This window comes from Streptomyces sp. NPDC057900, from assembly GCF_042887885.1.
Classification (GTDB): domain Bacteria; phylum Actinomycetota; class Actinomycetes; order Streptomycetales; family Streptomycetaceae; genus Streptomyces.
On sequence record NZ_JBHVOI010000001.1, the window covers coordinates 802505 to 858646 of the forward strand.

The following is a 56142-nucleotide window of genomic DNA, read 5'->3' on the forward strand; positions in this document are numbered from 1 at the left end:
GCGACGGCCCACGAGGCCCACAGGGTGTGCTGCTGGTTGCGCAGCCCCCGGCCGCAGAAGTGCCTGGCCGGGGTGGCGGTCAGGCTGATCCCGGCGACCTTCGTGTCCTCGTTCCAGTCGAGCTCGCGGATGCGGTCGGGGGACACGCCCCAGCGCTCCAGGTGCGCCCCGACCCCGAGCGGCACCGCGAAGACCGTGTCCGTACGGGCCAGCGCCTGGATGGTCGGCAGGTCGAGGTGGTCGTAGTGGTCGTGCGAGATCACCACGACATCGACCGGACCGAGCACGCCGAGCGGCAGCGGTGCGGGATGCAGGCGCTTGGGGCCCGCGAAGGCGAAGGGCGAGCAGCGGTCGCCCCAGACCGGGTCGAACAGCACCCGCCGGCCGTCGATCTCCGCGAGCACACTGGAATGCCCCATCCAGGTGAGCCGCAGCCCGGAGGCGGGAGGCGTGGCGAGATCGGCCAGGGTGGTGGCATGGACCGGTACATCACCGGTCGGCGATCTGAGGACCCGCTCCTCCTTGCGGAAGTACGTCTTCGCGAACTCCAGGGCGGACCCCGACGGCCTGATCCGCGCCCCCACCGGGTTCTGGAAGGACCCGTCGACGAAATTCGGGGAACGACGAATGCGCTCCATGCGGGGGCCGCCCGGGTCGGCCCCGAAGTCGGCGGGCCGCAGCGCACGCAGCCGGGTACGGAGCGAGAACGGGGAGTCAGCGCCGGTCACAAGATCTCCTGAGGGAGTCGGTGTCATCTCATTATGGACAGGGGGTACGACAGTGCGAGAGCAGAACACCCAACAGGATGGTGGCCCGCCGGGCCCGCCTCAGCCACGCGGCTGCCCGTACGCGTGCTCGACATGGAGACGCAGTACGACCCGCCGGTCCCTGACCATGGCCCGGCGGTAGTCGTCCCAGTCCGGGTGCTCGCCCTGGACGTCGCGGTAGAGCTGGATCAGCTCCGCCACGGTGGCGTCCTGCGGGTCCGCCGCCGGCGGGGTGAGGTCCGCCGTGCCGTCCGCCACCGTCCAGGCCCAGCGGTCCTCGCTGGTGACGTGGTAGCTCGCCCTCGGGTCCCGGCGCAGGTTCCGGGTCTTCGCGCGGTCCTCGGTGACCGAGACCCGGACGATGCGCTCGTCGGGATAGTAGAAGTGGTTGACATTGGACAGCTGGGGCCTGCCGTCCCGCTTCAGCGTGACCAGTACACCGCTGTTCCCCTCGGAGAACAGCCGAAGCAGCGCATCCTGATGTGCGTCGATTCCCGTCATGCCGAATCCAACGTCCGGACCCCGCGCAGGATTCCGCGTTACGCCCCCGGCATACGTCCCGCGGCCCGCGCGACCGCATCCGGCCGGCGGGCCCCGCTCCGGCGGGGGCCGCGTTGACAGCGGCGCCGAACCGTCTCGATACTGACTCGCGATTCAGTAAAGATCGCGGGCCCGGCGAGCACCGGCCCGTACCGCCCCGGGTCCACCGCACCGTCCCGGGGCCCGCCCCGATCGCAGTGACCGAGGAGAACTCCGATGACCACGCCCGCGGTGTCCCCGCCCGCCCCGCTGATCTCGCTGACCTGGACGGACCACGTCACCGGTCACCGGGGACACCTGGTCGTCGACCGGCTGGTACGCGGGGTGTCCAGCGGCGGGCTGCGGATGCGCGCGGGCTGCACGCTCGAAGAGGTGGCGGGACTGGCCCGGGGCATGACGATGAAGGAGGCCCTCCACTTCGACGCGGACCGCACCGGGGCCCGCTATGTGCCCCTCGGCGGCGCCAAGGGAGGCATCGACTGCGACCCCCGCGATCCGGCCGCGTACGGCGTCCTGGTCCGCTACCTGCGCGCCGTGCGCCCGTACGTCGAGACGATCTGGACGACCGGCGAGGACCTGGGACTCAGCCAGGACCTGGTCGACCGGGCGGCGGCGGAGGCCGGGCTCGTCTCCTCCATCGAGGCCGTCTATCCGCTGCTCGACGACGAGCCGGCCGCCCGGCAGCGGCTGGCCGACGCCTTCGCCGTCGAGGTGGACGGCATCGGTCTCGACGAGCTGGTCGGCGGCTGCGGGGTCGCCGAGTCCGCGCTCGCCGCCCTGGACCGGGACGGGATCGCGTACGGCGGGGCGCGGGTCGCCGTGCAGGGGCTCGGCACCATGGGCGGCGCGACGGCCCGGTTCCTGTCGCGCGCCGGACTCCGGGTGGTCGCCGTGGCCGACGTCCGGGGCACCATCGCCAATCCGGCGGGGCTGGACGTCGAGGCACTGCTGTCCGCCCGGGACACTCACGGGACCGTCGACCGGGGCGTGCTGCGCGAGGCCGACCGCGAGCTGCCCGCCGGGGCCTGGCTGGAACAGGACGTGGAGGTGCTCGTTCCGGCCGCCGTCTCCTACGCCGTCGATGCCGGGAACCAGGCGAGGATCAGGGCCCGTTGGGTGGTCGAGGCGGCCAATATGCCGGTGCTGCCGGAGGCCGAGGCGCTGCTCGCCGAGCGCGGGATCACGGTGCTGCCCGACGTCGTCGTCAACTCCGGTACCAACGCCTGGTGGTGGTGGACCCTGTTCGGTGACATAGGCGCCGACGCCGACGAGGCCTTCGCGCACACCCGGAGCTCGATGCGCGCGCTCGTCGAGCTGGTGATGAGCCGGGCCGCCGCGGACGGCTGCACCCCCAGAGCGGCGGCCCACGCCGTCGTCGCGGACCGGCTGCCGGTGATGGCGGAACGCTTCGGCTGGTACCGCTGACCCGGTGCGCGGCTGCCGCAGGGGCGTACGGGCCCCGCACGGTTCTGCGGCCACCGGCGGATCACGGTCCTGGCCTTCCCCGGCAAGGCCGTTGTTAGGGTGGCGCCGTGGGCAGAGTGCGGTTGAGTGTGGCGGAGCGGCGCGAGGAGCTGCTGCGCGCTGCCGTGGAACAGATCGAGGTGCGAGGCGTCGCAGCGGTGCGGATCGCCGATGTGGCCTCCGTCCTCGGCGTGAGCAACGCACTCGTGCTCTACCACTTCTCCACCAAGGAGAAGCTGGTCGCCGCCGCTTTCGCGCACGCGGCCGAGGCCGATCTCGCCCATCTGCGCAAGCTGCTGACCCGCCGGACCACCGCGGTACGCAGGCTGCGCGCCGCCGTCCGCTGGTACGCGCCGACGGGTCAGGCCAAGGGCTGGCGGCTGTGGATCGAGGGCTGGGCCGCATCGATCCGCGATCCCGCGCTGCGCACGGTCGCGGGCGATCTCGACCAGCAGTGGAAGGCGGAGCTGGCCGAGGTCATCGACGAAGGCGCGGCCGCGGGCGAGTTCCACTGCGACGACCCGATGTCCGTGGCCTGGCGGCTCACCGCTCTGCTGGACGGCCTGGCCGTGCAGATGACCTCGTACGCGGGCCCGCTCTCCCGGGCCACCATGCTGGAGTGGACCGAACAGGCACTGGCCCGTGAACTCGGCATCGACCACGCGACGCTGACTGCCTGACCACCGGACCGCGCCCCTTCCGGCAGCCGCCCCCGCCACCCGTCCGCCCGTTCCGCGCGCCGGTCCGTCAGGTCTGGCGCAGAGGTGCGTAGGCATCGCCCCGCAGCCCGAACGTCCAGGCGACGCCGTCCTTCGCGGTCCGGACCGAGGGCGGCACCCGCAGCCAGTAGGTGCGGTGCGTGCCGTCCGGCTCCGGGGTGGAGTTGACCACCTCGACCATGACCACGTCCTCGTCGCCGACCAGCGCGATCCGCCAGAGGATGCCCGTCTCGTCCCGGTGGACCGGTTCGGCGCCGGATTCGGTGAGGTAGCGGTCGTATCCGTAGAACTCCAGCATCACGCGCCGCAGTTCCGCGTTCTCCTCCGCCCTGATCCGTGTGGGGGTGAGCGTGGTCAGCTCCGCCAGGAAGTCGGCGGGCACCGGCATGCCGCGCCAGGCGTACAGCCCGAACCCGTCCCGGTAGGAGAGCGCGGGACCGTCGCCGCGGTCGAGCCTGCCCGCCTCGTCGCGGTACAGCTCCTCGGGGCGCTCACTGATCACCACCGTGCGCTCGTAGGGCCACCACCAGCCCGCGTTCCTGGCCACCGCCGCCAGTCCGTCGAGCCGGTCGCCCCGGCCGTCGAACGCGGCGAGCCAGGCCGCGTCGTGCTGGCCCAGGACCGCGTCGAGGAGGAGCAGCCGCACATCAGGCTCGTCCTGCGGCCCCTCTGCCACCTCGGTGACGACAGCGGCCCGTATCCGGTCGGCGAGCGCCGCCGTGGTCTCCCACAGCTGGGCGCCGGTGGCGGACCAGAGCGCGGACCAGCCGGCCGGGCCCAACTCGTCGTACATCCGGCGCCGTTCGTCCGCCCACGGGCGGGTCCTGATCTCCTCGCGGACCGAGCGGCCGGCGTCCGCCAGCTTCCGCACGAGCCCGACGGCCTCCCTGGGCGAATCGGCCCAGACGAACTCCTCCGGCTCGGCGAGACCCGCGCTGCGGTAGGCGAGCCGCACCCCGTCCTCCGCCGCCGACCGGTCCGCCGCACCGGTCGCCGCCGCCACGGCCCGCCATGAGTCCACGTACTGCATGTTCTCCCCGTCCCCTGTCTTCCCTGTTCCCGGTCTTCCCTGTTCCCGGTCTTCCCTGTTCCGGATACCAGTTCCGGACGTTCTCCGGTTACCTGTTCCGGACGTTCTCCGGCCACTCCCCTGCGCGGCCCCAGCAGGCCCGGCCGGGGCGGCTCAGTCCGCGACGACCCGGACCGCCCCCGGCGCGTACTCCCGTTGGCGCACGACGCGGAACCAGCCCCTCGGCAGCGGGATCACCGCGTGCTCCTCGTGCACCACCCGTCCCCCGTCGGGGAGGTGGAGCAGCATCGGGCCGAACACCCCGGCCTCCCGGATCAGCCGCCCCGGCCCCGGCACCGCGTGGGCGTGGCCGGTGACCTCACCGAGCGCGAGCACCAGCCGGCCCCGCCCGTCGCGCAGTTCGCCCGGTGCGTCCAGGAGGTTCGGCGGTACCTCCGACTCCTCCAGCGCCATGATCAGCACATCGCCCTGCCGGTACACAGACGTCTCCCCTCCGAACCGGCACCCGCTGTGCCGGCCACCTGGAAAACGCTACGGCGGGGGTCTGACAATCGGCGGTGGAGAACCGGGCGGCGGGGCCGGTGCGCCCGTTGTCAGTGGCTGTTGATAGACCTTGCGGACATCAATCCGTCACCGTCATCAGGAGCCCAGGGCCATGTCCGATGTGGACCACCTGCACGAGCTGCTCGGCCTTCCGGCCGTCGACTTCCAGCACGACGCGAGCGACGGCAGCAGGCCGGCCGCCGGTGCGGCGGCCTGGCGCGTCTTCGTCGAGCCGTACGAGGACGACCGCACCTGGGAGCAGGAGTTCGCCTCGTTCCTGGCGGCGGTGGATCCGGCCGGGGTACGGGCGCTGATCATCGGGCAGTGGGGCGAGTCGTACGAGGAGGGCTCCTCCTATCCGATCGGTCTCGTGACGGCCGCCGCCGACCGGCTGACGTCGCTGGAGGCGGTGTTCGTCGGGGATCTGACGATGGAGGAGTCGGAGATCTCCTGGATCCAGCAGAGCGATGTGACCGCCCTGCTCACCGCCTACCCCGCGCTGGTGGAGTTCGGGGTGCGCGGCGGAACCGATCTCGTCTTCCCGCCCACCCGGCACGAGCGCCTCCGTTCGCTCACCGTCGAGACGGGCGGGCTGCCGGTCGAGGTGGTCCGCGGGGTGCTGGACAGCGAGTTGCCCGCCCTGGAGCGGCTCGATCTCTGGCTGGGTGTGTCCGCCTACGGGGGCGACGCCAATGTGGCGGATCTGGCGCCGCTGCTGTCCGGCACCCGGTTCCCGGCCCTGCGCCATCTCGGTCTGCGCAACAGCGAGGTGGAGAACGAGATCGCGGCGGCCGTCGCCTCGGCCCCGCTCGTGGCCAGGCTGCGCACACTCGACCTGTCCTGCGGCACCCTCGGTGACGAGGGCGCGGCCGCGCTGCTGGAGGGCCAGCCGCTGACCCATCTCGATGTGCTGGACCTGCACCACCACTTCCTCAGCGAAAAGATGGCGGGCCGGATCTCGGACGCCCTGGAACCGCACGGGGTGCGGGTCGATCTGTCGGACCGCCGCGAGCCGTGGGGCGGCGGCGGGCCGGAACAGCGCTATACGACGGTGGCGGAGTGATACGGCCTTGAACAGCATCGAACACCCCGAGATCTTCCACGGCCTTCCCGTGCTGACCCTGCCCTGTGCGGACGATGCCGAGGCGCCCGCGCTGCCGTCGGCGGGATCGGTGGCCTGGCGGCTGGACTGCGGGCCGGACGAGGTGCCGTTCCCCGAGCTCTGGCGGCACTTCCTCGACACGGTCGACCCGGCGGGCGTCAGGGCCCTGCTGATCGGGCCCTGGTGGGAGGACGACTACTCCGTGCTCGCGCCCGTCGTCGAACTGCTCGTCACCGCGGCGGACCGGTTCCCGGAGCTGCGCGCGCTGTTCCTCGCCGATGTGGTCGGCGAGGAGTGCGAGGTGTCGTGGCTCGCCATGTGCGACATCACACCGGTCCTCGAAGCGTTCCCGCTCCTGGAGGAGCTGACCGTGCGCGGCGGTGGGGACAGCGTCCCCGAGGAGGCGAAGCTGGAGCTGCGTCCGGTGCGGCACGGGGCGCTGAAGGCGCTGCGGTTCGAGTCCGGCGGCCTGCCGGGCCACGTCGTGCGCGCGGTCGGGGCCTGCGAACTGCCCGCGCTCGAAAGGCTGGAGCTCTGGCTCGGCTCCAGCTGGTACGGCGGTGACGCCACGGTGGAGGATCTGCGCCCGGTCCTCGCGGGCACGGGCCTTCCCCGGCTTCGCCATCTCGGCCTGCAGAACAGCGAGATCCAGGACGAGATCGCGGCGGCCGTCTCGCACGCCCCGGTCGTCGCCCGGCTGGAGTCGCTCGCCCTCTCCATGGGGACGCTCACCGACGAGGGAGCCTCGGCGCTGCTCAACGGTCAGCCGCTCACCCATCTCACCTCGCTCGACCTGCACCACCACTACCTCACGGACCCGCTGATGGACCGGTTCCGGGAGCTGTGCGCCGGTGCGGGCACCCGGCTCGATCTCGACGGGGCGGACGACTGGGATCCCGAGGACGAGGATTCCCGCTATGTCGCGGTCAGTGAATAGCGCGCCGCCGCGTTTCGCGGTCGTGGGCATTCCCGGCAACCGCCGCGTCGGCCTCTTCCAGGAGGCCGTGCGCGCTGCCGGGCTGGCCCCCGCCCGTGTCGTGTCCTGGCTCGACGTGCTGAACGGGGCCGCGGTCTTCCTGCCCGGGGAGACCGTGCGCATCGACTCCCCCGGTGAGGACGCGGAGGTCGAGCGGCTGCTGCGGGGTGTCGAGGACCCGACCCGGGTGGAGGGTTCGTCCCGCTGGTACGCGCGATTCACCTCCGCCGTACGGGAGGTGGCGCGGGCGGCGGCCGGGGCGGGCGCGGTCCTGCTGGACGATCCCGGCGACATCGCGGTGCTGTTCGACAAGCGGTTGTGTCACGGCGTGCTGGCCGCCGCGGGCGTGCCGGTGCCCGCCTCGCCCACCTCTGGCCCCGCCGCGCCGCCCGTGCGTGGCTGGGCGGATGTGCGCGGGCTGATGGCGGAGCACGGGATGCCGAGGGTGTTCGTGAAGCCAGCGCACGGGTCCTCCGCCTCCGGGGTGCTGGCCGTGGAGACGGCCGGACCGGGCCGGGTGAGGGCGACCACCTCGGTCGAGCGGGACGGGGCGGGCAGCCTCCACAACTCGCTGCGGGTGCGGCGGCTCACGACGGAGGGCGAGGTCGCGGCGGTCGTCGACGCGCTCGCGCCGGACGGTCTGCACGTCGAGCGCTGGCTGCCGAAGGCCTCCCAGCGCGGCCGGGCGGCGGATCTGCGGGTCGTGGTGGTGGACGGCCGCGCCACCCATGCCGTCGTGCGCACCAGCCGCTCCCCCATGACCAATCTGCACCTGGGCGGCGCTCGCGGCGATCTGGACGAGGCGCGGGCCGCCGTCGGGGCGGCGGGCGACAGCTGGCGTGCGGCTCTGGCGGTCTGCGAGCGGGCGGGCGACGCCTTCCCGGACACGCTGTGCGTGGGCGTCGACCTGCTGCCCTCGACCGGCTGGCGGCGGTTCGCCGTCGGTGAGGTCAACGCCTTCGGCGATCTGCTGCCGCGCCTGACAGGTCTGCCCGGCAGCGGCGCCGAGGGCCTGGACACCTATGCGGCGCAGGTCGCCGCCGTACTGAACAGAGCAGCCGTACTGAACAGAGCAGGGAACCACCGTGTCGACGCAGCATCCTGAACCCCCGTCCGGCGTCCTGGGCGGTCCCCCGTCCGGTGCCGCGGACGGCGCCCCGAACCCGGACATGAGCGAGGTCGTCGGCCACGACGATCTGCTGCTCGTCACCCTGGACACCCTCCGGTACGACGTCGCGGCGGAGCTGGCCGCCGCCGGCCGTATCCCGAACCTCGCCCGGCACCTGCCGGCCGGGGGCTGGGAGCGGCGGCACGCTCCGGGGAGTTTCACGTACGCCTCGCACCAGGCGATCTTCGCGGGGTTCCTGCCCACACCGGCCGCACCCGGCCCGCACCCCCGGCTGTTCGCCGCCCGGTTCGCGGGCAGTGAGACGACCGAGGAGCGCACCTTCGTCTTCGACACCCCCGACCTGGTCTCGGGACTTGCCGGGGCCGGGTACCGCACGGTGTGCGTCGGCGGGGTGGGGTTCTTCAACCAGCGGGCACCGCTCGGCTCGGTGCTGCCCGGGATGTTCCACGAGGCGCACTGGGAACCCGAGTTCGGCGTCGCCTCGCCCACCTCATTCGAGGCGCAGGTGGCCCGCGCCGAGCGGGTCGTCGCCGGACTGCCGCACGGACAGCGGCTGTTCCTCTTCGTCAACGTCTCCGCGCTGCACCAGCCGAACTGGTTCCACCGGCCCGGCGCGACCCGGGACACGGGTGACAGCCGCGCGACGCACGCCACCGCGCTGGAGTACGTCGACGCCCATATCGGCCGGCTCTTCGCCGCCGTGAGCAGCCGCCGCCGCGCCTTCGCCATCGTCTGCTCCGACCACGGCACGGCGTACGGCGACGACGGCTACACCGGTCACCGGCTCGGGCACGAGTCCGTCTGGACCGTTCCGTACGCCCACTTCTTCCTGGAACCGGGGACCGCACGATGACCAGTCCGCACACCGTCCGGCCGTACCGGAGCTATGTGTACGCCTATCCGCACAAGACGGCGTACGAGCCGCTCGGCCGGCTGCCCGGCGGGCGTCCGGCCCTGCGGGATCTGTGGGCCGGGGAAGGCAAGGACGCGCTCTCGCTCTATCTCCACATACCGTTCTGCGAGGTCCGCTGCGGCTTCTGCAACCTCTTCACCCGGGTCGGCGCCCCCGACGAGCTGACCGGCCGCTACCTCGACGCGCTGGACCGGCAGGCGACAGCCGTACGGGAGGCCTTGGGCGACACGGAGCCGGTGCGTTTCGCCGCGGCGGCCTTCGGCGGCGGAACCCCGACCTTCCTGACGGCGGGCGAACTGGAGCGCCTCTGCGACATAGCGGAGAAGCGCATGGGCGCCGATCTCCGCTCCGTGCCCCTGTCCGTCGAGACGTCACCGTCGACCGCCACCGCCGACCGGCTGGCCGTCCTGGCGGAGCGCGGGGCGACCAGGATCAGCATCGGTGTGCAGAGCTTCGTGGAGGCCGAGGCACGGGCGGCGGTGCGTCCGCAGCGCCGGGCGGATGTGGAGGCCGCCCTGGGGCTGATCAGGGACGCCCGCATACCGGTCCTCAACATCGACCTGATCTACGGCATCGACGGACAGGACGAGGCGAGCTGGCGCACCTCGCTCGACGCGGCGCTCCAGTGGCGGCCGGAAGAGCTGTACCTCTACCCGCTGTACGTCCGTCCGCTGACCGGCCTCGGCCGGACCGGCGCCGCCGCGGCGGACGCGGAAACCGCCTGGGACGAACAGCGACTGCGGCTCTACCGCGCGGGCCGCGATCACCTCCTGGCGCACGGCTACGAGCAGGTGTCCATGCGGATGTTCCGGCGGGCCGACGCCCCGCCCGCGCAGGGCCCCGACGACTACGCGTGCCAGACCGACGGGATGGTCGGTCTCGGCTGCGGCGCCCGCTCCTACACCTCCCGGCTGCACTACTCCTTCGACTACGCCGTGGAGATGCGGGAGATACGGACGATCATCGACGGCTACACCGCGACCGAGGACTTCTCGCACGCCGAGGTGGGCCGGTACACCGACGGCGACGAGGCACGCCGCCGCCATCTCCTCCAGTCGGTCCTGCAGGCCGGGGGTATGCGGCTGCCGGAGTACCGCGAGCGGTTCGGCAGCAGCCCGCAGGACGACTTCCCCGCGGAGCTGGCCCTGTTCGAGGAGCGGGGCTGGCTCGATCCGGACGCACCGGCCGCCGGGCTGCTGCGCCTGTCGCCCGAGGGGCTCGCGCACTCCGACGCGCTGGGCCCCGAGCTCTTCTCCCCCGCCGTGCGGGCCGCGATGGCCTCGTACGAGCTGAAGTGAGCCCCGTATGGATCTGACGATTCTCTACCGGGGTCCGCTCGCGTCGTGCGATTACGACTGCCCGTACTGCCCGTTCGCCAAGCGGCGCGACAGCCGGGAGCAGCTGCTCGCCGACCGGGCCGCGCTGGAGCGGTTCACGGCATGGGCGGCGGCGCAGCGGGACGACCGGATCTCGGTGCTGTTCACCCCGTGGGGCGAGGGGCTCGTCCGCTCCTGGTACCGCCGGGCGATGGTCGAGCTGGCCGGGCTGCCGCACATCCGCCGGGTGGCGATCCAGACGAACCTGAGCGGACGTACGCGGTGGCTGGCCGGGGCGGGCGCCGCCGGCCGGGACAAGATCGCGCTCTGGTGCACGTACCACCCGGGCCAGACGCCGTACGAGCGTTTCCTGGACCGGTGCGGGGAGCTGACGTCCCTGGGGATCCGGCACAGCGTCGGCGTGGTCGGCCTGGACGATCACCTCGACGAGGCCCGGCGGCTGCGGGCGGCGCTGCCGGCGGACGTGTACCTCTGGGTCAACGCCGCGGAGGGGCACACCTACACGGACGCGGAGGCCGCCCGGTGGACGGAGATCGACCCGCTGTTCCCGTACAGCCGCCATCCGCACCGCTCGGCCGGGCTGCCCTGCCGGACCGGTGAGTCGGTCATCTCGGTGGACGGGGAGGGCACGGTGCGCCGCTGCCATTTCGTCCGGGCCGAGCTCGGCAATCTCTACGACGGCAGCTACCGCGAGGCACTGGGCCCCCGGCCGTGCCCGCTGGCGATGTGCGACTGCCATATCGGCTACGTCCATCTGGAGACGCTGCCGCTGTACGACGTGTTCGCGGGCGGCGTGCTGGAACGCGTACCGGCCCGGTTGCCGCGTTCCGCCGGGCGGGCGGGTCCCCAACTCCTGGGGACGCCCTCGCCGGAGTTCGCCGAACGGCACCCGTTCGGCGAACTCTGACCGGACCGGCCTCTCAGAGGGGCAGCAGGTCCGGCCGCTTCGCCTCCACGTGGTCCCCCGACGACTCGCCGCGCAGCCGGCGCCCGATCCACGGCACCAGGTACTCGCGGGCCCAGTGGATGTCGTCGCGCCGGACCTCCAGCGTTCCCCGGTGCGCCTGCGGCGGCCACTCCTGGTCCGGGTCGGCCGGCACGTCGAGTCCGAGGACCTGGGCGGCGCGCAGCGCGACGCGGGTGTGCCCCTCGGGCGACAGGTGCAGCCGGTCGCCGTCCCAGGCGCGCCGGTCCTGCACGGAGCGCAGGGACCACAGGTCGAGCACCGGGCAGTCGTAGCGGTCCGCGATGGACCGCACGTGGGCGGTGTAGGTGGCGATCTTGCCGCGCAGATGGCGCAGGACCGGAACACCTCGGGTGTCGAAGCCGGTGGTGACCATGACGGTGCCGACCGACCGGGTCAGCTCGGCGACCGCGCGCTCGAAGCGCTCGGCCACGTCGTCGGGGTCGGTGCCCGGCCGGATGATGTCGTTGCCGCCCGCGCAGAAGCTCACCAGGTCCGGGGCGAGTTCCTTGGCGCGGGGTACCTGCTCCTCGACTATCTGGTCGAGAAGGCGTCCTCGTACGGCGAGATTGGCGTACCGGAAGTGTCCGGGCGCGGCGGCTGTGCCGCCCTGCGCCGTTTCCGGGTCCGGGAGCTGGTCGGCCAGGATTACCGCGAACCGGTCGGCCCAGCCGACGAATGTCCCGCCCGGGCCGGGGTCGCCGACTCCCTCGGTGAAACTGTCGCCAATCGCCGCGTACGACTCGATGGCGCCCTGTCGGTTGATGACGCCCTGTCGGATGTTTCTCGAATCGTCTGCCACAAGGGCATATCCTGCACCGTCGATTGTGACCTACGCGACCGTAATACGGGGTTGACGGGTGGTGAGATAGACCACCCGGTCAGATTTTGGTAAAGGGGGAATAAGGACGGTCGCCCCAGCCGCACCGGCATCGACAAAGCAGAGGGACGGTGCGCCGCCGCGCACCGTCCCTCTGTACTGACCTGGTCCGGGTCACCGGACCGCCGCTGTCCGGATCAGACGTTGATCCCGTGCGACGCCAGGTAGGCGATCGGGTCGATGTCCGAGCCGTACGCCGGGCCGGTGCGGACCTCGAAGTGGAGGTGCGGGCCGGTGGCGTTGCCGGTGGCGCCGGAGAGGCCGACCTGCTGGCCCGCGGTCACGGTCTGGCCCGCCGAGACGGAGAGCGAGGACATGTGGCCGTACTGCGAGTAGTGGCCGTCGGCGTGCTTGATGACGACCTCGTTGCCGTACGCGCCGCCCCAGCCCGCGGTGACGACGGTGCCGGAGGTGATCGCCTTCACGCTGGTGCCGGTGGAGACGGGGAAGTCGATGCCGGTGTGGCTGCCGCTGGACCAGCTGGCACCGGAGGCGCGGTAGGCGGTGGTGTGGTTACCGGGGACCGGGTGGACGTAACCGGAGGCGCTGCCCTGGTCCGACGAGGCCGTGTTGGAGGCCTGGGTGTCGGAGGAGGACGCGGTGTCGGAGGCCGCGGGCGCCTTCGACTCGGTCTTGGCCGGGGCCTTCGAGGGGGCCTTCGACGGGGTGGTGGCGCCCGTGGAGGTGTGCGAGCCGGTGGCCGGGGCGTGGCCCCAGGCCTTGCCGCCGAGGGTCAGCTTCATGCCCGGGAAGATCAGGCTCGGGTTGTCGCCGACGACCTCGCGGTTGTCCTGGTACAGCTTCTCCCAGCCGCCCTTGACGTGGTGCTCGGCGGCGATCTTCGACAGGTAGTCACCGGAGACCACGGAGTACGTCTTGGTGCCGGACTGCTTGTCCGCGACCGGCTTGGCCGGGGTGGCGTGCGTGGCGGCGGCCGACTTCGCGGTGGCGGGAGCGGCCTGCTCCGCGGCGTTGGCACCGGTGGCGCCAAGCAGCGGAAGCGCGATGACGGCTCCGCCGGCGCTCGCGACGACGACGCCGCGGGCGATGGTGCTGGACTTGGGACGGCGGTGCTTACCCGGGATGGGCATGAAGAATTTCCTCTCCGGCGCCTACGAGGTGAGCTGTCGGGTTCGGGCTGGAGATGCCCGGCCGCGCCTGGCGCGACTTCACCCCGAGCCGTCCGGATCGCTCCGGTCGGCGGCTTACCTGGGTCCCCCGCTCCTGCCACACGGTGAGTGGGTGCGGAATTCCGGACGGCGGCAGGATTAGGCGTTCCATCCGGATTGACATGGAACGTAAGCGAGCCGGGACGGCGGAAACAAGCCACGGGTTCCACGCCGTATTCCGGACCGGGAATTCGATGCGGAATTCCGGTCACACTCCGTGGATTATGGATCTTGGCATTCCGCTTGGCGCACGGATTACCCGAGCGGCGCGCCGCCACACACCGTCACGGATATGATCCCGCTCACGAGAGGGCGACCATCTCCCGCATAAGCAGGGCATGTTCGACTAAAAGCCTCAATACGGACATGTCACGCCTACTGTTCGCGCGGCGTCCCGCAAAGGCACAGCACAGGGGGCGGCACAGGAGGCGAAACAGGGCGCGGGACGGGGCGCGAAACAGGGGCGCCGCCGGGATGATTGTCCGTGTATCCGATGTCGTATCGTCACGGGAATGGACCCGTCGGCGACACGCGTCGGCGGCAGAGCCCCCAGGAGTGACCGTGACGCAGCAGCTGCCACAGACCCCGTCGACGGAACCCGAGCTGGCGGGGGTCCGTAACTTCCGTGACGTGGGCGGACTGCCGACGTCGGACGGTCGCCGGGTTCGCCACGGACGGCTCTACCGCAGCGGCCACCTGGCGAGCGCCACACCCGAGGACGCGGCGTTCCTCGGCGGCCTCGGCCTGCACACGGTCTTCGACTTCCGTAACGCCGCCGACCTCAAGCTGGACGGACCGGACGTCGAGCTGCCCGGCGTGCGCAATGTGAACATCCCGCTCACCGACCCGGCGGACGGCAGCGAGTTCTGGCGGATGGTGCGCGACGGCGAGATGGACGAGCTGCGCGGAATCCTCGGCGGCGGCAAGGGGACGGACCGCATGGTCGCCTCCTACCGGTCGATCATCCTGGACCGCACCGCCGAGCACAGCCGGGTGCTGCACGCCCTGGCCGAGGACAGCGTCCCGGCCCTGATGCACTGCGCGGCGGGCAAGGACCGGGCCGGGCTCTCGATCGCGGTCTCGCTGCTCGCGGTGGGCGTCGGGCGCGACACGATCGAGGCGGACTACCTCAAGTCCAACGACACCCACCGCCGCTACCGGGTGCGCCGCAGCGACACCTCGGAGGCCGGGATGTCGCCCGAGGTGATGGAGCTCCTGAGCCCGCTCTTCGGCGCCCACAGCGAATACCTCGCGGCGGCCTTCGCGACGATCGACGAGACCTGGGGCGGCACGGACCGCTACCTCGCCGAGGGGCTGAAGGTCACGCCCGCGACGCGGGAGCGGCTGCGCGAGCGGCTCCTCGAAGACGCCTGACGGACCCCGGAGAGGGGCGCCGCCGGCTACTGGTTGTGCATCCCCACCGCGAACAGCAGGTAGAGGAAACCGGCGATGACGTGCCCGGCCACCAGGTAGGCGAAGAGCCTGATGACGAGCCCGCGCGGCATCTTGCGCTCCTGGGAGTCGGCCTCCTTGTGCCTGGCCGGGGTCAGCGGGTCGTAGTTCTCTGAATCGGACATGACGGTCCTCTCTGGTGACCGGGCGGGCCGGCGGGACGGCGTCTCAGCGACGGTGGATCCCGCTGCCGAGACACAGCTCGGCAGCGGGGCTCTGCAACAGGGTGTGAACGAAGAGCAGCTCGGCACCCTCGCGGTCCGGCGCCGCGATCCGGTGCGGGGTGAGCGAGTCGAAGTGCGCGCTGTCGCCGGGGCCGAGGTCGTGCACGGTGTCCCCGAGGGTCACCCGGAGGTTTCCGGCCAGCACGTAGAGCCACTCCTCGCCGGGGTGGACGCGCACCAGATCACCCTGCGCGCCGTACGGCACCCGGACGCGCAGCGCCTGCATCGCCCGGCCGGGCCCACCGGCCTGCTGGTACATCCAGCCGTCCGCCTCCGCCCCCTCGAACTTCCGGGCGCGGACGATCGCGTCACGTTCCGGGGGGATCTCGCCGAGCAGCTCGGAGACCGTCGTACCGTAGATCCTGGCGAGTCCGAGCAGCATCGGCAGCGAGGGCTGGCGGCGGCCCGTTTCGAGCCGGGACAGATGGGCGGGCGAGAGCCCGGCGCGCTGCGCGGCGGTCTCCAGGGTCAGCCCACGGCCGCGGCGCAGATCGCGCAGTCGGGGCGCGACACCGGGCAGCTCGTCGGCCGCCCCTGCTTCAGCGGGGTTCATACGTCCATTGGGCCAGGAACTTTCCTGGGAGGCAAATTTCTTGCCTCCCAGGCAAAACCCCTCCCGCTCAGCGGTTGGCCACGGCCTGCTTCACCAGGGTCCGGCCGAAGTCCCACATCAGCCCGCCGTTGTGCGCGTCGTCCATCACCGCCGTGAACGCGGCGACAAACCGGTCCACGTCCGCCTCGTCGATGACGAGCGGCGGAATCAGCTTGATCACTTCGAGGTGGTCGCCGGAGACCTGGGTGAGGATCCGGTGCTTCTGGAGCAGCGGAACGACGACCATCTGCGCGAAGAGTCCCTTACGGGCCGCCTGGAGCATCGTCCAGCGGCTGCGCAGTTTCAGCGAGGACGGCCGGCCGAACTCGATGCCGATCATCAGCCCGCGTCCCCGCACCTCGTGCAGCAGCTCGTAGCGGTCGACCAGGGCGGACAGCCTCTCGCGCAGCAGATCACCGGTGCGGCGCGCGTTGGCCACGGTCTCCTCGTCCTCCATCACCGAGAGGACCGCGAGCCCGGCGGCCATGGCCTGGGCGTTGGAACCGAAGCTGGCCGAGTGGACCAGCACCCGGTCCATCGAGGAGTAGACGCGCTTGAAGATCCAGTCCTTGCCGAGCGTCGCCCCGACCGGCACATAGCCGCCGGACAGCGCCTTGGCGACGCAGACCAGATCCGGTTCGACGCCCTCCTCGTGCTGGTACGCGTAGAAGTCGCCGGTCCGGCCCAGACCGGTCTGCACCTCGTCGGCGATGAGCAGGGCTTTGTGCTTGTGGAGCAGCTCCTGGGCGGCGCGCAGAAAGCCGGGCGGCGAGGCGTGCACACCCTTGCCCTGGATCGGTTCGACGACCAGGCCCGCCACGTCGCCGCGTTTCAGCTCGCGCCGCAGCGCGTCCAGGTCACCGAGCTCGATGGCGGTGTCGGGCAGCAGGGGGGCGAAGCCGTCCCGGAAGCCGTCCTCGCCGTTGACCGAGAGCGAGCCGGTGGTCAGTCCGTGGAAGGCGTGCGCGCAGTACAGGATCCTCGGCTTCCCGGTCGCGTACCGGGCGAACTTGAGCGCCGTCTCGACGGCCTCGGTACCGCTGTTGCCGAAGAACACCCGGTCCAGGTGCGGGCTGTGCGTGAGCAGCTTCTCGGCCAGCAGCCCCGGCAGCGGCTGGCAGTCGAAGCGGGTGAGGTCGGCGAGCGAGGCGTCCAGGACGTCGTGCACCGCCTTGCGTACGACCGGGTGGTGCCGGCCGAGCCCCATCACGCCGAAACCGGCCAGCATGTCCAGGTAGTCGTTGCCCTCCGCGTCCCAGAAGTGCGCGCCCTCGGCCCGTTCGTAGACCTTGTCGAAGCCGATGGTGCGCAGCATCCGCGGGAGCTGGTGGTTGAGGTACTTCGTGTGCAGCTCGTAGCGTTCGGCGCCGCGCTCCGCGAGGAGCTGCGCCAGATCGAAGCCCTTGGGCCCGTCGTCCTTCATGCCCCGCTCTCCTTGTGCCCGTCGTCCAGGGCGTCGCGCTCGTGGTGACCGTCGTCGACGGTCTTCGGCCGCACGGCCAGGGTCGCGCTGATCCGGCCGGCGATCTCGACCGGTGTGAGTCCGATGTCGGCCAGCACCTCGGCGCGCTTGCCGTGCGCGAGGAACTGGTCCGGAATGCCGAACGTGCGCAGCGGTACGTCGACGTCGGCGTCCCGCAGCGCCTGCCCGACGGCCGAGCCGACGCCGCCGGCCCGGCTGTTGTCCTCGACGACGGCGACGAGCCGGTGCCGCGCGGCGAGCGGGGCCAGCTGCCCGTCGACCGGTTTGACCCAGCGGGGGTCGATCACGGTGCAGCGGATGCCGGCGCCCGCGAGCAGATCGGCGGCGCGCAGGCAGACGGGGGCCATGACGCCGACCGCGACGAGCAGCACATCGGCTTCCTCGTCGCGGTGCAGTACGTCCATGGAGCCGATCCGGCCGACGGCGGGGACCGGCTCCCCCACCGACTCCTTGGGGAACCGGATCACGGTCGGGGCGTCGTCGACGTCGACGGCCTCGCGCAGCTGGGCCCGCAGCTGGCCGGCGTCGCGCGGTGCCGCGATCCGGAGTCCGGGTACGACCTGGAGCACGGACATGTCCCACATGCCGTTGTGGGACGCGCCGTCGGGCCCGGTGACCCCGGCCCGGTCCAGGACGAAGGTGGCCCCGCACCTGTGCAGCGCGACGTCCATCAGGAGCTGGTCGAAGGCGCGGTTGAGGAAGGTGGCGTAGACGGCGACGACGGGATGCAGTCCGCCGGTGGCCAGTCCCGCCGCGGAGACCGCCGCGTGCTGCTCCGCGATGCCCACGTCCCAGACCCGGTCGGGGAAGGCCTCGGCGAACTTCGTCAGCCCCACCGGGTGCAGCATCGCGGCCGTGATGGCGACGACGTCGGGCCGCTCCGCCCCGATGGCGGCGATCTCGTCCCCGAACACCGAGGTCCAGGACGGGCCGGCCGCCGGGGTGAGCGGGGCGCAGGTCAGCGGGTCCATCGCGCCGACGGTGTGGAAGCGGTCGGCCTCGTCCTGGAGGGCGGGCTGATAGCCGCGGCCCTTCTCGGTGAGGCAGTGCACGAGGACCGGCCCGTGGAAGCGTTTCGCCCGTTGGAGGGCGGACTCGACGGCGGCGGTGTCGTGGCCGTCGATGGGTCCGACGTACTTGAGGCCGAGGTCCTCGAACATGCCCTGCGGGGCGAAGGCGTCCTTGAACCCCTTCTTCGCGCCGTGCAGCGACTCGTAGAGCGGCTGTCCGATGACGGGGGTCTGCTGGAGGACGCCCTTGCCCCAGGAGAGGAAGCGCTCGTAGCCGTCGGTGGTGCGCAGGGTGGCGAGGTGGTTGGCGAGGCCGCCGATGGTCGGCGCGTAGGAGCGCTCGTTGTCGTTGACAACGATGATCAGTGGCCGGTCCCTGGCGGCGGCGATGTTGTTCAGCGCCTCCCAGGCCATGCCGCCGGTGAGTGCCCCGTCACCGATGACGGCGACGACGTGGTCGGGGCGGCCCAGTACCTGGTTGGCCTTGGCGAGGCCGTCGGCCCAGCCGAGCACCGTGGAGGCGTGGCTGTTCTCGATGACGTCGTGCTCGGACTCCTCGCGGGAGGGGTAGCCGGAGAGGCCGCCCTTGCCGCGCAGCTTGGAGAAGTCCTGCCGCCCGGTGAGGAGTTTGTGTACGTAGCTCTGGTGGCCGGTGTCCCACAGAACGCGGTCCACGGGCGAGTCGAACACCCGGTGCAGGGCGATGGACAGCTCCACGACGCCGAGGTTGGGCCCCAGGTGGCCGCCGGTCCTGGCCACGGCCTCGATCAGGAACTTCCTGATGTCCTCGGCCAGTTCACCGAGCTGTGGTTCGTTGAGCGTCTTGAGATCGTGCGGCCCCCGGATGCTCCGCAGAAGCGACATGCCGGGCCCCCTCTCTAATCCTGTCTCAGCTCATGGTGACGGCGGGGACCCCCGGTGGTGACGTCTCGGTCCTCGTCATCGGCTGGACCGGAACCGGTACGTCCCGGCCGACCGCCGCCGGCCCGGCCGGGACGCGCCGCGCACGGCGGCGCGTCGCGAGCTGCCGGGCCGGCGGCTCGCGGAGAGCCAGTACCACTGGTTCTCCGATGGTCATCACCTCACCGGTTTCCGCCGATGGTCTCCCGCGCGGCACGCAGGGATTCCTTCAGCGACCCCATGGTGGCCAGTACGGCGGTGGGCTCGTAACCGCAGTGCGCCATGCAGTTGGCGCAGCGCGGGTCCTTGCCCCGGCCGTACTTGTCCCAGTCGGTCTCTTCGATGAGCTCCCGGTACGTCGGCACGTAGCCGTCGCTCATCAGGTAGCAGGGCCGCTGCCAGCCGAAGAGCGAGTAGTTGGGAATGGCCCACGCCGTGCACGGGAAGTCGGCCTTGCCCTCCAGGAAGTCCAGGAAGAGCGGCGAGTGGTTCAGCCGCCACCTGGCCCGGTTGCCGCCCGCGAACGACTTCTTGAACAGCTCGCGGGTCTGCTCGACTCCCAGGAAGTGTTCCTGGTCGGGCGCCTTCTCGTATGCGTAGGCGGGCGAGATCATCATCTCGTCGACCTTCAGATCGTCATTGAGGTAATTCAGGACCTCGATGATCGTCTGCGGGGTGTCGGTGTTGAAGAAGGTGGAATTGGTGGTGACCCGGAAACCTCGGCGCTTGGCTTCCTTGATCGCGGCCACCGCCTCGTCGAATACTCCTTCCTTGGCAACCGATTCGTCGTGCCGCTCCCGCAGCCCGTCGATGTGCACGGCGAACGCGAAGTAGGGCGACGGTGTGAACTTCTCCATCTTCTTCCGCATCAACATCGCGTTGGTGCAGAGGAAGACGTACTTCTTCTTCGCGACCAGCTGCCGGACGATTTCGTCGATCTGCGGATGCATCAGCGGCTCACCGCCCGCGATGGAGACCATCGGGGCGCCGGATTCGAGCACCGCGCCGACGGCCTGGGCCACCGGCATCCGCTGCTTGAGAACTCCGGCGGGATGCTGAATCTTCCCGCAGCCTTCGCAGGCGAGATTGCAGGCGAACAGCGGCTCCAGCTCGACAATCAGCGGGAACTTCTCCCGCTTGCGAAGCTTCTGTTCAGCAAGGTACGTCGCAATCTTGATGGTCTGACGGAGTGGCATGGCCATCTAGCTCACCTCCTGGGGAGCAGCAAAGATCGGTGCCATTCATAGAAAGCCGGTAGGACGGCACGGAGAACGCGGAATGCCGATATTCCACCGCGGACCGTGCCGATGCGGACGAGCTCATGCTGTGGAGCGTCCACGACCACCCGTACGGCCGCAACCGGGCGCGGCCCGGCGCGCAGGGCGGTGCGCAGAGTGACGGCGGACTCCATGTCCACCGCAATCGCTCCGGTGGTCCGCAGCTCGGCCCGCTCATGCCCGCGTACGACATGGTCGGAGCCGGTCAGCGGACCGGTGTGGACGGTGCGTCCCGGTACTGCTCTGGCCAGTGCGTCGGCAAGGAGTTCGGTGCCGGTGCAGGCGGCCGACTCCCCGGCGAGCCGGGTCTCGTCGGCCACCACCAGATCTCCGGGGTGCATGCCGGGCGTCAGCCCGGCACAGAACCCCGAGGCGATGACCGCGGCGCCGAACGCCCGGCCCTCGCCGAGCGCCCGTGCCACGGCGGATTCGGCCGCCTTGGGCCCCATGCCCGTACGGATCACGGTCACGGGTCCCGACGCCCTGTCCGCCCTGCTCCTGCCGGTGCGCAGGGCAAGGTGTTCGATGCCGAGCGCGCAGGCGATCAGCAGCGGGGCGGCGGGGCCGGGCGGCCCCGCGGGTTCGCCCATCAGGCCCCCTCACGGAGGTCCGTGCGGCCGGCGAACGGGTCGCCGTGCACGTACCGGCCGAGTGCGGTCAGTGGGAAGACCTGCCGGTAGAGGTGGTAGTTGATGGAGAAGTCCCAGGGGAAGCCGGTACCGGTGAAGTACGGCTCGTCCCAGGATCCGTCGGCCTGCTGGGTCTCGGTGAGCCAGGCGACGCCGCGGGCCACCGCCGCGGTGTCCCGCCGGTCCGCGGCCAGGAGCGCGAGCAGCGCCCAGGCCGTCTGGGAGGCGGTCGAGGCCCCGTGGCCGATCCACTTCTCCTCCTTGTAGGAGCGCAGGTCCTCGCCCCAGCCGCCGTCGTCGTTCTGGACGGACTCCAGCCAGTCGGCCGCGCGCCGGATCGAGGGATGCGCGGCAGGCAGTCCGGCGGCGACCAGGGCGGGCACCACAGACCCTGTTCCGTATACGTAGTTGACCCCCCAACGGCCGAACCAGCCTCCGGCGGCCTCCTGTTCGGAGAGCAACCACTCGATGCCGCGCCTGGTGACGGGGTGCGCGGAGTGGCCCTCGATGGCGAGCATCTCCACCACGTGGCCGGTGACGTCCGCGGACGGCGGGTCGATGACCTCACCGAAGTCGCAGAACGGCAGCCGGTTGGGGAACGGGCTGGTGTTGTCGGCGTCGAACGCCCCCCAGGCGCCGTTGCGGGACTGCATGCCGACGTTCCAGCGCACCCCCCGGGCGATGGCGGCCTCGACCCGTGCCGGATCCGGGTGACGGACCCGGCGCAGCGCGAGGACCACTTCCGCGGTGTCGTCGATATCCGGGTAGTTGTCGTTGTGGAACTCGAACGCCCAGCCTCCCGGCGGGAGTTGCGGCCTGCGCACCGACCAGTCGCCCGGCCGGTCGATCTCCTCGTCGAGCATCCAGTCGGCCGCCTTCACGAGCGCCGGATGGTCGGGGCGCAGGCCTGCGTCGGCGAGCGCGATGGTGGCGAGGCAGGTGTCCCAGACCGGGGACTGGCAGGCCTCGATCATGCGGGCGCCGTCCTCGCGCCAGACCGCGAACCGGTCCAGCGAGGCGAGTCCGGCCCGCATCACCGGGTGGTCGAGGTCGTAGCCCAGCAGGTGCAGCGCGATGACGGAGTAGACGGCGGGCGGCTGGATGCCGCCCCAGCAGCCGTCGTTCTCCTGGCGTTCGATGATCCAGCGTGCGGCCGCGTTCATCGCGAGGCGGCGCACCCGGCGCGGGGCGATCCGGTGATAGAGGTGCAGTGCCTTGTCGAGGCGCTGGAAGACACCGTCCCAACTGGCCGCCGGTGCGGGGCGCCTGGGTGGGTTCGGTTCGCCGGGGTCGGTGTGCAGTTCGTCCAGTGCGAAGGGGGCGGGCCGGACCGGCCGCTTCGCGGAGACGACCGTGAGCGGCACGATGGTCTGGCGGGCCCAGCAGCCGAAGTCGTAGATATTGAGCGGGACCCACTTCGGGAAGAACATCAGCTCGGGCGGGAGTTCCGGCAGGTCGTCCCATTTCCACCAGCCGAACAGGGCCAGCCAGATCCGGGTGAACACCCGGCTCGCCGCGATCCCGCCCTGTTCCCTGACCCACCCCGAGGCGCGGAGCATGTGCGGGTCTTCCGGCCGGTCCCCGGCCAGCCGCAGGGCCACGTACGCCTCGATGGTGGCGGAGAGGTCCCCCGGTCCGCCGTGGAACGTGGCCCAGGTGCCGTCACCGAGCTGCTCGCCGCGGATGAAGCGGCCGGCCGCCTGTACCGTGGCGGAATCCTGGATTCCGAGGAACTGGCGGAGCAGGAGGTCCTCGGCGTCCATCGTGACGTTGGTGGCGAGGTCGCCCTTCCACCAGCCCTGCTCGTCCTGCTTGCCGAGGAGGTGCTCCACCGAGCGTTCCGCGGCCCGCCGCGCGGCGGCCAGTACGTCGTCCGCGGCGATGGTTGATTCGGTTGTCGGTCTACTGGCCGAGGCTGCGCGGGGATCCACAGCCCCGGTGCTTCCGTCGGTCGTCGCTGTCATGGCTTCCCCTTCGTGCAGTTGTTCCTCTGCTGTGCTGGGGTCTCCGTCGGCCGGCGCCCGTGACGGGCACCGGCCGGCGACTGCGAGTCATATGGAACAGATGGCGATCATCTCTTTCGTACGACGACGAAGTCAGCGAGCGCCGTGAGCTGCGCCCGCACGGTCTCGGGCATGTCGACACCGTGCAGCGCCTCGATGGCGACCGCATGCTGACGACGCGCCTCCTGAGCGGTCCATTCACGGCCGCCCGCCTCCTCGATGAGCGCCGCACGGGCGGCGAACTCCTCTTCGGAGAAGCTGTCGAAGTCGCTGCTCTTCGCGTCGGCGGCGAGCAGCTCGCCCAGGCGCTCGGAGGCCGGTCCGCCCGCGGCGAGCGCGGCGACGACCGGCAGGGACTTCTTGCGCTGGCGCAGATCGCTCCACGTCTGCTTGCCCGTGGACTCCGGGTCGCCCCAGATCCCGAGCAGGTCGTCGACCGCCTGGAAGGCGAGGCCGAGGTGGTAGCCGTACGCCTCCAGGACGTCGGCGGTACGGTCGTCGGCGCCGCCGAGCACCGCCCCGATGGAGCAGGCGCAGGCGAGCAGGGCGCCCGTCTTGTTGCCCTCCATCTCCAGGCACTCCTCGACGGTGACCCGCTCGCGGTGCTCGTAGGAGATGTCCTGGGCCTGCCCGTCGATGAGCTTGCGGGTGGCCGAGGTCAGCCGCCTGGCCGCGCGGCCCGCCTCGACCGTCCCGAGCTCCAGGAGGATCTCGTTGGCGAGCGCGAAGAGCGCGTCACCGACCAGGATCGCCTGGGCGGGGCCGTGCACCTTCCACACCGTGTCGCGGTGGCGCCGCTGCTCGTCGCCGTCCATCAGGTCGTCGTGCAGCAGCGAGAAGTTGTGCACGAGTTCGACGGCCACGGCGCCGGGGACGCCGGCCTGCGCGGCGGCGCCGGCCGCTTCCGCGGACAGCAGGGCCAACGCCGGACGCACGGCCTTGCCGCCGTCGCCGTCGGCGGGCCTGCCCTGGGCATCGATCCAGCCGAAGTGATAGGCGGCCACGGTGTCCATGGGCGGTGCGAGCCGGTCAACGGCGGCCCGGAGCACCGGCGTGGAAAGGGCCCGTCCGCGCTCCAGAAGCGCGGTGACGTCCGTGGCGTCCGCCACGGTGTCGGAAGCCGGATTCGCCGGGGTCACTGACTCTCCTCTTGTTCCGGTGGTACTGCTCATGCCGCCTCCTGCAGCGGATGTTCGTGGGGGCGGCCGAGTGCCAGGAGTGCGGCGTCCGCTGCGCCGGCACCGCTGCGGACGGCGCCCTCCATCGTGGCGGGCCAGCCGGTGGCGGTCCATGCGCCGGCCAGGAAGAGGCCGGGGGCCCCGGTACGGGTCCCGGGCCGCAGCCGGCCGACTCCGGGGGCGGGCGCGAAGGTCGCCGTCCGCTCCCGGGTGACGAAGAAGTCCCTGATCCCGGCACCTCGTGCGGCCGGCAGCAGCCGCTCCAGCTCGGGCAGGTAGCGTGCGCGCAGTTCGGAGACGGGCAGGTCGATCTCCTCGCCGGCCGCCGACTGGGAGACCGCGAGGTACTGCCCGGGTCCGGTGAGGCCCGAGGCCTCCGTACGGTCGAAGACCCACTGGACCGGCGAGCCGAGCGCGGTGAAGAACGGCCGCCGCAGCACCTTGCGGTCGTAGACGACGTGCACGTTGAGGATGGGTGAGCTGCCGATCTCCAGCAGCTTCTCCGGGGCGTCGAGCGCGCCCTCCGGCAGCAGGTCGTGGGTCTCGCGCTGCGGCACGGCCAGCACGACGGTGTCCGCCTCGATCCGCTCGGCCCCGGTCTCGACCACCCAGCGTCCCTCGTCGGTACGGGTGAGCGCGGAGGCCTTCGTCCGGAGTTCGGTGCGCACACCGGCGGCGTCCAGGGCCTTACGGCTCAGCGTGTCGTGGATGTCGCCGAGCGGCACGCTCGCCCAGCCGATGTCGGCGGCGCCGGGCTCGGAGAGGAGGCCGGTCTTGAAGACCTTCGCGGCGAGCGCCAGTGAGGAGTTCGGCGCGGTGGCGTTGAGCGTGGCGACGCCGACCAGGTCCCAGAGGGCCTCGACGGTGCGCGGTGACTGGCCGTGCCGGGCGAGCCAGCTGCCGAAGTCGATGTCGTCCAGCGCCGGGTCGTCCGGGTCGAGCCGGCCGAGGGCCAGCGCGGCGCGCCCGACGCTCGCCCGTTCGGTGAGCGAGAGATGCGGGTATCCGGCGAGTCCGGCGGCGAGGTGGAAGGGGACCGGCAGGCCGTTGCGGCGCAGCCGTCCGAGCCGGGGGCCCGCGGGCCGTCCGACATCGAGAACGGGCACGTCCAAACGGTTTTGCAATGGGGCCAGACGGGCGCCCTCGACCCGGTCGAGGAACCAGCGGTACGCGGTGCAGCAGCGCAGGTAGACATGCTGGCCGTTGTCGACCGTCAGTTCGCCGCGCCGGAAGGAGAAGGCGAGGCCGCCGAGCCGGGGCCGACCTTCGAGCAGGGTCACGTCAACCCCGGCATCGGCCAGGCGCAGGGCAGAGGTGATGCCGGCGAGCCCGCCGCCGATCACCACCGCCCGGGAGGAGCGCAGCCTGTCGTCCGTCATGAATCCCCCTCTCGCCAGGTCTTTCCCGTCAGGGACGCAGCGGTACGGCCCGAGGTTGCCCGCCGTCCGCACTGATCATCCATGGTGCTCATGGTGCGCGAGATGTCCGTGCGGCGCATTCAGACACGCCCCCTGGCCGTCCGGCGCGAAATGTAGCGGGCGTCCAGACCGGACAGGCCGCGCACCGCCACGTAGGCCTTCTCGTGGCCCGGCAGCGAGACCCGGCCGCGCAGCACCGCCTCCGGGTCGCGCTCGATCCGGTCCAGGAGCCTGCGGTAGATGCCCGCCATCGCCGCCACGCAGGCACCGCTGCGCCGGTCCAGCATCGGCAGCAGCCGGTACCCCTCCGCGAACAGGGCGCGGGCGCGCCGGACCTCGAAGTGGATCAGCCCGGCGAAGTCCGAGCCGGGCGGCGGGGTGGCCCGGTGGAACCCCTCCGAGCAGCCGAACTTGGCGAGGTCGTCGGCGGGCAGATAGGTACGCCCGTTGCCCGCGTCCTCGCGGACGTCGCGCAGGATGTTGGTCAGCTGGAGTGCGAGGCCGAGCGTGTCGGCGTACTCCGCGGCGCGTTCCGAGCCGGGCGCGCCCGGCTCCGTACCGAAGACGCCCAGGCTGAGACGGCCGATGGCGCCCGCGACGCACCGGCAGTAGGTCTTGAGGTCGTCCCAGGTCTCGTAGGTCGCGCCGCGCACGTCCATCAGCACACCGTCGATGAGCTCGTCGAGCCCCTCCAGCGGCAGCGGGAACCTGCGGGCGGCGTCCGCGAGCGCGACGGCCACCGGATCGGTGTCGTCCTCGTCCACCGCGCCGTCCCGTACCCGGTCCAGGAGTGTGCGGGTGCCCTCCAGGCGGACGCGCTTGGTCTCCGGCTCCAGCTCACCGTCACCGATGTCGTCGACACGACGGGAGAAGGCGTACAGCGCCGACATGGCCTGCCGCTTCTCGGCCGGCAGCAGCCTGATGCCGTACGCGAAGTTCCGCGCCTGCTGTCCGGTGACCGCCTCGCAGTAACTGTATGCGGCCTGTACCGGTGCCGACATGTACGTCGTCTGTCCCTCCACGGTCCGGCTCACCCCTCTCTACGCGCTCTTCGCAAGACAACTCCCACCTCGCGCAGCAGGCTGGGCTTGGTGGGCTTGGGCGGTCCGGGCAGTACATCGAACCCGGCGGCCGCGATCGCGGTGAGGGCGGCACGCCCCCCGCCGACGAATCCGGCGAGAAGCAGCTTGAGCCTGCCGTGGACGCTACCCACCAGGGGGGTGCCTTCATTCAGCAGATCCCCGGCGCGTTCCGCCTCGTACGCGACCAGTGCCCGCACCGACGCGCCCCCCGTGGGGGCCGCCAGATCGGATTCGGCCACATGGAACCTTGCCATGTCGTCGGCCGGCAGGTAGATCCGGTCCCGCCCGAGGTCCTCGGTGACGTCCTGGAGGTGCTCGACGATCTGCAGTGCGGTGCAGACTGCGTCGGAGCGGCGGATACGTTCCGGGCTCGCGGTTCCGGTGAGCTGGAGGACCAGGCGGCCGACGGGGTTGGCGGAGAGTTCGCAGTAGGCGAGCAGCTCCTCGTACGTCCCGTAGCGGCGGATCTTCTGGTCCTGCCGGTTGGCCTCGATGAGGCCGAGGAAGGGTTCCGGGGTGAGCGCGCGGCGGCGCACGGTGGGGCGAAGCGCCTGCATGAGGGGGTGGTGCGGGGTCTCGCCCGTGGTGGCGAAGATCCTGCGCAGGTCGGTCTCCAGCGCGTCGAGCATGGCGAGCCGGTCGTCGCTCTGTGCCGGGTCCAGGCCGAGGTGGCGGGCGTCGGCGCCGCCGGGGGCGAGGTCGCCGTCACCGATGTCGTCGACGAGCCGGGCGTAGCCGTAGACGGCCATCAGGTCGTCGCGCCAGGCGCGCGGCAGGAAGAACGGAGCCACCGGGAAATTCTCGTCGGCGGCCTTGTCGAGGGTTCCGGGTACGGCGGAATCGAGCCGCGCCGGGCGGGCTCGCGTCACTGCGTACCGCCCTGCACGGGGACGGCGTGAGCACCTCGGAGCTGGAGATTATCCGTCATAGCCGTCACATCTCCCGTTCTACACTGCCGACCCAAAACAACCCATTCCGGACACGCCGCCCGTCCTCCCCAGTGCGGAGGACCCCATGGGCCTTCCACTCAGGCGGTATCGCCCCACTTGCAACGAATCAGCACCGGTACAGCTTACGTTGTACAACGCTCATCGATACGCCGGGGTGCGGGACACGTGAGGAGTGTGCGCCGTGCCGTGCCAACTTTCCCCGCGCGTCATTGAATTGACGTCATCCGGCGGGAGGAGATCTTGCCGGACGACGTACGACGAGCCGTGGAGGTGCGGCGTCCGGTCGGCGGTCCGGACACGCGCCGCGGCCCCCGTCGGAGAGCTCCGACGGGGGCCGCGGCGGTGCGCGGGGCGGGGCGGCGCTACTTGCCGGTCTCCCGCTCGTACGCCTTCAGGACCTCTTCTGTCGGGCCGTCCATCAGCAGTTCGCCCTTCTCCAGCCACAGCACCCGGTCGCAGGTGTCCCTGATCGACTTGTTGCTGTGACTGACCAGGAAGACGGTGCCGGCCTCCTTGCGGAGCTCCCGGATGCGCGCCTCTGAGCGGATCTGGAACTTGCGGTCACCGGTCGCCAGCGCCTCGTCGATCATGAGGACGTCGTGGTTCTTGGCGGCGGCGATCGAGAACCGCAGCCGGGCCGCCATGCCGGAGGAGTACGTCCGCATCGGCAGGGTGATGAAGTCGCCCTTCTCGTTGATCCCGGAGAAGTCGACGATGTCCTGGTACCGCTCCCGGATCTCCTCGCGGCTCATCCCCATGGCGAGTCCGCCCAGGACGACATTGCGCTCGCCGGTCAGGTCGCTCATCAGCGCCGCGTTCACCCCGAGCAGCGAGGGCTGGCCGTCGGTGTAGACCTTGCCGCGCTCGGTCGGCAGCAGCCCCGCGATGGCCCGCAGCAAGGTCGATTTACCGGAGCCGTTGGTCCCGATGAGACCGATCGCCTCGCCCCGGTAGGAGGTGAAGGACACGCCGCGCACGGCGTGCACCTTGCGGATCCCGCGCTCCTCGCCCTTGCCGCGGCGCAGTATCCGGCTCAGTGCCGCGGTGGCGCCGCCCTTGCCACCGCCGCCGCCGTTGACGCGGTACACGATGTGCACATCGTCGGCGATCACGGTGGGGACGCGCCCCCCGGTGTTGTCCTCAGCCACGGCCGTACCGTTCCTCTGCCTTCCAGAAGTACACGAATCCCGCGATGCCCACCAGGAGCGCCCAGGCGACCCCGACCAGCCAGACGTGCGACGGCAGGTTCTCGGAACCGTAGCCGTCGATCATCGCGAACCGGACCAGGTCCATATAGATGGCCGCGGGGTTGTACTGCAGCACATCAGCGATCCAGGACGGCTTGTCCGCGAGCATCACCGGGATGGAGAACATGACGCCCGACGCGTACATCCAGGTTCGCATGATGAACGGCATCAGCTGCGCCAGGTCGGGGGTCTTGGCACCGAGCCTCGCCATGATCAGCGCCAGGCCGGTGTTGAAGAAGAACTGCATCACCAGAGCGGGAACCACCAGCAGCCACGAGAGCCGCGGGTAGCTGCCGAACGCGACGGTCACCGCGACCAGCACGATCATCGAGTACAGCAGCTGCTGGAGCTGCTGGAGCGAGAAGGAGATGGGCAGCGAGGCACGGGGGAAGTGCAGCGCGCGGACCAGACCGAGGTTGCCGGCGATGGCCCGGACGCCCGCCATCACGGAGCTCTGGGTGAAGGTGAAGACAAAGACCCCGGTCACCAGGAACGGGATGAAGACATCCTGCGGAATCCCCCTCTTCGTACCGAGGATCAGTCCGAAGATGATGAAGTAGACCGCGGCGTTCAGGAGCGGGGTGGCCACCTGCCACAGCTGGCCCAGTTTCGCCTGGCTGTACTGAGCGGTCAGCTTCGCCCGGGAGAACGCCATGATGAAGTGGCGTCGCCCGCGGAGCTGGCGCACGTACTCGAAGAGCCCCGGCCGGGCTCCGCTCACCGTCAGACCGTACTTGGCTGCCAGCTCGGCCGAGCTCAGGCCGTCGTCTGCCGATGGCGGGGTGCTCAGGGCGACCGCACCATCATGGGTTGTGTCACTCACCAGATAAGACTCTCGTATTCAAAATGCGCAGCCAGTCGCGGGCGCGGCTCAGGGCGGACAGGTCCCGAATAGAAAAATACGCCTCATGGTCCCAGAGGCGAGCCTCTCAGATGACCGGAGGGCGGCCTAGTCGCGTCAGCCGCCACACCGTGCGCCACTTCATGGGGCGTCGCGGTCCGCAGGGCTTCGACCAGCCTTCCCGGAAGCCGCCGAACCAGGCCTTGAGCGCCGGGCCGGACGGCCTGCGGAGCAGGGTCAGCAGCAGCCACACGCCGAGGTACACGGGGACCAGGGGCGCGGGCAGGTTGCGGCGGGCCAGCCAGACCCGGTTGCGGGCCACCATGCGGTGGTAGACGGCATGCCGGGACGGGGCGGTGGTGGGGTGGTTCAGCACCATGTCGGCGCGGTAGTCGATCAGCCAGCCGGCGTCCAGCGCCCGCCAGGCCAGATCGGTCTCCTCGTGCGCGTAGAAGAAGTCGCCCGGCAGCGGGCCGACCTCCGCGATGACCCGGGTGCGTACGGCGTTGGCGCCGCCGAGGAACGTCGTCACCCGGGACGAGCGCAGCGGGTCGGCCGCCCGCAGCCTCGGCACATGGCGGCGCTGGGTCTCGCCGGTGTCCGGGTCGGCGATCCGGAAGCTGATGATGCCGAGCTTGGAATCGGCCTCGAAGGCCTGCCGGCAGAGCTCGGCGGTGTCGGTGAGCGGCAGCAGTCCGTCGTCGTCCAGGAACAGCAGGGCGTCCACGTCGGCACCGGAGGGCCCGAAGGCCTCGATGCCGACGTTGCGGCCGCCGGGGATGCCCAGGTTCTCGGGCAGCTCGACGGTGCGCACGCCCGCGGGGACGTCCGGTACCGGGGAACCGTTGCCGACGACGACCACCTCGATCCGGTCGCCCTTCTGCGCGGCGACCGAATCGAGCAGGGCACGCAGCTCGGCCGGGCGGTTGCCCATCGTGATGATGACCGCGCCGAGTTTCATGGGGGTGCTCACTTCAGCCTGCTCGATGCCAGGACCGACACGAGGTGGAGGAGGGTCTGCAGCAGGGCGATGCCGGCCAGCACCGCGACCGCGAGGCGGCTGAAGAAGAGGTCGTCGCGGACCGCGTCCAGAACGGCCGCGACCAGGATCACCAGCGAGGCCTCGACGCACAGGATCAGCCGGTGGAACTTGAGGGCACCGGCCGCCCGGCGGGCGAACGCCATGCCGGACGAGCGCGGCTCGGACGCCGCCTCCTTGACCGGCGGCAGCCCGCCCTGGTGGCGTGCGACCCCGACCAGGTCGGTCTCGGCCTTGATCAGGATGGCGCCCAGCGCCGCGAGCGTCCCGAGGAAGGCCCAGAGCCAGTCGATCCGTCCGCTGCCCCACAGGTCGGCGGCGCGCAGGCCGAAGCCGACCAGCACGGCGGCGTCGCAGAGGTAGGCGCCCACCCGGTCCAGGTAGACCCCGCCCAGCGAGAACTGCTTCTTCCAGCGGGCCAGCTCGCCGTCGACGCAGTCGAGCAGCAGGTAGAGCTGGACCATGACCACGCCGAGCAGCGCGCCCGTGATGCCCGGAACGAGCAGGGCCGGTGCGGCGAGCACACCCGCGATGGTCATCAGGTACGTCAGCTGGTTGGGCGTGACCTTGGTGTTCACCAGGTACCGGTCCACACGCAGCGAGACCTCGCGCATGTATATCCGGCCCGCCCAGTGTTCACCGCTGCGCCGGTCCTTGACGCCCGGGGGGTGAACGACAGGACGGAGTTCAGCTACTGATGGTCTTGGCATAGTCGGCGTACGCGTCCCTGATCTGGTCGGTGGACAGGCTGAGGTGTTCCAGGACCGTGAAGCGTCCCGGACGGGTCTGCGGGGCGTAGTCGACGGCCTGGACGAACTCGTCGGCGGTGAAGCCGATCTCCGTGGGCAGGACCGGAAGGCCGTGCCGGCGCAGGACCTCCGCGAAGAGCCCGGACTCCTCGCGGGCTCCGCGCAGGTGCATGGCGAAGGCCGCGCCGAGGCCGACTTGCTCGCCGTGGCTCGCGGCCCGCTTGGGGAAGAGCAGGTCGAAGGCGTGGCTGATCTCGTGGCAGGCGCCGGACGAGGGGCGGGTGTCGCCGCTGATCGAGATGGCGATACCGGAGAGCACCAGCGACTCCGCGAGAACGGTGAGGAACTCGTCGTCCGCGACGGTGCCCGGGTGGCGCAGCACCGCCTCGCCGGCGGTACGGGCCATGGCCGCGGCCAGTCCGTCGATCTGCTCGTCGTTGACCTGGTGGGAGAGTTCCCAGTCGGCGATCGCGGAGATGTTGGAGATCGCGTCGCCGATGCCGGAGCGCACGAAGCGGTCCGGGGCCTCCCGGATCACCGAGAGGTCGATGACCATGGCGATCGGCATCGGGACGCCGTAGGAGCCGCGCCCGTTGTCGTTGTCCAGGGTCGCGACGGGTGAGCAGAGGCCGTCGTGGGCGAGGTTCGTGGCGACGGAGACCAGCGGCAGGCCGACCCGGGCCGCGGCGTACTTCGCCACGTCGATGATCTTGCCGCCGCCGAGACCGACCACCGCGTCGTACCGCTTGCCCTTGATGTCGTCGGCCAGCTGTACGGCGGCGTCGATGTTGCCGCCCGGCACGCAGTACCAGTCGGCGCCGGGCAGGGCGGGTGCGAGCTTCTCGCGCAGGGCCTGCCCCGAGCCGCCGCTGATCGCGATCGCGAGCTTGCCGGACGCGGAGATCCGCTGGTCCGCGAGGAGGCCGGCCAGGTCGTCCATCGCGCCCCGGCTGATGTCGACGAAGACCGGGGAGGGGATGAGCCGGGTCAGTACTGGCACGCGATCTCCCGGCCCTTCGCGAGGTCGTCGTGGTTGTCGATCTCGACCCAGGTGACCTCGCCGATGGGCGCGACGTCGACGGTGAAGCCCCGGTTGACGAGCTCCTGGTAGCCGTCCTCGTAGTAGAGGTCCGGGTCGCGCTCGAAGGTCGCCTTGAGCGCGTCGGCCAGCTCCTCGGCGGCCTCGGCCTCGATGAGGGTGACACCGATGTACTCGCCGGTGGCGGTGGCCGGGTCCATCAGCTTGGTGATCCGCCGGACCCCCTTGCCCTCCTCCGTGATGACCTTCATCTCCTCGTCGGCGAGGTTCTTCACCGTGTCGAGGGCGAGGATGATCTTCTGGCCCTTGCCGCGCGCGTCCAGCAGCGTCCGCTCCACGGACACCGGGTGCACGGTGTCGCCGTTGGCGAGGATCACGCCGCGCTTGAGGACCTCGCGGGCGCACCACAGGGAGTAGGCGTTGTTCCACTCCTCGGCCTTGTCGTTGTCGACGAGGACGATCTTGAGGCCGTACTTCGCCTCCAGTTCCTCCTTGCGGTCGTAGACGGCTTCCTTGCGGTAGCCGACGACGATCGCGACCTCGGTGAGGCCGATCTCCGCGAAGTTGGCCAGCGTGAGATCGAGGACGGTCTTCTCGCCGTCCACCGGCACGAGGGCCTTGGGGAGCGTGTCGGTGTAGGGGCGCAGGCGCCGTCCCGCGCCCGCTGCCAGTACGAGGCCGATCATGCGGGTTCTCCTTCGTCGTGAACGGCGGGTGCCCCGGAGGACACCCAGAAGCGGATGGACTCCACCAGCACGACCAGGGCCACGGCCACCGCGAGAGCGGTGAGTGCCACGGTGAAGCCGGCGGCCCCGGTGAACACGGCCGCGAGTACGGCCACCGCCAGGACCCGGCCTTCGTGCCCGCCGATCGTGCGCACCAGCCACTGGGGCGGCGCGCCGCTGTCGCCGCGGATGCGGTACACCGTGTCGTAGTGATGGTAGGCGACCGCCGATACGAGCCCGAAGGCCGCGGGAAGCGCTCCGTCTATGTCGCTGCGGGCGGCCAGCGCGAGGATCGTGCAGTACTCGGCCGCCCGGAAGACCGGGGGTACGAGCCAGTCGAGTGCGCCCAGGAGCGGGCGGGCGACGGCTACACCGGAGCAGACCGTGTAGAAGACCGCGGCGACGACCATCTGCCGGCTGCCGAACGGCTGCTGGAGCGCGGCCGCGATCAGCGCGCCGGCGCCGACGATCGCCACCACCGGGGCGGTCCAGGCGCCCCGGATCCGGGGGCTGACAGCCGCCACCAGCTGGGCGAACGGGCCGGAGTCCGCGAGGTCCGCGAGTGCCTGCGCGGCCCGGGGCGTACGCCGGGCCTTGCGGGTCAGCGAGCGCAGCAGCCGGCCCGCCGTGGTGTAGCAGGCCGCGAAGGCGCAGCCGACGAGCAGCGCGTAGAAGACGATCCGGGGCGTGGTGAACGCGGTCAGTACGGCGATCATCGCCCAGCGTTCACCGATCGGGAGCACGATCATCCGGCGTATCCACACCGTCCAGGAGACGCTGTCGAGCTTGTCGGAGAGGGCGGCCGTGGGGCTGGAGTTCGCCACCGCGTCGTGGTTGGCCTCGTTGAACGAGAAGTCGATGACGTGCCGGCAGGACTGGAGCACCATCGCGCCGAGCGCCAGTACCCAGACGTCGTCGCCGCCCCGGGCCGCGCCGAGTGCGAGGCCCGCGTAGTAGGCGTACTCCTTGGCGCGGTCGAAGGTGGCGTCCAGCCAGGCGCCCAGGGTCGAGTACTGGAGCGAGTAGCGGGCGAGCTGCCCGTCGGTGCAGTCCAGGACGAAGGAGAAGAGCAGCAGCAGTCCGGCGGCGACGTATCCGCCGCGGGTGCCGGTGGCCGCGCAGCCTGCCGCGATCAGCGCGGTCAGCAGCGACGCGGTCGTGACCTGGTTCGGGGTGAATCCGCGGCGCGCGCACCAGCGGGCGAGGTAGCGCGAGTACGGGCTGATGCAGTACGTGGTGAAGAAGCCGTCGCGGGCCTTCACGGCGCTGCGCAGCCGGATCGCCTCGTCGTCGACGGCGGCGACCGAGGCGAGCGCGGCGGCGCGGCCGGCCTCGTCGGCCGGGACGGCCGCGACGAGCGAGCCGAGCTCCGGTCGCTGCACCCCGGTGCCCTCCGCGTCCAGCATGGCCGCGAGCCGGCCGGGCACGGTGCGGTCGGTGGCCGTGACGGTGTCGCCGGGCGGGCCGGTGGGGGCGCCCGCGCCGACCGCCTCGCCGGCGCCGCTCAGGGCGTCGGCGAGGGCGGCACGCGCCTCGGGCCGCACGGTGAGTGCGCCGGGCACGGTGACGGCGGGGTAGCGGGGGTCGGTCAGTCCGAGCCGCAGGGCGTGGACATGGCCGACGAAACGGGAGTCGACGAGCGCGACCCGGCTGTCGGCGGGGACGACTGACAGCAGCCGCGCGGCCTCACTGACATCGGCGGCGGCCTGTACGTCGAAGCCCAGTGACCGCAGATCGCCCTCGATGGACGATCCGGGCACCGGAGCACCTGTGAGAATGGCGGTCGACAGACGAACTCACTCCTTGGTGCTGACACGGGTCGGCGCACGGCGGTACGGCCCCGATACGGGCCGGCGGCATGTCGGCAGAGGCTATCGGATGAACGGAAGCGGGAATTCACTGCCCGTTTGAGCTCCGTTCCGGGCGGGCCGGGATCATACGGCGCCACCCGCGATCATCATCGTCGATGGCTGCCCGGCCTGACAAAACGCGGCGGGAACGGGCCTGTGGGACAGCGCTTAGTCTGACCCGCATGACATGGCTGATCACAGGCGGAGCGGGATATATCGGAGCACATGTGGTGCGGGCCATGAAGGGGGCCGGTGAGCGGGTGGTCGTTCTCGACGACCTCTCGTCCGGCAACCCGGACCGGCTGCCCGCCGACGTCCCGCTGGTCCGGGGCGCGACGGCCGACCGCGCACTGCTGGACCGGGTGCTGGCCGAGCACGGGGTGAGCGGTGTGATCCATCTCGCGGCGAAGAAGCAGGTCGGGGAGTCCGTCGAGAAGCCGCTCCTGTACTACCGGGAGAACATCGGCGCGCTGACCGTCCTGCTGGAGGCCGTCGCGGCCGCCGGGGTGCGGCGCTTCCTGTTCTCCTCCTCGGCCGCGGTGTACGGCGTACCGGAGGCGGAGCTGATCACGGAGGAGGCTCCCTGCGTCCCGATCAACCCGTACGGGGAGACCAAGCTCGCCGGGGAGTGGCTGGTGCGGGCCGCCGGGCGGGCACACGGGCTGTCCACCGGCTGCCTGCGCTACTTCAACGTGGCGGGCGCGGCCGCGCCGGAGCTCTGCGACACCGGCGTCTTCAACGTGATCCCGATGTTCTTCGACCGGCTGACCCGCGGCGAGACCCCGATGATCTTCGGTGACGACTACGCGACGCCGGACGGCACCTGCATCCGCGACTACATCCACGTGGCCGACCTGGCCGACGCGCACCTGGCCGTCGCCCGGTCGCTCACCGCCCAGGACGGCCCCGGGGACCTCACCGTCAACATCGGTCGCGGCGAGGGCGTCTCCGTGCGCGAGCTGGCCGCTCTGGTGGCGGAGGTCACCGGTCTCGACCGGAAGCCCGAGTTCGGACCCCGGCGCCCCGGGGACGCCTCGAAGGCGGTCGCTTCCTGCGACCGGATCTCCGGGGAGCTGGGCTGGGCGGCCCGGCGCGGGGTCCGCGAGATGGTCGAGTCGGCCTGGCGGGGCTGGCTGCTGCACCACCCCGCCCCGACTGCTCCCTGAGCCGTTGCGCGGGCCGTCCGCCGCTCTGACCTGCGAGCATTTCCGCAGGTCAGAGTAGTTGGCAACGGTGTTCACTGCCGTGTTGCCCGATACCCCCCGCCCGTAGTTCACTGGCTTTGTCCGGGGCGAATCGGCCCCGGTCCGCGCGACGACCGGGAGGCGTCCCCATGGGGGCTGGGCACGACCACGGACACACGCACGGCGGCCCCGCACCGACCGGCACGGCGGCCGCCGCGTACCAGGGGCGGCTGCGGATCGCGCTGGGCATCACGCTCACCGTGACGGTCATGGAGATCGTCGGCGGACTGGTCTCCGGTTCCCTGGCGCTGATCGCCGACGCGGCCCATATGGCGACCGACGCGCTCGGTCTGGGCATGGCACTGCTGGCGATCCACTTCGCCAACAGACCGGCCGGCCCCAACCGCACCTTCGGCTACGCCCGCGCCGAGATCCTCGCCGCGCTGGCAAACTGTCTGCTGCTGCTCGGGGTCGGCGGCTACCTCCTGTTCGAGGCGGTGGAGCGCTTCGTCAGCCCGGCCGAGACCAGGGGCGGGCTGACGATCGCCTTTGCCCTGGTCGGCCTGGTGGCGAACATGGTGTCGCTGTCGCTGCTGATGCGCGGGCAGAAGGACAGCCTCAACGTCCGGGGCGCCTACCTGGAGGTGCTCGCGGACACCCTCGGCTCTGTGACCGTGCTGATCTCGGCGGGCATCATCCTGGCGACCGGCTGGCAGGCCGCCGACCCGATCGCCTCGCTGCTCATCGGCCTCATGATCGTCCCGCGTACGGTGAAGCTGCTCAGGGAGACGCTGAACGTCCTGCTGGAGTCGGCGCCCAAGGGTGTCGACATGGGTGAGGTGCGCGACCACATCACGGCGCTGCCCGGGGTGCTGGACGTCCACGACCTCCATGCCTGGACGATCACCTCCGGCATGCCGGTGCTCTCCGCCCATGTGGTGGTGCACCAGGAGCTGCTCGACTCGATCGGGCACGAGAAGCTCCTGCACGAGCTCCAGGGCTGTCTCGGCGACCACTTCGACGTCGAGCACTGCACCTTCCAGCTGGAGCCGAGCGGGCACGCGGAGCACGAGGCGAAGCTGTGCCGCTGAGCCGCCGAAGCCCCTGAGCCGAGTGCGGCGGCCCCCGCAAGGCCCCCGGAATCACCGATGTACGGTGGAATCCACTCTCGATCAAAGGTTCCTCACCTTGCCCCGCACCGATGACACCCTGCTCTGGACGACGCGCCCGGAGACGCCCTCCGACATCGTCGCCGTGCACGCGGTGAACGCCGCCGCGTTCGAAACGCCGGCGGAGGCCGATCTGGTCGACGCCCTGCGCCGGGACCCGGCGGCCTGGCTGCCCGGTCTCTCCTTCGTCGCGGAGGCGGCCGACGGATCGGTGGCCGCCCACGCCCTGCTGACCCGCTGCCTGGTCGGGGGCGCTCCGGCGCTGGCCCTCGCCCCGGTGGCCACGGCGCCCGAGTGGCAACGCCGGGGCGCCGGGCAGGCCGTGGTGCGGGCCGTGCTCGACGCGGCGCGGGCGCGGGCGGAGTCGCTTGTCCTGGTGCTCGGACACCCCGAGTACTACCCGAGGTTCGGCTTCGTGCCCGCCTCGCGGTACGGCATCCGGCCGGGCTTCGAGGTGCCGGACGAGGCGATGATGGCACTGGTTCTCGATGATTCCGGGCCGGTGCCCCGGGGCATGATCCAATATCCGGCGGCGTTCGGGGTCTGACGTGCGGGTCCGGACCCGTGGGGCGCCCGCGTGGCGCCGCCGGACTGGACATGCCAGGGCCCGAAGTGCAGACAAGCCGCTTTTGTACGGCAGACTTGCGCAGACTCGACGGGACCGGCGCACGGGGCCGGGACCACAGCGAAGGATGGGTATGCCGACCACACCAGCCACCGCGGCGAACAGCTCGTCGAACGGCACAGCAGAAGCGATCATGCTCGAACTGGTCGATGAGAACGGCACCACCATCGGCACGGCGGAGAAGCTCGCTGCCCACCAGGCACCCGGCCAACTGCACCGCGCTTTCTCGGTGTTCCTCTTCGACGAGCAGGGCCGGATGCTGTTGCAGCGGCGCGCACCGGGGAAGTACCACTCCCCCGGTGTCTGGTCCAACACCTGCTGCGGTCACCCGTATCCGGGCGAGGCGCCCTTCGCCGCCGCCGCCCGGCGGACGTACGAGGAGCTGGGCATCTCCCCCTCGCTGCTGGCCGAGGCGGGCACCGTCCGCTACAACCACCCGGACCCCGCCTCCGGGCTGGTGGAGCAGGAGTTCAACCACCTCTTCGTGGGCATGGCGCAGGAGCGGCTGCGGCCGGATCCGGAGGAGGTGGGCGAGACGGCCTTCGTATCGGCCGGGGAGCTGGCCGAACGGCATGCGGCGGCGCCGTTCTCGGCGTGGTTCATGACGGTGCTGGACGCCGCGCGTCCCGCGATCCGTGAGCTGACCGGCCCGGCGGCCGGCTGGTAGACGGGGCGATCGCAGGGAGGCGGAGGGGCCGGTCAGAGGCGCGTGGTGAGCGGCAGCACCGCCCAGATGACCTTTCCGCCGCCCGCGGTGTGCTCCACGTCGCAGGCTCCGCCGGCCTCCCTGGTGATCTCCCGTACCAGCAGCAGTCCGCGCCCGCCCGTCTGCGCGTAGTCGGTCTCCAGCGCCGTCGGACGGTACGGGTGGTTGTCCTCGACGGACACCCGTACCCAGTCGGCGCCCACGGCCACCTCCACGGCGAGTTCCGGGGAGAGCAGCGCCGCGTGCTTCACGGCGTTGGTGACCAGCTCGGAGACGATGAGCAGCAGCCCCTGGGCGATGTCGTCGTCCAGGGGCACGCCCTGGCGGTCCAGCAGGTCGCGTACGGCGTGCCTGGCCCGGGGTACGGAGACATCCGTGGCCGGGGCGGTGAACCGCCACACCCCTTCGTACGACACGGGCCCGGCGGGGACACTCCCGCGGCTCTCCATAGACCGGTACCCGCTCTCCACTCGATGGTGACAGCACGTCGAGTACAGGGTGCGGGGCGTAGTCGGTCCGGTCCGTACCACTGAACAGAAGTCGACTTCTATCGACAGCATTTGACCGGATAGCTTTGGATATGTCAGCCGTCGGACCGCTTTTGCTCATCCGTTGAAGGCTGCTCCTGCCCCGTCCGGTCCGGCCCCAGCTGGTCCGAGACCATCGAGACGATCCGGCGGCCGCCCACACCGATCGCGATGAGTCCGAGTCCGTCGAAGAGCAGCGCGAGCGAGAAGAAGCAGCCGAGCACATAGAGGCTGCTGTGCGGCCAGTCGAAGAGGACCAGCAGGCCCAGCAGCAGCCCGAAGGCGCCCTGGAGCAGGGTCCAGCCGAACTGCGGGCCGCGCACCACGACACTGCCGACGAGGCGGAACACCCCACCGGTCAGGAAGAGCAGCGCGGCGAACATCGTCAGCGCCTCCGCCGTGCCGTGCGGATGGCGGATGACCACGACCCCGGCGGCGATGTTCAGGGCGGCGACCACCACGCCCAGCCAGAAGTAGTTGGTGCCGCGCGACTGGATCGCGTGGAGCAGCCCGACCAGGCCGCCGATCAGCAGCAGCCAGCCGAAGAGGATCATCGAGGTGAGCGTCGCGACGCCGGTGTAGACGAGGCCGACCAGACCGGCGACGACGAGGACTGCTCCGAGCAGGGCCAGTCCGCTGAAACTGCGGCTGAGCTTCCTGCCCTCTTTAGCGGACTCTTTAGCGGAATCGGCCACCGGGAGCTCCTCGGGGTACGTGCCTGCTGCGTGACCCCTTCTTGATCATAGGTTCGAACGGTACGGATAGCATCCGGCGCATGGACCGTACGGAACCCCGGCTGGAGCTCACCGTCGCGGACGGCGTCGCCACCCTCGTCATCAGCAATCCCGCCAAGCGCAACGCCATGACGGCCGCGATGTGGCGCTCCGTGCCCGTACTGCTGGCGGAGCTGGCCGCCGACGCCTCGGTGCGGGTCCTGGTACTGACGGGCGCCGGGGAGACGTTCTGCGCGGGGGCCGACATCTCCTCGCTGCGCGATCCGGCGGGCGCCCCGCAGGGGCTCGCGGTGGCGGCGGAGGAGGCGCTGGCCGCCTTCCCCCGGCCCACGCTCGCCTCGGTTCGGGGCTACTGCGTGGGCGGCGGGAGCCAGCTGGCGGCGGCCTGCGATCTGCGGTTCGCGCAGGAGGGCGCGTCGTTCGGCGTCACCCCGGCCAAGCTCGGGATCGTCTACCCCGCGTCGTCGACCCGCCGGCTGGTCGCGCTGACGGGCCCGGCGACGGCGAAGCACCTGCTGTTCTCCGGTGAGCTGATCGGTACGGACCGGGCGCTGCGGACCGGGCTGGTCGACGAGGTGCTGCCGGCCGGCGAGCTGGACAAGCGGGTCGACGCCTACGCCCGGGTGCTGGTGTCCCGGTCGCGGCTGACCCAGGCGGCCGCGAAGGAGTTCGCCTCCGGGCGCGAGGACCGGGACGCCCACTGGGCGGACCAGGCGCGCCGCAGCGGCGACACCGCGGAGGGGGTCGCCGCCTTCCTGGAGCGGCGCGCGCCCCGTTTCACCTGGCCGTCCCGGGACTAGGGCGTGTTTTGAAAGTAGCGTCGTCCGCCCGAAGGGCGGGCCCGGCGGCGCCTGGTGCGTGCGATCGCAAGGCGCGGAAATGGTCTCGTAGCGGAGCTACTAGGGCATTTTCGCAACGCCGCGAGCGTGCGTGCCAGGCGCCGCCGGGCAGACGGGACTTTCAAAACACGCCCTAGGGCGTGTCCGCGGACTGGCGCTCCCCGCCGCCGCGGGACCGCTACCGAAGGACGTGGCGGCTCCTGGCGCGCCACTCCTCGACGACATCGGCCGGGGCCTTCGCCGGGGATCCGGCGTCGTACGGCGGCTGCGGGTCGTACTCGGTCAGCAGCTGGACCGACTGGGCGTGCCGGTCGCCGGCGATCCGGCCGAGCAGCGTGAGGCCCATGTCGATACCGGAAGAGACACCGGCGGCGGTGACGTACTTGCCGTCGGTGACGACGCGTTCTCCGGTCGGCTCCGCGCCGTACTCCTTCAGGGTGTCGAGGGCGAGCCAGTGCGAGGTGGCCCGCCGCCCCTCCAGGAGCCCGGCGGCCGCGAGCAGCAGTGAGCCGGTGCACACGGAGGTCGTCCAGGTGCTGGTGGCGTCGGCGGTGCGCAGCCAGCCGAGCAGGGTCTCGTCGGTCATCCGGGCGCTCTGCCCGGGGCCGCCGGGGACGATCACCAGATCGGGCGACGGGACGTCGTCGAGCGTCCGGTCGGCGACCAGGGACAGATTGCCGCTCTCGTTGCGCACGGGTCCGGTGCGCTCGGCGACGAAGACGGTCTCGGCGCCGGGGGCGCGGGACAGCATCTCGTAGGGTCCGACGGCGTCGAGCGCGGTGAAGCGGTCGAAGAGGACGATGGCGATCTGCATGGGACTGCCTGCCTTCCGGTCAGAGACCGATGGTGACGGGTCGGGTGGGTCCGGCCGGCGGCCGGGGCGCGAACCGCCTGCGGTATTCGGCGGGTGCGGTGCCCAGCGCCTTGACGAACGCGCGGCGCATCGCTTCCGGCGTGCCGTATCCGCAGCTCCGCGAGATGCCGGCGACACCGTCCGAGGTGTCCTCCAGCAGCCTGCGGGCCGCTTCGAGGCGGACGCGGTCGACGTACCGGCCGGGGGTCATGCCCGTCTCGGCCTGGAACGCGCGGGCGAAGTGGCGCGGCGAGAGCCGGGCGCGGGCGGCGAGGGCCTCGACGGACAGGTCCTCGCCGGGGTGTTCGGTGATCCAGTGCTGGACTTCGCGCAGCGGTTCGCGGCGGGCCGTCTGGGCGGTGAGCTGGGCGCTGAACTGGGACTGGTTCCCCGGTCTGCGCAGGAAGACCACCAGATGCCGGGCGACGGTGAGCGCCACGTCCCGGCCGTGGTCCTCCTCGACGAGTGCGAGGGCGAGGTCGATGCCCGCGGTGACCCCGGCGGAGGTGGCCAGCCTGCCGTCCCGTACGAAGATCGGTTCCGGGTCGACCTCGACGGCCGGATACGCGCGGGCCAGGTGGTCGCAGACCGTCCAGTGCGTGGTCACCCGGTGCCCGTCCAGCTGTCCGGCCTCGGCGAGCAGCAGGGCGCCGGTGCAGACGGAGACGAGCCGTTCCGCGCGCGGGGCGTGCTCGCGCAGCCACTCGACGAGGGCGGGCTCCGGGGCCCTGGTGCCCTGGCCGCCGGGGACGAGCAGCGTGTGCGCGGGTCCGGCGTCCGCGAGCCCGCTGTCGGGGACGAGCGTGAGGCCGCTCGACGAGCGGACCGGGGCGCCGTCCAGCGAGGCGGTGCGCAGCTCGTACGAGACCTCCGGAAACCGGGCGGCTCCGGCGAAGACCTCCATCGGGCCGCTCACATCGAGGCTCTGGACGCCGTCGAAGAGGACGACGAGCACGGATCGCTGCTTCATGTCCGCCATCCTGGGCCGCCTCCCGGATGGCCGCAATGACGGGATACCCACCTTTCCTGCCATGCCGGGCGCGACACAGATCACCGGCGCCCCGGGGTTCCAGCACGTACCGACCAGTCGGTAACGTGCGGGCATGAGTACTCTGCCTCCCCGTGCCGGACGCCGCTGCCACAACGTCGTCAACCCGGTCCACTCCTCGCTCTACTTCTCCCCCGACCTCGGCAAGGAGCTCGGCGCGCTCGGGGTCACCGATGCCCCCGCCGCGTACTTCGCCTCCCGCGCGGCCGCGATGGGCGCCGTCGGCCCGGGAACGGTCGCCGCGACCTTCTACAACTTCAACCACGAGCTCGTGGCCGCACACGTGCCCGCCGTCTGGGACACCGCCTCGCCGGAGGCCGTTCTCGCGGCGCGGCTGCGTGCCGCGGACTCGACGCTGCGGCGGCTCCTGGGCGAGGAGGTCATCGCCTCCCCCGAGCTGGCGGAGGCCGCACAGCTGGCCCTGCGCGCCGCGGAGGGCTGCACGCGACACGCCCGGCCGCTGTACGCGGCGCACGCCGACCTCCCGGTGCCGGAACAGCCGCACCTGGCGTACTGGCACGCGGCGACCCTGCTGCGCGAACACCGGGGTGACGCCCACCTCGCCGCCCTCCTCGCTGCCGAGCTCGACCCGGTCGAGGCCCTGGTCAGCCACACCGCCTCCGGCAAGGGCATGGCGCCGCGCTGGGTGCTGGCCACCCGCGGCTGGCGCCGCGGCGACTGGGAGGACGCCTCCGCGCGGCTGCGTGCGCGTGGACTGCTCACCGCCGAGGGCGAGTTGACGGAGGCGGGCACCGCGCTGCGGACCGGGCTCGAAGAGACCACGGACCGGATGGACCTCGCACCGTACGAGCACCTCGGCGGTGCGGGCGTGGCCCGGCTGACCGAGCTGGGAGGCGGGATTCTCCAGAAGGCGATGGCGGCGGGCGCGTTCCCGGCGGACCTCAGGGGATAGCCGGCCGGGCCGACGACGGCCCGTATGTGGAGTGGCCGGGCGACACGGCGCCCGGCCACCCGGCAGAATGCAGGCGAGTGGCCCGGGACCGGTCCGAACCGCGGACCCCGGGGCCCGACCAGCACAGCCAGTACGAGAAGGCGAGTCGGTAAAACCGTGACGACGTCCATCGAAGGCAGGATCGCCGAGGAGCTCGGCGTACGGGAGCGACAGGTGAAGGCGGCCGTCGAGCTGCTCGACGGCGGATCGACCGTGCCGTTCATCGCGCGCTACCGCAAGGAAGCGACCGAGATGCTCGACGACGCGCAGCTGCGCACGCTTGAGGAGCGGTTGCGGTATCTGCGGGAGCTGGAGGACCGCCGTGCCGCGATCCTCGAATCCGTACGGGAGCAGGGCAAGCTCGACAGCGCGCTGGAGGCGCGGATCCGGGCCGCCGACACGAAGGCGCGCCTTGAGGACATCTATCTGCCGTTCAAGCCGAAGCGGCGCACGAAGGCGCAGATCGCCCGGGAGGCCGGGCTCGAACCGCTCGCCTCCGGCCTGCTGGACGACCCCTCGGCGGATCCGCTCGTCGCGGCCTCGCCGTTCGTCGACGCGGACAAGGGCGTCGCGGACCCGGCGGCGGCCCTGGAGGGGGCGCGGGCCATCCTCGCCGAACGGTTCTCCGAGGACGCCGACCTCACCGGCGAGCTGCGCGAGCGCATGTGGACGCGGGGCCGGCTGGTGGCGAAGGTGCGGGACGGCAAGGAGGAGGCGGGCGCCAAGTTCGCGGACTACTTCGACTTCACCGAGCCGTTCACCGCACTGCCCTCGCACCGGGTGCTGGCGATGCTGCGGGGTGAGAAGGAGGACGTCCTCGACCTCGTCCTGGAGCCCGAGGAGCCGTCCGAGACGCCCGGCCCCTCGTCGTACGAGAACATGGTCGCCCGGCGCTTCGGGGTGAACGACCGGAACCGCCCCGGGGACAAGTGGCTGGCCGACACGGTGCGCTGGGCCTGGCGCACCCGGATCCTGGTGCACCTCGGCATCGACCTGCGGCTGCGGCTGCGCACGGCGGCGGAGGACGAGGCGGTACGCGTCTTCGCGTCGAACCTGCGCGATCTGCTGCTCGCCGCGCCGGCCGGGACGCGGGCCACGCTCGGGCTCGACCCGGGGTTCCGTACCGGGGTGAAGGTCGCCGTCGTCGACGCGACCGGCAAGGTCGTCGCCACCGATGTGATCCACCCGCACGTGCCCGCCAACAAGTGGGACCAGTCGCTGGCGAAGCTGGAGCAGCTGGCGAAGGCGCACGATGTCGATCTGATCGCGATCGGCAACGGCACGGCCTCGCGCGAGACGGACAAGCTCGCCGGTGAACTGTGCGATAAGCAACCGGAGTTGAAGCTCACCAAGGTGATGGTCTCCGAGGCCGGCGCCTCCGTGTACTCGGCGTCGGCCTTCGCTTCGCAGGAACTCCCCGACATGGACGTCTCGTTGCGTGGCGCCGTCTCGATCGCGCGCCGCCTCCAGGACCCCCTGGCGGAGCTGGTGAAGATCGACCCGAAGTCGATCGGGGTCGGCCAGTACCAGCACGACCTTTCCGAGGTGAAGCTGTCGCGCTCGCTCGACGCGGTCGTGGAGGACTGCGTGAACGGGGTCGGGGTCGACGTCAACACCGCCTCCGCGCCGCTGCTTTCGCGGGTCTCCGGGATCGGTTCCGGGCTCGCGGAGAACATCGTCGCGCACCGCGACACCAACGGCCCGTTCCGCTCCCGCAAGGGGCTCAAGGACGTGGCCAGGCTCGGCCCGAAGGCGTACGAGCAGTGCGCCGGCTTCCTGCGGATCCGGGGTGACGACCCGCTGGACGCGTCCAGCGTGCACCCGGAGGCGTACCCGGTGGTCCGGGCGATGGTGAAGCGGACGGGCGGCGACGTCGCGTCCCTGGTCGGCAACACGGATGTGCTGCGGTCGCTGCGGGCGGACGACTTCGTGGACGAGAAGTTCGGGCTGCCGACCGTGACCGACATCCTCAAGGAGCTGGAGAAGCCGGGGCGCGACCCGCGTCCGGCGTTCAAGACGGCCACCTTCAAGGAGGGCGTCGAGAAGATCGGCGACCTGGCGTCCGGGATGGTGCTGGAGGGGGTCGTGACGAACGTCGCGGCGTTCGGCGCGTTCGTGGACGTCGGGGTGCACCAGGACGGCCTGGTACACGTGTCCGCGATGTCGAGGACGTTCGTCAAGGATCCGCGTGACGTCGTGAAGCCGGGTGACGTCGTCAAGGTCAAGGTCATGGAGGTCGACATCCCGCGCAAGCGGATCTCGTTGACGCTGCGGCTGGACGACGAGGCCGGTGCGGGTCCGGGTGCGCGGGCCGGTTCCGGTTCCGGCCGTTCGGGGGGCGCGGGCGCCCCGGCCGGTGCGGGCGGCGAGCGGGGCGGCCGACCGCCGCGCCAGCGACAGGGCCAGAGCGGTCAGAGCGGCCAGAGCCAGGGCGGTCAGGGCGGCCAGGGGCGCGACCGGCGCGGCGGCGGCAACGGCGGCGGCCGGCAGTCCCCGGCCGCCACTCCGGCCAACGGGGCGATGGCCGACGCGCTTCGGCGGGCCGGGCTGCTGGACCCGAAGCAGGGCGGCAAGAAGCGGTAGCGGGAGCGCAAGCCCGCCCGGCTTATCGGGGCGGGGTGGGGAGAGTTCGCCGGAGGCGGCCTTCTCCCCACCCCGCCCTTTCGCATACCCAGGGGCATTTTCCGGCCGCCGGCCCGGGTACACCGACCGGCACCGACGCACGCTCTCGCGTCTGTTGGCCGCCTCGCACCCCGGCAGACCGCTCCCATGTCGGTATACCAAGTCGGTCTCAAGTGGCGATTCCATAGAAAAATTCTGTCGGCCGACTTGCCCGATTCGTACGCCAAATTCCCCTGCAAATCAGGCAAACGCGGTCGTGGACAACTCAGTGGCCCGGAGGTTCGCTGGTATACCGTTCGGCTCAACGAGTGCCCACGTGTACCCACGTCGGTACTCGTTGCGCCGTCCTGCCCCCCTGCCGTCCCCAAGGAGGCTTGATCCCATGCGTCGAATTCCGGCCGCTCTGTCGGTGGCCGCACTGCTGGCGATCACCACCGCATGCAGCTCGCTCTCGCCGCCCGGCAAGGAGACCACCGCCCAGCCGCGCCTGACCGATATGCGTCCGGTGCGCGACGGCGGCACGGTCACGATCGGGCTGAAGTCCGACCCCGACAGGCTCGACCCGAGCCTGACCACGACGCTGGTCGCCCGCACCGTGTTCACGTCCATGTGCGAACAGCTCTACGACGTGGACCAGGACAACAAGTTCGTCCCGCAGCTCGCCGCCACCCTGCCGAAGATCACCGACGGCGGCCGCACCTTCACCTTCACCGTCCGCGAGGGCGCCAGGTTCAGTGACGGTGCCCGGCTGGACGCCGCCGCGGTGAAGGCCTCGCTCGACCGCCATCTGCATCTGCGGGGCTCCGGCCGGGCCTCCGAGATCGACTCCGTCCAGAAGGTCACCGCGACCGGCCCGTACACCGTGCGGCTCTCGCTGAGCCACCCCGACGTACCGCTGCTGGGCCGGCTGGCCAACACCGCCGGGCTGATCATGTCCCCGAAGGCGATCAAGAAGTACGGGGCCGACTTCGCCACCCATCCGTCCTGCGTCGGCCCGTTCAAGTACGTCAAGCGGGTCGTCGGGGACCGGATCGAGCTGAAGAAGGATCCGCTGTACTACGACGCGGACAAGGTCCACCTCGACGGCGTCATCTACAAGACCATCACCGACGGCTCCATCCGGATGGCGAACATCCGCTCCGGTGACGTCCAGATCGGCGACCAGATGGGCCCGGTCGAGGTCCGCAACTCGATGGGCGAGAAGGGGCTCCAGCTCCTGAACACCCCGTCGCTCGGCTACATGGCGCTGACCCTGAACGTCGCCAACTCGCACGGCATCGACAAGGACCCCAGCCCCGTGGACAGCCCCTTCGGCCGCGATGTGCGGGTCCGGGAGGCATTCGACCTGTCGCTGGACCGGGCACTGATCAACAAGTTGGTCTTCCAGGGCATGTACGAACCGGCCTGCGGCCCGGTGCCGCCGGGGACGCCCCTCAGCTCCCCGGTCACCTGCCCCGGACGGGACGTGGAGAAGGCGAAGCGGCTGCTGAAGGCGGCCGGGGTGAAGACGCCGGTGCCGCTGGAGCTGATGATCAACACCACCCCGGAGGACAGCCGCCTCGGCCAGGTCGTGCAGGCCATGGCCGCCGACGCAGGCTTCGACGTCAAGCTCCGCCCCACCGAGTTCGCGACCGGGCTGACCCGGACCCTGGCGGGCGACTTCCAGGCGAGGACCGGCGGCTGGGGCGGCCAGCCCGACCCCGCGGGCAACATCGACAGCCTCGTCGGCACGACCGGCAGCAACAACCAGGGCAAGCTCTCCGACCCGACGATCGACCGGCTGATCGTGGAGGGGCGCAGCACCTCCGACGTGGCGAAGCGCCGCGAGATCTACCGCGAGCTCACCGCCGCGATCAACAAGCAGCACGGGGTCATCTACCTCTACCGCAACATCAGCTACGTCTCCGCCTCGCAGGACGTGAGCGGCATCAAGCTCTCCGGTGACGGCCTGATCAGGGTCAAGGAAGCCGGATACACGAAGGGGAGCCGGTGACCACCCTCCGCAGACTGCTCACGTCGTACGTGAGCCGCCGTATCGGCCAGTCGCTGGTGACGATGGTGCTCGTCAGCATCACCGTGTTCCTCGGGGTCCGCGCGATGCCCGGCGACACCGCTCAGGCCCTCGCCGGTGAACAGACCTCCCCCGAGGTGCTGGCCGCGATCCGCTCCGAGTACGGGCTCGACGACAACATCGCCGTCCAGTACTGGCGTTACGTGAGCAACGCGGCCACGGGCGACTTCGGCACGTCGGCCCGTACCGGGCTGCCGGTGCTCGACTCCATCACCCAGGCCCTGCCCATCACGCTGGAGCTGGCCGCCCTGTCCCTGCTGATGGCCGTGGTCGTCGGCATCGGGGCCGGGGTCATGGCCGCCGTGCGGCGCGGCAAGCCCGAGGAGTGGCTGGCCAACGGCATCGCCCTGCTCGGCATGTCGATCCCCGCCTTCTGGCTGGGCATCGTGCTGGTGCTGGTGTTCGCCATCGCCATGCCGGTGTTCGCGGCCTCCGGCTTCGTACCGTTCAGCACCGACCCGCTGGAGAACCTGCGGCGGCTGGTGCTGCCCGCCATCGTGCTCGGATCCGGCCTCGCCGCGGTGGTGATGCGCCAGACCAGGGCGGCGATGATCGACGCGATGTCCTCGGACTACGTGCGCACCGCACGCGCCAAGGGGCTGTCCCCGGCCGCGGTGATCGGCCGGCACGGGCTGCGCAACTCGCTCGTCACCGTGATCACCGTGCTGGGCCTGCAGCTCGGGCATCTGATCTCCGGGGCCGTCGTCACCGAGCAGGTCTTCGTGCTGCCGGGCTTCGGCAAGCTCACCATCGACGCGGTCTTCACCCGTGACTACGCCATGGTGCAGGGCGTCGTGCTGTTCACCTCGGCCGCCTACATCCTGATCAATCTGCTGGTCGACTTCCTGTACTCGGTCGTCGACCCGCGCATCCGGCTCGGAGGTTCCCGATGACCCTCTCTCCGTCGACGACGGCGCCCGCGCCGGCCGCCACGGCACCTCCCGCGTCCCGGCCGCCCACCCGTGCGGCGCGGTTCGCCACCTCGCTGCGCCGGCTGCGGCGCAACCGGCTGGCGCTCGTGGGCGCGGTGCTCTCCGCCGTGTTCGTCCTCGTCGCCCTGATCGCCCCGCTCATCGCCCCGTACGACCCGGCGCTGCCGGACTTCGACGCGGCGCTGCGGGAGCCCAGCTGGTCGCACTGGCTGGGCACCGACGACCTGGGCCGCGACCAGCTGTCCCGGGTGTTGGTCGGTATCACCGCGTCCATGCAGGTCGGGGTCCTGGCCGTACTGCTGGCCTTCGTCGTCGCCGTGCCGCTCGGGCTGGTGGCCGGTTACTACGGGAAGTTCGCGGACACGGCGGTCTCCCGGCTGACCGACACCATGCTGGCATTTCCGTTCCTGGTGCTGGCCGTGGGTCTCGCCGCGGTGATGGGCCCGTCCCTGGAGAACGCGACCATCGCGATCGGCATCTCGCAGATCCCGGGCATCGTCCGCGTCACCCGTGCGGAGACCCTGCGGCTCAAGCACCTGGACTACGTCGGTGCCGCGACGGCCAACGGCGGCGGTGACGGTGTGATCCTCTTCCGCCACATCCTGCCGAACGCCACCTCGACCCTCATCGTGCAGGCCACCGTGGGCATCCCGTCCGCGATCATCGGCGAGGCGGTGCTCAGCTTCCTCGGTCTCGGGGTGCAGCCGCCCTCGCCGTCGCTCGGGGTGATGCTCTCCAGCGCCCAGCCGTTCATCGCGGACGCGCCCTGGATGGCGGTCTTCCCCGGCCTCGTCATCGTGCTCGCCACCCTGGCGTTCAACCTGCTCGGTGACGGTGTGCGCGACATCCTCGACCCCCGTGGAGGTTCCCGGTGACCGAAGTCGAAACGTCCACCGCGACCGCCGCCGCGCAGAGCTCGGAGCCGGTCCTGCGAGTCCGCGATCTCACGGTCTCCTTCCACGGCGCGGAACGCACCGTGCACGCCGTGGACGGTGTCTCCTACGACCTGTCGCCCGGTGAGGTGCTGGCCGTGGTCGGTGAGTCCGGCTGCGGCAAGTCCGTCACCTCCATGGCGGTGATGGGGCTGCTCCCGCCGACCGCCAGGATCGGCGGGTCCATCACCCTGGACGGCCAGGAGCTGGTCGGCGCGCCGGAGAAGAAGCTGCGCTCGCTGCGCGGCCGCCGGCTGTCGATGATCTTCCAGGAGCCGATGACCTCGCTCAACCCGGTGCTCACCATCGGCCGGCAGATCACCGAGGTGCTCCGCCGCCACCAGGGGCTCGGCCGGAACGAGGCCAGGGAGCGGGCCGTCGAACTGCTCGGCATCGTCGGCATTCCCGCCCCGCACAAGCGGGTCGACGAGTACCCGCACCAGCTGTCCGGCGGGATGCGGCAGCGCGTGATGATCGCGATCGCCGTCGCGTGCGACCCCGCGGTACTGATCGCCGACGAGCCGACGACCGCCCTCGACGTGACCGTGCAGGCGGGCATCCTCGATGTGCTCCGCTCGCTGCGGGACCGGCTCGGTACCGCGATCGTGCTGATCACGCACGACCTCGGGGTCGTCGCGGACACCGCCGACCGGGTCCTGGTGATGTACGCGGGCCGCCCGGTCGAACAGGCCTCGGTGGACGAGCTGTTCGCCTCCCCGCAGCACCCCTACACCCGGGGCCTGCTCGGTGCCGTACTGCGTCCCGGCAGCCGGGGCGCGAACGGCCGCGACCGGCTCAACGAGATCCCCGGACTGGTGCCCGATCTGCGCGAGCAGCCCGCGGGGTGCAGCTTCGCCCCGCGCTGCGCCTTCGCGGACGCGGACTGCCTGACGGACCGGCCGCCGCTGAGCAGGTCCGCCGGCACCCATCTGATCGCCTGTCACCACCCGGCCGGTGCGGCCGGGTCCGCCCCGTCACGACCCGCCGCGAGCAAGGGAGCCGACCGATGAGCGCCAGCCTCGTCCCACCCGCCCGCACCGCGGGCTCCAGCACCCCGGTGCTGGCCGTGCACGACCTGAAGCGGCACTTCGACGGAGCCGGCGGCTCCGTGAAGGCGGTCGACGGGGTGTCATTGACGATCATGCCCGGCGAAGTCGTGGGCCTGGTCGGTGAGTCGGGCAGCGGCAAGTCGACGGTGGGGCGGTGCGTGGTGCGCCTCGACCGGCCGACCGGCGGCAGCGTGGAGATCAACGGCAGGGACATCACCGCGCTCTCCGCACGTGAACTGCGGCCGCTGCGCAAGGATTTTCACCTGGTCTTCCAGGACCCCTCGTCCTCCCTCAACCCCAGGATGACGATCCGCCAGATCATCGCGGAGCCGCTGCGGCTGCACGGGCTGGCGAACCGCGCGGAGGCCTCGCGCCGGGTGGACGAGCTCCTCGCGCAGGTGGGCCTGCGGCCCGAGATCGCGGACCGCAATCCCCATGAGCTGTCCGGTGGCCAGCGCCAGCGGGTCTCGATCGCCCGTGCGCTGTCGGTCGCCCCCGATCTGCTGGTGGCCGACGAGCCGACCTCCGCGCTCGACGTGTCCGTGCAGGCGTCCGTCCTCAACCTGCTCGCGGACCTCCAGCGCGACCGGGGCTTCGGCTGCCTGTTCATCACCCACGACCTCGCGGCCGTGGAGTACCTGGCGGACCGCATCGCGGTGATGTACCTGGGCCGGATCGTCGAACAGGCCCCGGCCGCCGAGCTGTTCGCCTCGCCGAAGCACCCGTACACACAGGCCCTGCTCTCCGCGGCGCCGGTGCCCGACCCGGCCGAGCAGCGCGGCCGCAGCCGGATCGTGCTCGGCGGCGATCTGCCCAGCCCGCTGGACCCGCCGCCCGGCTGCCACTTCCACACCCGGTGCCCGCTGGCCACCGAGCGATGCCGGACGGAGGCACCCGCGCTGCGGACCCTGCCGGTGGCGGCGGACCCGTCGGCCACCCGTGAGGTGGCGTGCCACCTGGTGGCGGACGACGGCACCGTGCCGGACGCCGCGCGGGCGGTCGCGTAACACCTCTCGGGGGAACGAAGGAGCCCGTCCACCACGCGGTGGACGGGCTCCTTCGTTTCAAGGGCGGGTGCCGGTCAGCCGACGAGCTCCAGGCCGTCGGCGACGACGCGGCCAGCGTGCAGGACCGTGCGGTCGTCGCTGCGGTCCATCACGGCGGACGCGACGGTCTCGCCCTCGACCAGCAGCAGATCGGCGGGGTCGCCCACGGCGACGCCCGGCCGGTCGGCGACGGACGCCAGGCGCTCCGGGCCGCCCTGGAGGATCGAGTGGCCACCCCGGGTGGCGACGGCCACGCAGTGCTCGATCAGCTCGTCGGCCCGGTAGCGGTTGGTGAAGGCGAGCTGCCAGGTGCGGTCCAGCATGTCGCCGTTGCCGTACGGGGACCAGAAGTCGCGCTGGCCGTCCTCGCCCAGGCCGACCCGGACCCCGGCGGCGGTCAGCCCGGCCAGCGGAAGGGCGTGCTGCTGCTGGGCCGGGGCGATGGTCGCCATCGCGATGTCCAGCTCCGCGAACTCCTCGGTGAGGCGGCGCGTCGTCGCCTCGTCCACGGTGCCGAGCTCGTACGCGTGGGAGAGCGTGACCTGCCCGGCCATGCCGAGGGCCCGCACCCGCTCCAGGATGAGGTCGACGCTGAACACGCCGAGCGCTCCGGGCTCGTGGAGGTGGATGTCGATCGGTGCCTGGTGGCGCTCGGCCAGGCCGAAGACGACGTCGAGGTGGCGGACGGGGTCGCGGTCCAGGGTGCACGGGTCGATGCCACCGACCACGGCGGCGCCCGAGGCCAGCGCCTGGTCCATCAGCTCCGGCACGCCCTTCTCCTTGAAGAGGCCGGCCTGCGGGAAGGCCATGATCTCGACCTCGCACCGGTCCGCGTGCGCCTCCTTGGCCGCGAGGACGCCCTCGAAGCGCTCCAGTCCGCAGTCCGCGTCGATCTGCGCGTAGCTGCGCACCCGGGTCGTGCCGCGCTCGATCATGCGGCCCAGGGTGTACGTGGCCCGCTCGGCGACGGTCCACTCGTCCTCGCGCCAGTGCGCGCGGTCGTTCATCGTCATGCCCCAGACGCCCGGCTTGCCGGTGTGGGGGCGGAAGGGCAGCCCGATGCGGGTGGAGTCGAGGTGGCAGTGGACGTCGGAGAACGAGGGCAGCGCGAGCCGTCCCCGGCCGGCCACGGTGTCGCCCGTGACGGTGCGGGCGGGGTCGTGCGGGGTGATCGCCGCTATCACGCCGTCCTTGATCTCGATGTCGCAGGGCTCGCCGCCCCAGGGACGGACGTCTGTGATCAGCATGTGGTGCATCTCCTCGGTTGGCCGCCGGGTCCCGGCGGTCGGGGTGGGTCGGGGCCCGGACCGGACGGCGCCGGCCGGGCGGGTCACTCGGCGGGCAGCACCTCGGCCAGCGTCGCCAGGGACGGGCCCCGGCCGCGCTCGATGTGCGCGTAGGCGAGGGCGTCGGCCAGGTCGGGTTTGCCCGCGCAGATCGCCGCGCAGATGTCCTGGTGCTCGGTGCACTGGACGCGCGGGTCGAGGTTGCCGGTGAGGGTGAACAGCCACTGCACCAGGCCGAGCGAGGGCTGGAGCGCGTCCTGGAGCAGCCGGTTCCCGGTCATCGCGACGATCTCGGCGTGCAGGGCGGTGTTGGCCGCGGGGATCTCGTGGACGTCGCCGCCCCGGGTGGCCTCCTCTGCCTCCTCCATGAGGGTGCGCAGCCGGTCGCCGCGGTGCCCGGCGGCGCAGGCCTCCGCGGCCCTGCGGGCGGCGAACACCTCCAGGCTCAGGCGCAGGTCGAAGAGTTCCGCGACATCGCGCAGCGAGAGGTTGCGCACGGACGCGCCGCGCCGCGGGGAGATCACGACGAGGCCTTCGCCGGTCAGCCGGGTGAGCGCCTCGCGGACGGGGATGCGGGAGAAGCCCAGGGCCTCGGAGAGCTCGCGTTCGCGCAGCCGGGACCCTGGCGGGTAGGCGCCGGACAGGATGCCGGCCCGGATCGTGCGCTCGGCGTGGTCGGCGTGGGACTCACTGGCGTCGGGCGATTCGGTCGTCGTCATCGTGATGTCGTCTCCTCGAACGGCGGGAAGGTCGGCGGGAACAGCGCGTCGGCACCCCGGCGGTGCACGTCGCGCTCGGCGTAGCCCTCACGCATCTTCTCGAAGAGTTCCTGTGCGCGGCGGCGCAGGTTGGCCAGGTCGGTGCCGGGGATGCGGCCGTCGGTCATGACGGGGCGTCCCGCCACGACGGAGTGGGTGGCCTGCCGGGCGGTGCCGTTGAGCAGGAAGGTGCGGACGGGGTCGTCCTGGACGCCGTCGCGGATGTCGTCGAGCCGAAACGCGACCAGGTCCGCCTGCGCGCCGCGCTCCAGCCGTCCGAGGTCGTCGCGGCCCAGTGCGCGGGCGCCGCCGAGGGTGGCCGCCTCTACGTAGTGCTCCGCGGGTGCGGCGTCCGCCCGGCCGTCGGCGGTCTTCGCGAGGTGGACGCCGGTGTCCATGCCCCGGATCAGGTCGGGCGGGAAGGAGTCGGTGCCCAGGCAGAGGTTGATGCCCGCGCGCCGGTAGGCGCCGAAGGAGTGCAGTACCTGTCCGTAGCGCAGCGAGGTCTGCGGGCAGTGGATGACGGAGACGCCGGCCGCGGCGAGGGCGGCCAGGTCGCCTCGGTCCTCGCCGTGGACCGAGGGGTGGCGGTCGGTGAAGACGCCGTGCGGGACGAGCAGCCGGGTGTCCAGGAGGCCGGTGCGGGCCAGCAGTTCCAGCGGGGTGGCGTGGTGCGTCCGCCGTACGAGGTCGCGTTCGTGCAGGCCCTGGAGGCAGTGCAGCCGTACGGGGACGTCGCGGCTTCGCGCGAGCGCGGCGGTCTCGCGCAGGAGCTCCTCGGTGAGGGTCTCGATGCGGCAGGGCAGCAGCACCCCGTTGACGAGCGGGTCGCCGAGGCGGGCGGTGTGGTCGAGGAAGCGCTCGGCGTCCCGCAGTCCGGCGCGGCCCAGCTCCTCCGCGAAGGCGACGTGACGGCCGCCGTCGGGCCGTGCCACGTTGACGCCCGAGCGGTAGGCGGGGCCCAGGTAGCCGCGCAGTCCGATGCGCCGGGAGGTCTCGGCCATGGTGACGAGTTCGTCGTACGGCTCTGCCCAGGCGCTGTGCACCTCCGAGGCGATGGGCATGTACGTGGTGATGCCGTGCAGGGCCAGCTGGACCAGGGCGTACTCGCGGACGGTGGCCCGTTCCGCCGGGGTGAAGACGTCGCGCCGGCGGTGGTCGAAGTACTCCTGCGACCAGAGGAGTCCGGCGGCGCGGGCGGGCGGCGCCCAGGAGTCCAGGACGAGGTGGTCGATGTCGGTGAGCGCGTCGAGGTCGATGAGTCCGGGCATCACCAGGGCCTCGCCCAGGTCCAGTTCGACATCGACGGGGCCGTCGTAGCCGCGTCCTACGTAGCTGATCGTGTCGCCCTCCCACACGATCTCGCCGTCCCGCAGGAGCGCGTGGCCGCCGTCGCGGTGGGCGAGGACGTGGGTGGCACGCCAGCGGGTTCGCACGGGGCCTCCTGCGGGTGCGGGGTATACCGGTCGCGTTCCGGCCGGGCGACGGGAACGGCGACTCCCGGGCCGGAACAAGGCGACAGTAACACTTGGCATACCAAGTGCCCGCACCTTCAGGAGTTATGAGAAGTAAGTCGGAATTCAGGCCT

51 protein-coding genes, 1 pseudogene and 1 riboswitch (1 of these 53 running past the window's edge) are annotated in these 56142 nt (G+C 71.5%); of the genes and pseudogenes, 21 read left to right on the plus strand and 31 right to left on the minus strand.

The window, feature by feature from the left end:
- Positions 1-728, minus strand: partial view of an MBL fold metallo-hydrolase gene (locus ACFVQ0_RS03250; RefSeq protein ID WP_390084036.1) — the 5' portion only. Its footprint begins 535 nt before the window's first position; the window shows 728 of its 1263 coding nt (coding positions 1-728); the start codon lies at positions 726-728; the stop codon falls past the left edge of the window.
- A gap of 99 nt (positions 729-827) precedes the next feature.
- On the minus strand, positions 828-1268 hold the full coding sequence (locus ACFVQ0_RS03255) for a PPOX class F420-dependent oxidoreductase (RefSeq protein WP_390084038.1): 441 nt from the start codon (positions 1266-1268) through the stop codon (positions 828-830).
- Positions 1269-1523: 255 nt separating this feature from the next.
- Between ACFVQ0_RS03255 and ACFVQ0_RS03260 the strand changes: the two genes are divergently transcribed.
- Positions 1524-2732: a Glu/Leu/Phe/Val dehydrogenase dimerization domain-containing protein gene (locus ACFVQ0_RS03260; RefSeq protein ID WP_390084039.1), complete on the plus strand. Its 1209-nt coding sequence runs from the start codon at positions 1524-1526 to the stop codon at positions 2730-2732.
- 128 nt (positions 2733-2860) lie between these two features.
- Positions 2861-3451 (plus strand): TetR/AcrR family transcriptional regulator, encoded by a 591-nt coding sequence (locus ACFVQ0_RS03265; protein ID WP_390085358.1) that lies wholly within the window; start codon positions 2861-2863, stop codon positions 3449-3451.
- Positions 3452-3518: 67 nt separating this feature from the next.
- Here the strand turns inward: ACFVQ0_RS03265 and ACFVQ0_RS03270 are convergent, their stop codons facing one another.
- The gene (locus ACFVQ0_RS03270) at positions 3519-4520 is read right to left on the minus strand and encodes a DUF6745 domain-containing protein (protein ID WP_390084041.1); all 1002 of its coding nucleotides are present in this window, start codon (positions 4518-4520) and stop codon (positions 3519-3521) included.
- 153 nt (positions 4521-4673) lie between these two features.
- Positions 4674-5000, minus strand: a complete 327-nt coding sequence (locus tag ACFVQ0_RS03275; RefSeq protein WP_390084043.1) for a hypothetical protein — start codon at positions 4998-5000, stop codon at positions 4674-4676.
- Positions 5001-5175: 175 nt separating this feature from the next.
- On the opposite strand from ACFVQ0_RS03275, the gene ACFVQ0_RS03280 reads away from it, so the two are divergent.
- From ACFVQ0_RS03280 to ACFVQ0_RS03305, 6 genes are all read left to right on the plus strand, one after another.
- On the plus strand, positions 5176-6126 hold the full coding sequence (locus ACFVQ0_RS03280) for an STM4015 family protein (RefSeq protein WP_390084045.1): 951 nt from the start codon (positions 5176-5178) through the stop codon (positions 6124-6126).
- A 7-nt stretch (positions 6127-6133) separates the two neighbouring features.
- On the plus strand, positions 6134-7102 hold the full coding sequence (locus tag ACFVQ0_RS03285; protein WP_390084047.1) for an STM4015 family protein: 969 nt from the start codon (positions 6134-6136) through the stop codon (positions 7100-7102).
- Positions 7083-8246 carry an STM4014 family protein gene (locus ACFVQ0_RS03290; protein WP_390084049.1) on the plus strand — a complete coding sequence of 388 codons (1164 nt, stop codon included), beginning with the start codon at positions 7083-7085 and terminating at the stop codon, positions 8244-8246. Before ACFVQ0_RS03285 ends, ACFVQ0_RS03290 begins: the two co-directional genes overlap by 20 nt.
- Before the next feature lie 64 nt (positions 8247-8310).
- Complete coding sequence (locus tag ACFVQ0_RS03295) at positions 8311-9123, plus strand: STM4013/SEN3800 family hydrolase (RefSeq protein ID WP_390085360.1); 813 nt, start codon at positions 8311-8313, stop codon at positions 9121-9123.
- Positions 9120-10481, plus strand: a complete 1362-nt coding sequence (locus tag ACFVQ0_RS03300) for an STM4012 family radical SAM protein (RefSeq protein ID WP_390084051.1) — start codon at positions 9120-9122, stop codon at positions 10479-10481. The genes ACFVQ0_RS03295 and ACFVQ0_RS03300 overlap by 4 nt, the downstream gene beginning before the upstream one ends.
- 7 nt (positions 10482-10488) lie before the next feature.
- Entirely contained in the window at positions 10489-11427 is a 939-nt protein-coding gene (locus ACFVQ0_RS03305) for an STM4011 family radical SAM protein (RefSeq protein WP_390084053.1), read from the plus strand.
- 13 nt (positions 11428-11440) lie between these two features.
- On the opposite strand, the gene ACFVQ0_RS03310 is transcribed toward ACFVQ0_RS03305, so the two are convergent.
- Positions 11441-12286, minus strand: a complete 846-nt coding sequence (locus ACFVQ0_RS03310; RefSeq protein WP_390084055.1) for an SGNH/GDSL hydrolase family protein — start codon at positions 12284-12286, stop codon at positions 11441-11443.
- A 215-nt stretch (positions 12287-12501) separates the two neighbouring features.
- A complete protein-coding gene (locus ACFVQ0_RS03315) occupies positions 12502-13455 on the minus strand; it encodes a peptidoglycan DD-metalloendopeptidase family protein (RefSeq protein WP_390084057.1) in 954 nt (317 codons plus the stop codon).
- Positions 13456-13458: 3 nt separating this feature from the next.
- A riboswitch (cyclic di-AMP (ydaO/yuaA leader) is annotated at positions 13459-13649 on the minus strand.
- Positions 13650-14094: 445 nt separating this feature from the next.
- Between ACFVQ0_RS03315 and ACFVQ0_RS03320 the strand changes: the two genes are divergently transcribed.
- Positions 14095-14907 carry a tyrosine-protein phosphatase gene (locus tag ACFVQ0_RS03320; RefSeq protein ID WP_390084059.1) on the plus strand — a complete coding sequence of 271 codons (813 nt, stop codon included), beginning with the start codon at positions 14095-14097 and terminating at the stop codon, positions 14905-14907.
- 26 nt (positions 14908-14933) lie between these two features.
- On the opposite strand, the gene ACFVQ0_RS03325 is transcribed toward ACFVQ0_RS03320, so the two are convergent.
- The 18 genes from ACFVQ0_RS03325 to ACFVQ0_RS03410 form a co-directional block, all read right to left on the minus strand.
- Positions 14934-15110, minus strand: a complete 177-nt coding sequence (locus ACFVQ0_RS03325) for a DUF6126 family protein (protein ID WP_390084061.1) — start codon at positions 15108-15110, stop codon at positions 14934-14936.
- Between the two features lie 43 nt (positions 15111-15153).
- Complete coding sequence (locus tag ACFVQ0_RS03330; RefSeq protein WP_390084063.1) at positions 15154-15762, minus strand: helix-turn-helix domain-containing protein; 609 nt, start codon at positions 15760-15762, stop codon at positions 15154-15156.
- Positions 15763-15829: 67 nt separating this feature from the next.
- Entirely contained in the window at positions 15830-17224 is a 1395-nt protein-coding gene (locus ACFVQ0_RS03335) for an aspartate aminotransferase family protein (protein ID WP_390084065.1), read from the minus strand.
- On the minus strand, positions 17221-19158 hold the full coding sequence (gene dxs / locus ACFVQ0_RS03340; protein WP_390084067.1) for a 1-deoxy-D-xylulose-5-phosphate synthase: 1938 nt from the start codon (positions 19156-19158) through the stop codon (positions 17221-17223). Before dxs ends, ACFVQ0_RS03335 begins: the two co-directional genes overlap by 4 nt.
- A 218-nt stretch (positions 19159-19376) precedes the next feature.
- Positions 19377-20396: an adenosyl-hopene transferase HpnH gene (hpnH, locus tag ACFVQ0_RS03345; RefSeq protein WP_123530534.1), complete on the minus strand. Its 1020-nt coding sequence runs from the start codon at positions 20394-20396 to the stop codon at positions 19377-19379.
- A gap of 5 nt (positions 20397-20401) precedes the next feature.
- A complete protein-coding gene (locus tag ACFVQ0_RS03350) occupies positions 20402-21061 on the minus strand; it encodes a 1-hydroxy-2-methyl-2-butenyl 4-diphosphate reductase (RefSeq protein WP_390084069.1) in 660 nt (219 codons plus the stop codon).
- Positions 21061-23064: a squalene--hopene cyclase gene (gene shc / locus ACFVQ0_RS03355; protein WP_390084071.1), complete on the minus strand. Its 2004-nt coding sequence runs from the start codon at positions 23062-23064 to the stop codon at positions 21061-21063. The genes ACFVQ0_RS03350 and shc overlap by 1 nt, the downstream gene beginning before the upstream one ends.
- Positions 23065-23171: 107 nt before the next feature.
- On the minus strand, positions 23172-24275 hold the full coding sequence (locus ACFVQ0_RS03360) for a polyprenyl synthetase family protein (RefSeq protein WP_390084073.1): 1104 nt from the start codon (positions 24273-24275) through the stop codon (positions 23172-23174).
- Positions 24272-25660, minus strand: coding sequence for a hydroxysqualene dehydroxylase HpnE (hpnE, locus tag ACFVQ0_RS03365; RefSeq protein WP_390084075.1), 1389 nt, complete (start codon positions 25658-25660; stop codon positions 24272-24274). Before hpnE ends, ACFVQ0_RS03360 begins: the two co-directional genes overlap by 4 nt.
- A 119-nt stretch (positions 25661-25779) precedes the next feature.
- Positions 25780-26700 (minus strand): presqualene diphosphate synthase HpnD, encoded by a 921-nt coding sequence (gene hpnD, locus ACFVQ0_RS03370; RefSeq protein WP_390084077.1) that lies wholly within the window; start codon positions 26698-26700, stop codon positions 25780-25782.
- 29 nt (positions 26701-26729) lie between these two features.
- Complete coding sequence (gene hpnC / locus ACFVQ0_RS03375) at positions 26730-27650, minus strand: squalene synthase HpnC (RefSeq protein ID WP_390084079.1); 921 nt, start codon at positions 27648-27650, stop codon at positions 26730-26732.
- 443 nt (positions 27651-28093) lie between these two features.
- Positions 28094-28879: an ABC transporter ATP-binding protein gene (locus tag ACFVQ0_RS03380; protein ID WP_123530546.1), complete on the minus strand. Its 786-nt coding sequence runs from the start codon at positions 28877-28879 to the stop codon at positions 28094-28096.
- Complete coding sequence (locus tag ACFVQ0_RS03385; protein WP_390084081.1) at positions 28872-29801, minus strand: ABC transporter permease; 930 nt, start codon at positions 29799-29801, stop codon at positions 28872-28874. Before ACFVQ0_RS03385 ends, ACFVQ0_RS03380 begins: the two co-directional genes overlap by 8 nt.
- Positions 29802-29907: 106 nt before the next feature.
- Positions 29908-30780, minus strand: a complete 873-nt coding sequence (locus ACFVQ0_RS03390; protein WP_390085362.1) for a glycosyltransferase family 2 protein — start codon at positions 30778-30780, stop codon at positions 29908-29910.
- An 8-nt stretch (positions 30781-30788) separates the two neighbouring features.
- Positions 30789-31568: a CDP-alcohol phosphatidyltransferase family protein gene (locus tag ACFVQ0_RS03395; protein ID WP_390084083.1), complete on the minus strand. Its 780-nt coding sequence runs from the start codon at positions 31566-31568 to the stop codon at positions 30789-30791.
- A complete protein-coding gene (locus ACFVQ0_RS03400; protein ID WP_024490009.1) occupies positions 31546-32607 on the minus strand; it encodes an iron-containing alcohol dehydrogenase family protein in 1062 nt (353 codons plus the stop codon). Before ACFVQ0_RS03400 ends, ACFVQ0_RS03395 begins: the two co-directional genes overlap by 23 nt.
- Positions 32595-33332: a sugar phosphate nucleotidyltransferase gene (locus tag ACFVQ0_RS03405; protein ID WP_390084085.1), complete on the minus strand. Its 738-nt coding sequence runs from the start codon at positions 33330-33332 to the stop codon at positions 32595-32597. Before ACFVQ0_RS03405 ends, ACFVQ0_RS03400 begins: the two co-directional genes overlap by 13 nt.
- Positions 33329-35131, minus strand: a complete 1803-nt coding sequence (locus tag ACFVQ0_RS03410; protein WP_390084087.1) for a DUF5941 domain-containing protein — start codon at positions 35129-35131, stop codon at positions 33329-33331. The genes ACFVQ0_RS03405 and ACFVQ0_RS03410 overlap by 4 nt, the downstream gene beginning before the upstream one ends.
- A 272-nt stretch (positions 35132-35403) precedes the next feature.
- Here ACFVQ0_RS03410 and galE point away from each other — a divergent pair, with 272 nt between their 5' ends.
- The 4 genes and pseudogenes from galE to idi all read left to right on the plus strand — a co-directional run bounded on the left by galE (position 35404) and on the right by idi (position 38866).
- The gene (galE, locus tag ACFVQ0_RS03415; protein ID WP_390084089.1) at positions 35404-36387 is read left to right on the plus strand and encodes a UDP-glucose 4-epimerase GalE; all 984 of its coding nucleotides are present in this window, start codon (positions 35404-35406) and stop codon (positions 36385-36387) included.
- A 167-nt stretch (positions 36388-36554) separates the two neighbouring features.
- Positions 36555-37496, plus strand: a complete 942-nt coding sequence (locus ACFVQ0_RS03420) for a cation diffusion facilitator family transporter (protein ID WP_390084091.1) — start codon at positions 36555-36557, stop codon at positions 37494-37496.
- A gap of 124 nt (positions 37497-37620) precedes the next feature.
- Positions 37621-38121, plus strand: a pseudogene (locus ACFVQ0_RS03425) (GNAT family N-acetyltransferase); the annotation flags it as partial.
- Between the two features lie 151 nt (positions 38122-38272).
- The gene (idi, locus tag ACFVQ0_RS03430; RefSeq protein ID WP_311301988.1) at positions 38273-38866 is read left to right on the plus strand and encodes an isopentenyl-diphosphate Delta-isomerase; all 594 of its coding nucleotides are present in this window, start codon (positions 38273-38275) and stop codon (positions 38864-38866) included.
- Positions 38867-38898: 32 nt separating this feature from the next.
- On the opposite strand, the gene ACFVQ0_RS03435 is transcribed toward idi, so the two are convergent.
- Together ACFVQ0_RS03435 and ACFVQ0_RS03440 are read right to left on the minus strand one after the other, a co-directional pair.
- Entirely contained in the window at positions 38899-39354 is a 456-nt protein-coding gene (locus ACFVQ0_RS03435; protein WP_390084093.1) for an ATP-binding protein, read from the minus strand.
- A 134-nt stretch (positions 39355-39488) separates the two neighbouring features.
- Entirely contained in the window at positions 39489-40127 is a 639-nt protein-coding gene (locus tag ACFVQ0_RS03440) for an HdeD family acid-resistance protein (RefSeq protein WP_390084095.1), read from the minus strand.
- A gap of 80 nt (positions 40128-40207) precedes the next feature.
- Here ACFVQ0_RS03440 and ACFVQ0_RS03445 point away from each other — a divergent pair, with 80 nt between their 5' ends.
- The gene (locus ACFVQ0_RS03445; RefSeq protein ID WP_390084097.1) at positions 40208-40966 is read left to right on the plus strand and encodes an enoyl-CoA hydratase/isomerase family protein; all 759 of its coding nucleotides are present in this window, start codon (positions 40208-40210) and stop codon (positions 40964-40966) included.
- Between the two features lie 217 nt (positions 40967-41183).
- On the opposite strand, the gene ACFVQ0_RS03450 is transcribed toward ACFVQ0_RS03445, so the two are convergent.
- Together ACFVQ0_RS03450 and ACFVQ0_RS03455 are read right to left on the minus strand one after the other, a co-directional pair.
- Positions 41184-41819: a DJ-1/PfpI family protein gene (locus tag ACFVQ0_RS03450; RefSeq protein WP_390084099.1), complete on the minus strand. Its 636-nt coding sequence runs from the start codon at positions 41817-41819 to the stop codon at positions 41184-41186.
- A gap of 19 nt (positions 41820-41838) precedes the next feature.
- Positions 41839-42828: a GlxA family transcriptional regulator gene (locus tag ACFVQ0_RS03455; protein ID WP_390084101.1), complete on the minus strand. Its 990-nt coding sequence runs from the start codon at positions 42826-42828 to the stop codon at positions 41839-41841.
- Between the two features lie 133 nt (positions 42829-42961).
- On the opposite strand from ACFVQ0_RS03455, the gene ACFVQ0_RS03460 reads away from it, so the two are divergent.
- The 7 genes from ACFVQ0_RS03460 to ACFVQ0_RS03490 all read left to right on the plus strand — a co-directional run bounded on the left by ACFVQ0_RS03460 (position 42962) and on the right by ACFVQ0_RS03490 (position 52471).
- Entirely contained in the window at positions 42962-43819 is an 858-nt protein-coding gene (locus tag ACFVQ0_RS03460; protein WP_390084102.1) for a hypothetical protein, read from the plus strand.
- Positions 43820-43975: 156 nt separating this feature from the next.
- Entirely contained in the window at positions 43976-46441 is a 2466-nt protein-coding gene (locus ACFVQ0_RS03465) for a Tex family protein (protein WP_390084104.1), read from the plus strand.
- Positions 46442-46862: 421 nt separating this feature from the next.
- Positions 46863-48473 (plus strand): ABC transporter substrate-binding protein, encoded by a 1611-nt coding sequence (locus tag ACFVQ0_RS03470; protein WP_390084106.1) that lies wholly within the window; start codon positions 46863-46865, stop codon positions 48471-48473.
- Entirely contained in the window at positions 48470-49444 is a 975-nt protein-coding gene (locus ACFVQ0_RS03475) for an ABC transporter permease (protein WP_107421718.1), read from the plus strand. The genes ACFVQ0_RS03470 and ACFVQ0_RS03475 overlap by 4 nt, the downstream gene beginning before the upstream one ends.
- Positions 49441-50358: an ABC transporter permease gene (locus ACFVQ0_RS03480; protein WP_390084108.1), complete on the plus strand. Its 918-nt coding sequence runs from the start codon at positions 49441-49443 to the stop codon at positions 50356-50358. Before ACFVQ0_RS03475 ends, ACFVQ0_RS03480 begins: the two co-directional genes overlap by 4 nt.
- Positions 50355-51425, plus strand: coding sequence for an ABC transporter ATP-binding protein (locus tag ACFVQ0_RS03485; RefSeq protein ID WP_390084110.1), 1071 nt, complete (start codon positions 50355-50357; stop codon positions 51423-51425). Before ACFVQ0_RS03480 ends, ACFVQ0_RS03485 begins: the two co-directional genes overlap by 4 nt.
- Entirely contained in the window at positions 51422-52471 is a 1050-nt protein-coding gene (locus ACFVQ0_RS03490) for an ABC transporter ATP-binding protein (RefSeq protein WP_390084111.1), read from the plus strand. Before ACFVQ0_RS03485 ends, ACFVQ0_RS03490 begins: the two co-directional genes overlap by 4 nt.
- A gap of 74 nt (positions 52472-52545) precedes the next feature.
- Here ACFVQ0_RS03490 and ACFVQ0_RS03495 read toward each other — a convergent pair whose 3' ends face one another.
- The 3 genes from ACFVQ0_RS03495 to ACFVQ0_RS03505 form a co-directional block, all read right to left on the minus strand.
- The gene (locus tag ACFVQ0_RS03495) at positions 52546-53757 is read right to left on the minus strand and encodes an amidohydrolase family protein (RefSeq protein WP_390084113.1); all 1212 of its coding nucleotides are present in this window, start codon (positions 53755-53757) and stop codon (positions 52546-52548) included.
- Positions 53758-53840: 83 nt separating this feature from the next.
- Entirely contained in the window at positions 53841-54515 is a 675-nt protein-coding gene (locus ACFVQ0_RS03500; protein ID WP_390084115.1) for a GntR family transcriptional regulator, read from the minus strand.
- A complete protein-coding gene (locus tag ACFVQ0_RS03505; RefSeq protein ID WP_390084117.1) occupies positions 54512-55990 on the minus strand; it encodes a chlorohydrolase family protein in 1479 nt (492 codons plus the stop codon). Before ACFVQ0_RS03505 ends, ACFVQ0_RS03500 begins: the two co-directional genes overlap by 4 nt.
- Between the last annotated feature and the right edge of the window lie 152 nt (positions 55991-56142).

Bases quoted from the DNA above. Each gene is read 5' to 3' on its own strand.
- idi (WP_311301988.1), top strand. From the start codon at position 38,273: ATGCCGACCACACCAGCCACCGCGGCGAACAGCTCGTCGAACGGCACA.
- ACFVQ0_RS03255 (WP_390084038.1), bottom strand. From the start codon at position 1,268: ATGACGGGAATCGACGCACATCAGGATGCGCTGCTTCGGCTGTTCTCC.
- ACFVQ0_RS03460 (WP_390084102.1), top strand. From the start codon at position 42,962: ATGAGTACTCTGCCTCCCCGTGCCGGACGCCGCTGCCACAACGTCGTC.
- ACFVQ0_RS03270 (WP_390084041.1), bottom strand. From the start codon at position 4,520: ATGCAGTACGTGGACTCATGGCGGGCCGTGGCGGCGGCGACCGGTGCG.
- ACFVQ0_RS03325 (WP_390084061.1), bottom strand. From the start codon at position 15,110: ATGTCCGATTCAGAGAACTACGACCCGCTGACCCCGGCCAGGCACAAG.
- ACFVQ0_RS03500 (WP_390084115.1), bottom strand. From the start codon at position 54,515: ATGACGACGACCGAATCGCCCGACGCCAGTGAGTCCCACGCCGACCAC.
- ACFVQ0_RS03480 (WP_390084108.1), top strand. From the start codon at position 49,441: ATGACCCTCTCTCCGTCGACGACGGCGCCCGCGCCGGCCGCCACGGCA.
- ACFVQ0_RS03435 (WP_390084093.1), bottom strand. From the start codon at position 39,354: ATGGAGAGCCGCGGGAGTGTCCCCGCCGGGCCCGTGTCGTACGAAGGG.
- ACFVQ0_RS03405 (WP_390084085.1), bottom strand. From the start codon at position 33,332: ATGATCGGCCTCGTACTGGCAGCGGGCGCGGGACGGCGCCTGCGCCCC.
- ACFVQ0_RS03305 (WP_390084053.1), top strand. From the start codon at position 10,489: ATGGATCTGACGATTCTCTACCGGGGTCCGCTCGCGTCGTGCGATTAC.
- ACFVQ0_RS03420 (WP_390084091.1), top strand. From the start codon at position 36,555: ATGGGGGCTGGGCACGACCACGGACACACGCACGGCGGCCCCGCACCG.
- ACFVQ0_RS03390 (WP_390085362.1), bottom strand. From the start codon at position 30,780: ATGAAACTCGGCGCGGTCATCATCACGATGGGCAACCGCCCGGCCGAG.
- ACFVQ0_RS03260 (WP_390084039.1), top strand. From the start codon at position 1,524: ATGACCACGCCCGCGGTGTCCCCGCCCGCCCCGCTGATCTCGCTGACC.
- ACFVQ0_RS03300 (WP_390084051.1), top strand. From the start codon at position 9,120: ATGACCAGTCCGCACACCGTCCGGCCGTACCGGAGCTATGTGTACGCC.
- ACFVQ0_RS03470 (WP_390084106.1), top strand. From the start codon at position 46,863: ATGCGTCGAATTCCGGCCGCTCTGTCGGTGGCCGCACTGCTGGCGATC.
- ACFVQ0_RS03490 (WP_390084111.1), top strand. From the start codon at position 51,422: ATGAGCGCCAGCCTCGTCCCACCCGCCCGCACCGCGGGCTCCAGCACC.
- ACFVQ0_RS03445 (WP_390084097.1), top strand. From the start codon at position 40,208: ATGGACCGTACGGAACCCCGGCTGGAGCTCACCGTCGCGGACGGCGTC.
- ACFVQ0_RS03495 (WP_390084113.1), bottom strand. From the start codon at position 53,757: ATGCTGATCACAGACGTCCGTCCCTGGGGCGGCGAGCCCTGCGACATC.
- dxs (WP_390084067.1), bottom strand. From the start codon at position 19,158: ATGTCGCTTCTGCGGAGCATCCGGGGGCCGCACGATCTCAAGACGCTC.
- ACFVQ0_RS03280 (WP_390084045.1), top strand. From the start codon at position 5,176: ATGTCCGATGTGGACCACCTGCACGAGCTGCTCGGCCTTCCGGCCGTC.
- hpnH (WP_123530534.1), bottom strand. From the start codon at position 20,396: ATGGCCATGCCACTCCGTCAGACCATCAAGATTGCGACGTACCTTGCT.
- ACFVQ0_RS03330 (WP_390084063.1), bottom strand. From the start codon at position 15,762: ATGAACCCCGCTGAAGCAGGGGCGGCCGACGAGCTGCCCGGTGTCGCG.
- ACFVQ0_RS03350 (WP_390084069.1), bottom strand. From the start codon at position 21,061: ATGGGCGAACCCGCGGGGCCGCCCGGCCCCGCCGCCCCGCTGCTGATC.
- ACFVQ0_RS03295 (WP_390085360.1), top strand. From the start codon at position 8,311: ATGAGCGAGGTCGTCGGCCACGACGATCTGCTGCTCGTCACCCTGGAC.
- ACFVQ0_RS03335 (WP_390084065.1), bottom strand. From the start codon at position 17,224: ATGAAGGACGACGGGCCCAAGGGCTTCGATCTGGCGCAGCTCCTCGCG.
- ACFVQ0_RS03360 (WP_390084073.1), bottom strand. From the start codon at position 24,275: ATGAGCAGTACCACCGGAACAAGAGGAGAGTCAGTGACCCCGGCGAAT.
- galE (WP_390084089.1), top strand. From the start codon at position 35,404: ATGACATGGCTGATCACAGGCGGAGCGGGATATATCGGAGCACATGTG.
- hpnD (WP_390084077.1), bottom strand. From the start codon at position 26,700: ATGTCGGCACCGGTACAGGCCGCATACAGTTACTGCGAGGCGGTCACC.
- ACFVQ0_RS03455 (WP_390084101.1), bottom strand. From the start codon at position 42,828: ATGAAGCAGCGATCCGTGCTCGTCGTCCTCTTCGACGGCGTCCAGAGC.
- ACFVQ0_RS03395 (WP_390084083.1), bottom strand. From the start codon at position 31,568: ATGCCAAGACCATCAGTAGCTGAACTCCGTCCTGTCGTTCACCCCCCG.
- ACFVQ0_RS03450 (WP_390084099.1), bottom strand. From the start codon at position 41,819: ATGCAGATCGCCATCGTCCTCTTCGACCGCTTCACCGCGCTCGACGCC.
- shc (WP_390084071.1), bottom strand. From the start codon at position 23,064: ATGACAGCGACGACCGACGGAAGCACCGGGGCTGTGGATCCCCGCGCA.
- hpnE (WP_390084075.1), bottom strand. From the start codon at position 25,660: ATGACGGACGACAGGCTGCGCTCCTCCCGGGCGGTGGTGATCGGCGGC.
- ACFVQ0_RS03290 (WP_390084049.1), top strand. From the start codon at position 7,083: ATGTCGCGGTCAGTGAATAGCGCGCCGCCGCGTTTCGCGGTCGTGGGC.
- ACFVQ0_RS03315 (WP_390084057.1), bottom strand. From the start codon at position 13,455: ATGCCCATCCCGGGTAAGCACCGCCGTCCCAAGTCCAGCACCATCGCC.